Source organism: Apilactobacillus sp. EABW-1NA (assembly GCF_030398685.1).
In the GTDB taxonomy this organism is placed as follows: domain Bacteria; phylum Bacillota; class Bacilli; order Lactobacillales; family Lactobacillaceae; genus Apilactobacillus; species Apilactobacillus waqarii.
This window is the reverse complement of the sequence record NZ_JAPDKO010000009.1, coordinates 1-57,671: the sequence shown is the minus strand read 5'-3', so window position 1 is coordinate 57,671 and position 57,671 is coordinate 1. Positions and strand designations below refer to the sequence as shown.

57 protein-coding genes and 1 pseudogene (1 of these 58 running past the window's edge) are annotated in these 57,671 nt (G+C 36.7%); 48 read left to right on the top strand and 10 right to left on the bottom strand.

The features are described 5' to 3' along the window. Window positions 1–527 carry the 5' end (the start) of a DUF3290 family protein gene (locus OEZ61_RS03910; protein WP_080695526.1) on the bottom strand. The gene continues 781 nt to the left of window position 1, outside the view, so the window shows 527 of its 1,308 coding nt (coding positions 1–527); the start codon lies at window positions 525–527; its stop codon lies off the left edge, out of view. 202 nt (window positions 528–729) lie between these two features. On the opposite strand from OEZ61_RS03910, the gene OEZ61_RS08160 reads away from it, so the two are divergent. The 8 genes from OEZ61_RS08160 to OEZ61_RS03870 all read left to right on the top strand — a co-directional run bounded on the left by OEZ61_RS08160 (window position 730) and on the right by OEZ61_RS03870 (window position 7,991). Beyond that, on the top strand, window positions 730–1,392 hold the full coding sequence (locus tag OEZ61_RS08160; protein ID WP_354669365.1) for an NlpC/P60 family protein: 663 nt from the start codon (window positions 730–732) through the stop codon (window positions 1,390–1,392). 100 nt (window positions 1,393–1,492) lie between these two features. Beyond that, a complete protein-coding gene (locus OEZ61_RS03900) occupies window positions 1,493–1,981 on the top strand; it encodes an MGMT family protein (protein WP_290046981.1) in 489 nt (162 codons plus the stop codon). A gap of 22 nt (window positions 1,982–2,003) precedes the next feature. Next, on the top strand, window positions 2,004–2,471 hold the full coding sequence (locus OEZ61_RS03895) for a PH domain-containing protein (protein ID WP_290046980.1): 468 nt from the start codon (window positions 2,004–2,006) through the stop codon (window positions 2,469–2,471). Then, a complete protein-coding gene (locus OEZ61_RS03890) occupies window positions 2,461–3,924 on the top strand; it encodes a PH domain-containing protein (RefSeq protein WP_290046979.1) in 1,464 nt (487 codons plus the stop codon). The genes OEZ61_RS03895 and OEZ61_RS03890 overlap by 11 nt, the downstream gene beginning before the upstream one ends. A gap of 102 nt (window positions 3,925–4,026) precedes the next feature. Beyond that, window positions 4,027–4,371, top strand: a complete 345-nt coding sequence (locus tag OEZ61_RS03885; protein WP_034532401.1) for an iron-sulfur cluster biosynthesis family protein — start codon at window positions 4,027–4,029, stop codon at window positions 4,369–4,371. Between the two features lie 156 nt (window positions 4,372–4,527). Further along, a complete protein-coding gene (locus tag OEZ61_RS03880; RefSeq protein WP_263500223.1) occupies window positions 4,528–5,181 on the top strand; it encodes an SDR family oxidoreductase in 654 nt (217 codons plus the stop codon). 132 nt (window positions 5,182–5,313) lie between these two features. Next, window positions 5,314–6,936: an ATP-binding cassette domain-containing protein gene (locus OEZ61_RS03875; RefSeq protein ID WP_034532404.1), complete on the top strand. Its 1,623-nt coding sequence runs from the start codon at window positions 5,314–5,316 to the stop codon at window positions 6,934–6,936. A 173-nt stretch (window positions 6,937–7,109) separates the two neighbouring features. Continuing rightward, a complete protein-coding gene (locus tag OEZ61_RS03870; RefSeq protein WP_034532407.1) occupies window positions 7,110–7,991 on the top strand; it encodes a C39 family peptidase in 882 nt (293 codons plus the stop codon). Between the two features lie 37 nt (window positions 7,992–8,028). Here the strand turns inward: OEZ61_RS03870 and OEZ61_RS03865 are convergent, their stop codons facing one another. The 4 genes from OEZ61_RS03865 to OEZ61_RS03850 form a co-directional block, all read right to left on the bottom strand. After that, entirely contained in the window at window positions 8,029–9,834 is a 1,806-nt protein-coding gene (locus tag OEZ61_RS03865; protein WP_290046978.1) for a M3 family oligoendopeptidase, read from the bottom strand. Between the two features lie 87 nt (window positions 9,835–9,921). Beyond that, window positions 9,922–11,133, bottom strand: a complete 1,212-nt coding sequence (locus tag OEZ61_RS03860; protein ID WP_263527480.1) for a DUF2075 domain-containing protein — start codon at window positions 11,131–11,133, stop codon at window positions 9,922–9,924. Between the two features lie 14 nt (window positions 11,134–11,147). Further along, a complete protein-coding gene (locus OEZ61_RS03855; protein WP_290046977.1) occupies window positions 11,148–11,945 on the bottom strand; it encodes a methylenetetrahydrofolate reductase in 798 nt (265 codons plus the stop codon). Between the two features lie 91 nt (window positions 11,946–12,036). Next, the gene (locus tag OEZ61_RS03850) at window positions 12,037–13,770 is read right to left on the bottom strand and encodes a phospho-sugar mutase (RefSeq protein WP_290046976.1); all 1,734 of its coding nucleotides are present in this window, start codon (window positions 13,768–13,770) and stop codon (window positions 12,037–12,039) included. Window positions 13,771–13,931: 161 nt separating this feature from the next. Between OEZ61_RS03850 and OEZ61_RS03845 the strand changes: the two genes are divergently transcribed. The 24 genes from OEZ61_RS03845 to OEZ61_RS03730 all read left to right on the top strand — a co-directional run bounded on the left by OEZ61_RS03845 (window position 13,932) and on the right by OEZ61_RS03730 (window position 38,358). After that, window positions 13,932–14,588, top strand: a complete 657-nt coding sequence (locus tag OEZ61_RS03845) for an NAD(P)H-dependent oxidoreductase (RefSeq protein ID WP_140967664.1) — start codon at window positions 13,932–13,934, stop codon at window positions 14,586–14,588. Window positions 14,589–14,860: 272 nt separating this feature from the next. Next, complete coding sequence (locus tag OEZ61_RS03840; protein WP_034532414.1) at window positions 14,861–15,835, top strand: beta-ketoacyl-ACP synthase III; 975 nt, start codon at window positions 14,861–14,863, stop codon at window positions 15,833–15,835. A 38-nt stretch (window positions 15,836–15,873) separates the two neighbouring features. Continuing rightward, entirely contained in the window at window positions 15,874–16,116 is a 243-nt protein-coding gene (locus OEZ61_RS03835) for an acyl carrier protein (RefSeq protein WP_053795816.1), read from the top strand. Window positions 16,117–16,149: 33 nt separating this feature from the next. After that, window positions 16,150–17,049 carry an ACP S-malonyltransferase gene (gene fabD / locus OEZ61_RS03830; protein ID WP_034534262.1) on the top strand — a complete coding sequence of 300 codons (900 nt, stop codon included), beginning with the start codon at window positions 16,150–16,152 and terminating at the stop codon, window positions 17,047–17,049. A 2-nt stretch (window positions 17,050–17,051) separates the two neighbouring features. Next, window positions 17,052–17,792 carry an SDR family oxidoreductase gene (locus OEZ61_RS03825; protein WP_263506538.1) on the top strand — a complete coding sequence of 247 codons (741 nt, stop codon included), beginning with the start codon at window positions 17,052–17,054 and terminating at the stop codon, window positions 17,790–17,792. A 46-nt stretch (window positions 17,793–17,838) separates the two neighbouring features. Further along, on the top strand, window positions 17,839–18,276 hold the full coding sequence (locus OEZ61_RS03820) for a biotin/lipoyl-containing protein (RefSeq protein WP_263506537.1): 438 nt from the start codon (window positions 17,839–17,841) through the stop codon (window positions 18,274–18,276). Between the two features lie 2 nt (window positions 18,277–18,278). Next, on the top strand, window positions 18,279–18,692 hold the full coding sequence (locus OEZ61_RS03815; RefSeq protein WP_034534258.1) for a 3-hydroxyacyl-ACP dehydratase FabZ family protein: 414 nt from the start codon (window positions 18,279–18,281) through the stop codon (window positions 18,690–18,692). A gap of 20 nt (window positions 18,693–18,712) precedes the next feature. Then, window positions 18,713–20,086, top strand: coding sequence for an acetyl-CoA carboxylase biotin carboxylase subunit (locus OEZ61_RS03810; RefSeq protein WP_140999866.1), 1,374 nt, complete (start codon window positions 18,713–18,715; stop codon window positions 20,084–20,086). Continuing rightward, entirely contained in the window at window positions 20,076–20,894 is an 819-nt protein-coding gene (locus OEZ61_RS03805; RefSeq protein ID WP_041153067.1) for an acetyl-CoA carboxylase carboxyltransferase subunit beta, read from the top strand. Before OEZ61_RS03810 ends, OEZ61_RS03805 begins: the two co-directional genes overlap by 11 nt. A gap of 15 nt (window positions 20,895–20,909) precedes the next feature. Further along, complete coding sequence (gene accA / locus OEZ61_RS03800; RefSeq protein WP_034532422.1) at window positions 20,910–21,677, top strand: carboxyltransferase subunit alpha; 768 nt, start codon at window positions 20,910–20,912, stop codon at window positions 21,675–21,677. Between the two features lie 42 nt (window positions 21,678–21,719). Next, window positions 21,720–22,481, top strand: coding sequence for an enoyl-ACP reductase FabI (fabI, locus tag OEZ61_RS03795; RefSeq protein ID WP_053792966.1), 762 nt, complete (start codon window positions 21,720–21,722; stop codon window positions 22,479–22,481). After that, window positions 22,474–23,064 carry a 4'-phosphopantetheinyl transferase superfamily protein gene (locus OEZ61_RS03790; protein WP_290046975.1) on the top strand — a complete coding sequence of 197 codons (591 nt, stop codon included), beginning with the start codon at window positions 22,474–22,476 and terminating at the stop codon, window positions 23,062–23,064. The genes fabI and OEZ61_RS03790 overlap by 8 nt, the downstream gene beginning before the upstream one ends. A 366-nt stretch (window positions 23,065–23,430) precedes the next feature. After that, a complete protein-coding gene (gene fabZ / locus OEZ61_RS03785) occupies window positions 23,431–23,874 on the top strand; it encodes a 3-hydroxyacyl-ACP dehydratase FabZ (RefSeq protein WP_034532426.1) in 444 nt (147 codons plus the stop codon). A 13-nt stretch (window positions 23,875–23,887) separates the two neighbouring features. Further along, on the top strand, window positions 23,888–25,126 hold the full coding sequence (gene fabF, locus OEZ61_RS03780) for a beta-ketoacyl-ACP synthase II (protein ID WP_034532428.1): 1,239 nt from the start codon (window positions 23,888–23,890) through the stop codon (window positions 25,124–25,126). A 115-nt stretch (window positions 25,127–25,241) separates the two neighbouring features. Beyond that, window positions 25,242–26,231: a UDP-glucose 4-epimerase GalE gene (gene galE, locus OEZ61_RS03775; RefSeq protein ID WP_140999864.1), complete on the top strand. Its 990-nt coding sequence runs from the start codon at window positions 25,242–25,244 to the stop codon at window positions 26,229–26,231. A gap of 101 nt (window positions 26,232–26,332) precedes the next feature. After that, window positions 26,333–27,241 carry an aldo/keto reductase gene (locus tag OEZ61_RS03770; protein WP_290046974.1) on the top strand — a complete coding sequence of 303 codons (909 nt, stop codon included), beginning with the start codon at window positions 26,333–26,335 and terminating at the stop codon, window positions 27,239–27,241. A 100-nt stretch (window positions 27,242–27,341) separates the two neighbouring features. Beyond that, window positions 27,342–28,253: a DMT family transporter gene (locus OEZ61_RS03765; protein WP_225349266.1), complete on the top strand. Its 912-nt coding sequence runs from the start codon at window positions 27,342–27,344 to the stop codon at window positions 28,251–28,253. Between the two features lie 103 nt (window positions 28,254–28,356). After that, entirely contained in the window at window positions 28,357–28,968 is a 612-nt protein-coding gene (locus OEZ61_RS03760) for a TetR/AcrR family transcriptional regulator (protein WP_034532431.1), read from the top strand. 14 nt (window positions 28,969–28,982) lie between these two features. Further along, entirely contained in the window at window positions 28,983–31,673 is a 2,691-nt protein-coding gene (locus OEZ61_RS03755; protein WP_198177978.1) for an MMPL family transporter, read from the top strand. Window positions 31,674–31,811: 138 nt separating this feature from the next. After that, the gene (locus OEZ61_RS03750) at window positions 31,812–32,735 is read left to right on the top strand and encodes a YitT family protein (RefSeq protein ID WP_198177979.1); all 924 of its coding nucleotides are present in this window, start codon (window positions 31,812–31,814) and stop codon (window positions 32,733–32,735) included. 304 nt (window positions 32,736–33,039) lie between these two features. Beyond that, window positions 33,040–34,431, top strand: a complete 1,392-nt coding sequence (locus OEZ61_RS03745; RefSeq protein ID WP_054483809.1) for an amino acid permease — start codon at window positions 33,040–33,042, stop codon at window positions 34,429–34,431. Between the two features lie 40 nt (window positions 34,432–34,471). Then, window positions 34,472–35,410 (top strand): DMT family transporter, encoded by a 939-nt coding sequence (locus OEZ61_RS03740; RefSeq protein ID WP_198177981.1) that lies wholly within the window; start codon window positions 34,472–34,474, stop codon window positions 35,408–35,410. A 164-nt stretch (window positions 35,411–35,574) separates the two neighbouring features. Then, window positions 35,575–36,516 (top strand): DMT family transporter, encoded by a 942-nt coding sequence (locus OEZ61_RS03735; protein ID WP_034532436.1) that lies wholly within the window; start codon window positions 35,575–35,577, stop codon window positions 36,514–36,516. 102 nt (window positions 36,517–36,618) lie between these two features. Next, window positions 36,619–38,358 (top strand): hypothetical protein, encoded by a 1,740-nt coding sequence (locus OEZ61_RS03730; RefSeq protein WP_198177982.1) that lies wholly within the window; start codon window positions 36,619–36,621, stop codon window positions 38,356–38,358. A 15-nt stretch (window positions 38,359–38,373) separates the two neighbouring features. On the opposite strand, the gene OEZ61_RS03725 is transcribed toward OEZ61_RS03730, so the two are convergent. Continuing rightward, on the bottom strand, window positions 38,374–39,069 hold the full coding sequence (locus OEZ61_RS03725; RefSeq protein ID WP_225349265.1) for a hypothetical protein: 696 nt from the start codon (window positions 39,067–39,069) through the stop codon (window positions 38,374–38,376). Window positions 39,070–39,148: 79 nt separating this feature from the next. Between OEZ61_RS03725 and OEZ61_RS03720 the strand changes: the two genes are divergently transcribed. Beyond that, window positions 39,149–39,460: a hypothetical protein gene (locus tag OEZ61_RS03720; RefSeq protein ID WP_198177983.1), complete on the top strand. Its 312-nt coding sequence runs from the start codon at window positions 39,149–39,151 to the stop codon at window positions 39,458–39,460. A 92-nt stretch (window positions 39,461–39,552) separates the two neighbouring features. Here OEZ61_RS03720 and OEZ61_RS03715 read toward each other — a convergent pair whose 3' ends face one another. Then, complete coding sequence (locus OEZ61_RS03715) at window positions 39,553–39,780, bottom strand: hypothetical protein (protein ID WP_041153228.1); 228 nt, start codon at window positions 39,778–39,780, stop codon at window positions 39,553–39,555. Between the two features lie 176 nt (window positions 39,781–39,956). Between OEZ61_RS03715 and OEZ61_RS03710 the strand changes: the two genes are divergently transcribed. Next, a complete protein-coding gene (locus tag OEZ61_RS03710) occupies window positions 39,957–40,481 on the top strand; it encodes a TetR/AcrR family transcriptional regulator (protein ID WP_034530570.1) in 525 nt (174 codons plus the stop codon). 116 nt (window positions 40,482–40,597) lie between these two features. Here OEZ61_RS03710 and OEZ61_RS03705 read toward each other — a convergent pair whose 3' ends face one another. After that, window positions 40,598–40,795 carry a cold-shock protein gene (locus OEZ61_RS03705; RefSeq protein WP_034530568.1) on the bottom strand — a complete coding sequence of 66 codons (198 nt, stop codon included), beginning with the start codon at window positions 40,793–40,795 and terminating at the stop codon, window positions 40,598–40,600. A 565-nt stretch (window positions 40,796–41,360) separates the two neighbouring features. Here OEZ61_RS03705 and OEZ61_RS03700 point away from each other — a divergent pair. The 7 genes from OEZ61_RS03700 (at window position 41,361) to OEZ61_RS03670 (ending at window position 48,137) form a co-directional block, all read left to right on the top strand. Continuing rightward, a complete protein-coding gene (locus tag OEZ61_RS03700; RefSeq protein WP_198177984.1) occupies window positions 41,361–42,362 on the top strand; it encodes an ABC transporter ATP-binding protein in 1,002 nt (333 codons plus the stop codon). 2 nt (window positions 42,363–42,364) lie between these two features. After that, the gene (locus OEZ61_RS03695; protein ID WP_263506529.1) at window positions 42,365–43,330 is read left to right on the top strand and encodes an ATP-binding cassette domain-containing protein; all 966 of its coding nucleotides are present in this window, start codon (window positions 42,365–42,367) and stop codon (window positions 43,328–43,330) included. Between the two features lies 1 nt (window position 43,331). Continuing rightward, the gene (locus tag OEZ61_RS03690) at window positions 43,332–44,291 is read left to right on the top strand and encodes an ABC transporter permease (RefSeq protein ID WP_034530562.1); all 960 of its coding nucleotides are present in this window, start codon (window positions 43,332–43,334) and stop codon (window positions 44,289–44,291) included. A gap of 12 nt (window positions 44,292–44,303) precedes the next feature. Continuing rightward, window positions 44,304–45,221, top strand: coding sequence for an ABC transporter permease (locus tag OEZ61_RS03685; protein WP_140999856.1), 918 nt, complete (start codon window positions 44,304–44,306; stop codon window positions 45,219–45,221). Window positions 45,222–45,289: 68 nt separating this feature from the next. Continuing rightward, on the top strand, window positions 45,290–47,080 hold the full coding sequence (locus tag OEZ61_RS03680; RefSeq protein ID WP_160184819.1) for an ABC transporter substrate-binding protein: 1,791 nt from the start codon (window positions 45,290–45,292) through the stop codon (window positions 47,078–47,080). Between the two features lie 173 nt (window positions 47,081–47,253). Beyond that, window positions 47,254–47,958 carry an NAD(P)H-dependent oxidoreductase gene (locus tag OEZ61_RS03675; protein WP_290046970.1) on the top strand — a complete coding sequence of 235 codons (705 nt, stop codon included), beginning with the start codon at window positions 47,254–47,256 and terminating at the stop codon, window positions 47,956–47,958. Further along, window positions 47,958–48,137: a hypothetical protein gene (locus OEZ61_RS03670; protein WP_034530555.1), complete on the top strand. Its 180-nt coding sequence runs from the start codon at window positions 47,958–47,960 to the stop codon at window positions 48,135–48,137. Before OEZ61_RS03675 ends, OEZ61_RS03670 begins: the two co-directional genes overlap by 1 nt. Before the next feature lie 33 nt (window positions 48,138–48,170). Here the strand turns inward: OEZ61_RS03670 and thiD are convergent, their stop codons facing one another. After that, complete coding sequence (thiD, locus tag OEZ61_RS03665; protein WP_041153051.1) at window positions 48,171–48,971, bottom strand: bifunctional hydroxymethylpyrimidine kinase/phosphomethylpyrimidine kinase; 801 nt, start codon at window positions 48,969–48,971, stop codon at window positions 48,171–48,173. A gap of 167 nt (window positions 48,972–49,138) precedes the next feature. On the opposite strand from thiD, the gene OEZ61_RS03660 reads away from it, so the two are divergent. The 5 genes and pseudogenes from OEZ61_RS03660 to OEZ61_RS03640 all read left to right on the top strand — a co-directional run bounded on the left by OEZ61_RS03660 (window position 49,139) and on the right by OEZ61_RS03640 (window position 54,145). Beyond that, the gene (locus OEZ61_RS03660) at window positions 49,139–49,261 is read left to right on the top strand and encodes a hypothetical protein (protein WP_257719910.1); all 123 of its coding nucleotides are present in this window, start codon (window positions 49,139–49,141) and stop codon (window positions 49,259–49,261) included. Between the two features lie 53 nt (window positions 49,262–49,314). After that, window positions 49,315–49,980: pseudogene (locus tag OEZ61_RS03655) on the top strand (ribonuclease H family protein); the annotation flags it as partial. 754 nt (window positions 49,981–50,734) lie between these two features. Beyond that, complete coding sequence (locus OEZ61_RS03650; RefSeq protein WP_053792034.1) at window positions 50,735–51,286, top strand: sugar O-acetyltransferase; 552 nt, start codon at window positions 50,735–50,737, stop codon at window positions 51,284–51,286. A gap of 233 nt (window positions 51,287–51,519) precedes the next feature. Then, window positions 51,520–53,109, top strand: coding sequence for a BCCT family transporter (locus tag OEZ61_RS03645; protein ID WP_290046982.1), 1,590 nt, complete (start codon window positions 51,520–51,522; stop codon window positions 53,107–53,109). 97 nt (window positions 53,110–53,206) lie between these two features. Continuing rightward, on the top strand, window positions 53,207–54,145 hold the full coding sequence (locus OEZ61_RS03640; RefSeq protein ID WP_041153048.1) for a phosphoglycerate dehydrogenase: 939 nt from the start codon (window positions 53,207–53,209) through the stop codon (window positions 54,143–54,145). Between the two features lie 54 nt (window positions 54,146–54,199). Here OEZ61_RS03640 and map read toward each other — a convergent pair whose 3' ends face one another. After that, complete coding sequence (gene map / locus OEZ61_RS03635) at window positions 54,200–54,994, bottom strand: type I methionyl aminopeptidase (protein WP_054608424.1); 795 nt, start codon at window positions 54,992–54,994, stop codon at window positions 54,200–54,202. 151 nt (window positions 54,995–55,145) lie between these two features. Between map and OEZ61_RS03630 the strand changes: the two genes are divergently transcribed. Further along, the gene (locus OEZ61_RS03630) at window positions 55,146–56,021 is read left to right on the top strand and encodes an alpha/beta hydrolase (RefSeq protein WP_290046964.1); all 876 of its coding nucleotides are present in this window, start codon (window positions 55,146–55,148) and stop codon (window positions 56,019–56,021) included. An 81-nt stretch (window positions 56,022–56,102) separates the two neighbouring features. Next, window positions 56,103–57,512, top strand: a complete 1,410-nt coding sequence (locus OEZ61_RS03625; protein ID WP_248601097.1) for an MFS transporter — start codon at window positions 56,103–56,105, stop codon at window positions 57,510–57,512. The last annotated feature ends 159 nt before the right edge of the window (window positions 57,513–57,671 follow it).

Genomic DNA, 57,671 nt, shown 5'->3' with positions numbered 1-57,671 from the left:
ATTACTAATACGACGAATCCAATTAAGAATTTAAACAATATTTCTAAGTATTCCTTGTTTAAGTCACCGATTTGGAATGATGGTTTGTCATGATAAGTAATATTGGTAGGAATTAATTGAATTGGTTGAAGCTGATAGCTGTTAAAGCTAGAGTTAAAAGTCGCTTGATAGAACTTATCGCCAACTTTTACAGTCATACCATTAGTCAATTGTGGGGAGCTAACATAAATCTTTGATGTAGAAATATGTTTGCTTCGACTAATGGCTTTTACCATTTCAGTAGTTTGAGAGTTTTGCGACGAAGAGTTGCGTTGTTGCAAAATATTGCTGAAGCCAATACTGATTGATAGTATGGCAACAACAATCATGGTAATAAATAAATCACGATATTTTAGGTTTGTCCTGTCGCGCATATATTTAAAACCATTAAAAATAATCATTAATCCAACAATTACCGCTAATGCTAATAATAGATATGTAACGATAGTATTTGGATGGATTAAGTAGTCATATGAATATAAATCCATGAAATCACCTTATTCTTAAAAGTTATTAAGTATAGTCCTAATTATAGAACGATTTATATTATAAAACCATTGGATGTAACACTTAGGTAACATTTTTTCATGTTTTTGAAATAGTTTTGTTCCTGTTATGTAGCATTTTGTAGCTATAATTTAGTCATAAGTTAAGAAATTATAAAATTTTAAAAGCGGGGAATAAAGTGCTATGAACAAAACAAAAACGAAAAAGACAATCATGTTAATAATGTTGACTGTTTTGGCGATGGCTACATTATTTGCAACTGATGTTACCAACGCAAGCGCTAATAAGGTTAATCATAAAAAGACTCATAAGGTTATAAAAAAGAAAAAAGCGAAGAAGCATCTTACAGTAAAAAAACACAAGAAGAAAGCTAAAAAGTCTTCTTACAAGAAACCAGCTGCTAAAAAGAAAGCACATAAAACTGTAAAGAAGGTTACGCGAAAGAAAGCACGTAAAGCTGCACCTAAAAAAACTTCACACAAGAGATCACGTTTTTCAAGCATATATAAAACGGCTTCAAGCAAGTTAGGTCACCCATATGTATACGGAGCAGTGGGACCATATAGCTTTGATTGTTCTGGTTTTACACAATATGCTTATCGTCATGGTGCACACAAAAATTTAGCAAGAACTGCTCAAATGCAATACAACACTAATAAGCATGTAAGTAGAAATCATGTTAAAAAGGGTGACTTAGTATTCTTTGGTACTAGCCGCAGTAACATTTACCACGTAGGTATCTACATTGGTCATGACAGAATGATTGATGCACAAAACCGTGGAGTTGTAACAGAAAAGATTCATGTTCCTTGGTGGCATGAAGTTGGCTACGCTCGAGTAGCTTAATACTTTAAAAGACACGACATTGCGTCGTGTCTTTTTTTGTCTAAAACCCAAACTAAGTTATGGTAAGATAATAATAATACTAGAAATAGGAAGGATACCAATGGAAAAACTATACTGGGATCAAGTCGAATACCAAAAGCAAAAAATCTATTTTACCTGTACCAGAAATGGGATTAACTTCATTAATAACCCCAATACAGGAATTTCCAATATTTATAACTTTTATCCTAAATTAGATGCGGAATTCGTATTTAATCGTAAGGAAACAGAAGAATACAAAATTCAACTTCGCGAATACATTGATGGCACCCGCAAATACTTTGAGGTACCAGTCGATTTATCAAATTGCGAATTAAATGAACAAATCTATCAAAAAATTAATGATATCAATTATGGCGACGCCATGGATATCAAAGAGTTCTGTGATACATATGACTTTAAGGAGGTCGACGTAAGGAATGCAGTGATTGCTAATCCGTTAATTTTGATTATTCCAACTCACCGCATTTTAAATGTCGACTATTCAGAAGGCTACCGTAAGTTAGCCGACTTCAACAACTTGTTACTAGATTTAGAGAGAATAAAATAGCAACATCGAGGAGAGAATATAAATGAAGAAATTACCTGAGAGTGTCAAAACAGTATGGCTATATTCAGCAATTATTACCATTATTGTCGAAATCATCATCTTTACCGTCTCCACAATTGGTGTGAAGTATCTGGACTGGAAGTATGTTGAATACATCCTACCGGTCTTAGGAACCATTTTGGTGGTGTGGGCAATAGTGGATATGATTTCAATCCCGTACCGTTTTGCTTTTCATCAATATGCTATCCATGAAGATCGTGTTGAAATTAAAAATGGCTTTATCTCTAGAGAACAAGTCACCGTTCCGATTGCCCGTGTGCAAAACGTTGATATCGAACAAGGTCCAATTCTAAGACATAAGAATCTATATAAGATTAGTATTTATACTTCCGCTGACAGTCATGAAATTGCTGCCGTAACCAAGGAAGAATCAGAAAACATTAAGACCCAAGTAATGAGATTAGCGATGGAGGCCAGAAATGCAAGATAAACATCTGAGTCCATTAAACTTAGTGAATCGTCTTAAAGACATCTTGATAGCGATTTTTTTAGCTTCCTTTATCGGTGATCCATTACACATTGATAGCTTTAAATTAGGGATTATATTCGTAATTATTACGATAGTATGGGATATACTTTCATATCTTTGCTTTACCTATTCGATTGAAGATAGTCAAATTGTGATTAAAAAAGGTGTCATCTTCAAAAAGGTCATCCACGTTCCATTCGCTAGAATTCAATCGATTGAACATAGTCAGTACTTTTTATTTAGACCATTTGACGTTGAAAAACTACAAATTAACAACGCTAGCAAAGGCAGTTCCAAAGATAAAATCCAATTGGATGCGGTGAAGACATACGTTGGTAAGGTTTTAGAAGAAAAGCACAAACAATACCAAAACCAAGATGTTAATGATGAAGTAGAACAATCAGACATTGCAAAGATTGAGGATAGCAACCAAGAGGAAGCAAACACTCAAGATAATGGATATGCTCAATACAAGATTTCGACTAAGGACATTGCGTTATATACCTTTACTAGTTTTAGGGTCTTCATTACGATGTTCTTGATTGTCCACATCACGCATGGTGAAGTTTTAGACTTCGCTATTAGCATCTACCAAAAGGGATTTGGCTCCAACATGATTAGTTTGATTGCCTTTACAATCATGGCGATTATAATTGCTTTATTACTATCGTTTATCTACACGATGTTTCAATTCTATGATTTTACCCTGGTAAAAGAGGGCAAGTATCTTGAATACGAAAAGGGACTATTTACCAGAAACAAGGTGCGACTATCCACTGATAGAATTCAAAGTGTTTTGATAGAACAAAATGTGATGGGGAAACTGCTAAAGATTATGACCGTCAAGATTATCATGGCTTCAGATGGTAGTGACGAAGAATCATCACAAGCGGTGGTCTTGCCAATTCTAAACTCAAATAAGTACGCTGAGATGATGAATGATTTCTTTGAGTGGATACCGTTAAAAACAGTCGAAAAATTCAATTCCCGTAAACGATCAATTTGGTTATTCTTCAGGAATTTTGACTGGGTATTGTTCATCATACCAATTGTGATTTACTTTGTTGGGTGGACAACATTAACATATTCGTTAGTCGTTATCGGTGTTTTTACTTTCTTTTACACTCTTGGTAATGCATACTTTAAGTACAGGGTTAGTTCAATTGGATTAACAGGAAATACTAAGGATGATTACCTAATCGTATCCAATGGATTTTTATTCAAGCAAAGAACCTACTATGTTGGATGGCATGAAATTCAAAGCATGCATTTTGAATCTAGCGTATTCATGAAGAGAAATAATCTAGCTCACATCGTTATCCGCATTAGAAAAGGCGATTCTGCACAAATTGCCGCTGTTCATTATATTGATTATGACGGTGCTAAAAAGATATATGATTGGTATCGCCAATAAAAAATAGCGTAAAATTTAATTAAATCGTGTACAAACTATTGACACAAGATTTTATTCGAGTATTATAGATACTTGTAATATAAATGAAGGGGGTTCATTTTTATGAAACTAACTATTACAGATGCAGCAAAAGAAAAGATTCAAAACAAAGTTCAAGGCGACGCAAAGTTCTTCTTGAGCTTAGATGATGGTGTTGGAAACTACTCTGACGCAGGTTCATGTGCGATTGATACATCTTTTGACTTGATTGCAGTTGACCCTGATTTAGAAGACAAAGATTTTAACGCAAGTATGGATTCAGATTTAGGACCTATCTACTACAAAGACTACAGTGGATCATTCCTAGAACAAAACTTGAAATTCGACGTTATGTACAATGCATTAATCCTATCTGGTGACTCAGGTATGATTGATGGTAACGTTCCTGTTATTGACAAGAGAAAATAAAGACAATTAATTAAAGACAAAACGCTTAATAAAAGACAATTATGGTAAAAGACGACTATCTTACATGGTCGTCTTTTTTTGAGCGAATCGTTTTATGAACATGGCCATTCTTGATAGAATTACTATTAATAAGTAAGTAAAGAAAGGATGAATATAATGAGTAACGTTTTAGTAATCGGGGCCCATGGACACGTAGGTATTCATATGGTAGAAAAGATAGGTAAAACAGGAGATAACGTTTTTGCCGGAGTCAGAAGTGACAAGCAATTCGCCGAATACAAGGATATGGAAAACGTTTCACCGGTTATCTTTGATTTGAACGGCACAATTGAAGACATGGCCAAGGTTTACACTGATAACGCCATTGATAAGATTGTCTTCTCAGCTGGTTCAGGTGGTGCTACCGGAGATGATCAAACATTGATTATCGATTTAGACGGTGCCGTAAAGTCAATGCTAGCCGCTAAGCAAGCTGGCATTACTCGCTACGTCATGGTCAGTGCTATGGGTGCTGACGACAGAAGCTTCTGGGCAGATTCTGGTTTGCATGGTTACTACATCGCAAAGCACTATGCAGACGTTGAACTAAGAAATAGTGGCCTAGAATATACCATTGTTAGACCGTCAGCTTTAACTAACGATGAAGAAACAGGTAAGGTCGATGTAATCGAAAAACGAGTAGCTGGAATGAACATTCCTAGAAGAGATGTTGCTAACTTCGTCGTGGCTGTATTGCACGATGACAAGACCATTAACCACATTTATGAAATCACAAGCGGAAGTAGCGACATTAACGCTGTTCTACAATAATTAACTTGTCTAAGTAGTTTTCATATGATATGGTTATCTGAGTTATTAATAGAATCAATAAATAAAAACGCCCTTGATTCAATTGAGAAACAAGGGCCCTTTTTATCTTAATTGATTGGATGGAGGTATGAAATGATAACTGTAACTAATATGGGATTACATTTTTCTGGTAAAAAACTATATGAAGATGTAAACCTAAAATTCACACCTGGTAACTGTTATGGGGTTATCGGGGCCAATGGTGCTGGTAAATCAACTTTTCTAAAAATGCTAGAAGGAAAGATTGAACCCACTAGTGGTAGTATCTCAATCGGTAAGAATGAACGAATTTCTAGTTTAAACCAAGATCACTATGGCTTTGAAGATTGCGAAGTTCTAGATACTGTAATTCAAGGACACGAAAAGCTATACAAAATCATGAAGGAAAAAGATGCCTTATACGCTAAGGAAGACTTTTCTGATGAAGATGGTGTTAAGGCTGCTGAATTAGAAGGTGAATTCGCCGAAATGGACGGATGGAACGCCGAAGCCGATGCATCACAATTGCTACAAAGCGTGGGAATTGATGAATCACTACACTATGAAAAGATGAGTGAACTTTCTGAAGGACAAAAGGTGAAGGTCTTATTAGCTCAAGCTTTATTCGGTAACCCAGATATCCTACTTCTTGATGAACCTACCAATGGTTTGGATAACCATACCATTGAATGGCTACAAGACTTCTTGGCTGATTACGAAAACATTGCCATTGTTGTATCCCATGATAGATACTTCTTAAACCAAGTATGTACCATGATGTGTGACGTTGACTTCAAGAAGATTTCACTATACGTTGGTAACTACGACTTCTGGTTGAAATCAAGTCAACTAGCAGCTAAGATGCGCCAAGACGCCAATGCTAAGAAGGAAGACCAAATCAAAGAATTGAAAGAATTTATCGCTCGATTCTCTGCTAATGCTTCTAAGTCAAAACAAGCAACTTCTAGAAAGAAACAATTAGACAAGATTACTTTAGATGATATCCAACCATCATCACGTAAATACCCATTCATCAAGTTCGAAAAAGAACGTGATTTAGGAAACGACTTAGTTTCTGTAAAAGGTGTTTCAAAGACAATTGATGGTAAAAAGATCTTAGACAACATCACATTTACTTTACGTCCTGGTGAAAAGACTGCCATCATTAGTAGAAGCGACGTTGCTACTACTGTATTAATGCAAATCTTAGCCGGTAAGATGGAACCAGATGAAGGTGAAGTAGTATGGGGTCAAACTACTCGTACTAGTTACATGCCAAAGAACATTAACTCTGATTTCGAAGACGATTCATTAACTATCATTGATTGGTTAAGACAATTCGCTTCTAAAGAAGAAAGTGATGATCCATTCCTACGTAGTTTCCTAGGTAGAATGTTATTCTCTGGTGATAATATTCAAAAACAAATCAAGGTATTATCAGGGGGAGAAAAGGTTCGTTGTATGTTATCCAAGATGATGCTACAAAAGGGTAACGTATTGATGCTAGATGATCCTACTAACCACTTAGACATGGAATCAATTACTGCACTAAATGATGCTTTAATTCCATTCGATGGATCTTTAATCTTTACTTCTCACGATAGAGAGTTTGTTCAAACTATCGCTGATCACATTATTGAAGTGTCTGATAAAGGGATGGTTCAAAGAGCTGACACCCACTATGATGATTTCGTAAATCATCCAGATGTTCAAAAACAAGTCGAAGAATTATACTAATATAGTAAAAAAGACGTGATTATTTTAATAATCACGTCTTTTTTTAATAAAATATCAAAAATGTTACCAAAATGTTAAAACTTATTTACAGAATAGTTTATTCTAAGCATTTGAAATTAGTTTGTATTATATTATTAATATAAATAATAATTTATGGATGGAGTGGAGACATAATGAAGAAAATATTATCTGCACTTGGTGTGGTAATGTTTTTAGGTGTAGTTATCGTCGCATTGGGCGTAGCTCATTCTGATACATCAAACGCAGAAAGTCAGAACTATACCATTAGTTCAGCGCGAAACTATAATGCAAGAATCGTTAATAAAAATAACGTAGATACTTACGTTTCTCCTTACAAAGAAGGAGTTAAGGTGATGAAGAAAATCAATCTTCAAAACCAACTTGTTCAACTAACTCAAGTAGCTAAATTAAAGAAAGCTGTTTACTACAAGATTAGTTACCAAGGAATCAACCAAGGATGGATTAGCTCAAGAGACTTGAGCAAGACTAGTGTCTACGAAATTCCCTTCGTATATACAAGTCAACACTTCCCATTTGATGCACCAAACGGTTGTGAGGGTACTGCCTTAAAGATGGCTCTTTCAACTAAAAGCATTGGTTTAAACAAGGGGATTAAGTACTTCTTAGATAGAATGCCAAGATCTACCAATCAAAACTACGGTTTCGTAGGAAACCCATTCGCTAAGAATAACACCAGCCAAAACTGGACAATCTTCCCAAGAGCTTTAGCTAAGTATGGTCGTACTTACAGAAAGACTGTTTACAATTTCAGTGGTTCATCAAAGAACCAAATCATCAATGAAATTAAACATGGTAACCCAGTGATTGCATACACTGGATACCGTATGAGAAAACCCACAGGACACACTCTAGTGGTTGTTGGATACAAGAACGGATTCTTCAAGATGGCAGATCCATCATCATGGAGATACCAATTCAAGACCGGTAAGAGTAATCCAGTATTCTGGGTTTCAACTTCTCAATTCATGAGTTTATACAACTACGAAGGTAAGATGGCCGTTGTAGTTCGTTAATCAAAAAAATAAGCACTCGATGTGAGTGCTTATTTTTTTATACATATTTTTCTGTTAGTTTGATGAATTCATCAACATCTTTTTTGATTAGTTTAACTCCGGCTTCCCAGAAGTCTGGTTTGGTCAAATGAACACCTAGGTGTTTGCTTGCTAACTCTTCGGTAGTCATGTTAGCAGTATCTCTGAGTAATGAGATATATTGATCTTCGAAGTCATCGGTAGTTTGCGCCTTGGCGTAAATTCCTAGACTGAATAGGTAACCGAATGTGTATGGGAAGTTGTAGAAAGGAATGTCGTCAATGTAGAAATGCATCTTACTTGCCCAGAAGTGAGGTGAGTAGGTAGATAGTGATTCACCGTAGGCATCCTTTTGTGCTTGGATCATTAAGTCGTTAATTTCATTAGAGGTTAGAACACCGTCTTGTCTTCTTTCGTAGAAACGAGTTTCAAATAGGAAACGAGCACGAATGTTTAAAAACATTGCGACAGGATTATCCATCTTAGCGTTTAGTAGGCTAATTCTTTCTTCATCGGTCTTTGCTTCCTTGACGTTAGCGTCTGAAACGATTAGTTCACCGAATGTTGATGCGGTTTCAGCAACGTTCATTGCGTAGTCTTGGCGGAAGTAAGGTAGATCGTTCATCACGCTACTGTGGAAGGCATGACCTAGTTCGTGGGCGATGGTTGATGCATCGTTTGGTGAACCAGTGAAGGTTAGAAAAATTCTAGCTTCACCAGTTTCTGGTAGGTCTTGCATGTATCCACCGGGTTCCTTACCTGGACGGTTTTCTGCTTCAATCCATCTATTTTCAAACGCCTTTTGGGCTAGCTTAGCCATCTTAGGTGAGAAACTGTTGAATTGTTTAATAATGAATTCTGCAGCTTCATCGTAGGTAAATGTTTTTGATTTTTCGTCACCGATGTTGATTGGGGCGGCGACATCTTCCCAACCAATCTTGTCCTTGCCGATTAATTGGGCCTTGCGGTTTAAGAACTTAATCAAGACGTCCTTGTTGTCGTCAACGACTTTCCACATGGTATCAAGGGTTTCCTTTGACATGCGGTTAAGTTCTAATGGGTACTTCAAGAAGTCGTCAGTACCATGGAATTTGTAGTCTAGCAGGCGACTACCTGATAGGTGATTTAAGGTGTCAGCAAATAGGTTTTGCTTGTCTTCAAAGGCAGCTTCCCATTTTGGCATCAAGTCTTGACGGTACTTGGCATCGGCATTACCTAAGATTTCGTTATCGGCTTGACCAGCTGATAGTGTCTTAGGATTACCATCTTCGTCTCTAAAGTCAACGTTAACACCGGCAATTAGTGTGCTGTAATGGTTGGACCATGAGCTTAGACCTTCTAGGTTCATTTCTGAAATGATGGTTTCTTGGGTGTCATCCAACAGTTCTTTTCCGAAGTGTCTGTTTTCCTTCAAAGAAAAGGCAATGGTGTCTAGACCAGGTTGTTTGATTAGTTCGTTGAAACGGTCATCTGATAAATCGGCTAGCTTCTTTTGAAGTAGTTGAGCGATTTGGGCCGCTTTAACGTCTAGTGATTGAACCTTATCAATCATTGGTGGAACTTCTTCATTGTTTACATCATCGGAATGCTTACCGTTTATGTACATTGAAGCTTGAATAATTCCGGCCTGAATTTTTTGTAAGAAGTCGGTTAGTTCTGAAAATCTAGAGAATTGCGCGTCATCGTCATCGAAATCGTAGTCATTGATGGCTTGGCGAAATGTTTCAATTGATTCGCCGATGACAGCTAATTTATCGGTTAATTCTTTACCATGTAACCCCCCGGCAAAGATTGAATCTAAATCCCAGTTAAGCGAGTATTTCATATTTTCCCCTCCAAAAAACTTAATTGAAACAATTATATCAGTTTATGCAAAAAAGCCACCCAGAAATGATTATCTGAGTGGCTTTTTTTATAACTTTTTGTAGTCGTCTAAGAGACGTTTGCGTAGTTCTTGGTTATGAACGAAGATGTATAAACCTTTCACACCACGTTTTAATAAGACGTTGGCTGAGTTTAATACCAATTGTGCCTTAATCTTTTCAAACTCGACAGGATCATCCATGTCCTTGCGTTTCTTGAGAGATTCCACATCGGTGAACTTACTCATTTCCACGTGGACGTTATTACCATCCAAGTAGATTGGTGGCCCTAGGATGACTCCAACATAGTTCAAGTCAAAGCCTTGGCATGTGAACATGGAACCGACCTCGTTAACGGTTTCTGAAATTTCTGCCCATGGAGTTTGCGTGTAATTGTATTGATCCCACGGCATCTTGAAGTCTGGCTCGGTTACGTAATGTTTACCACCATCTAGTGTTGATGGATATCCAGAAGTTGAAACAATTCGAGAAAGGCCAACTTCTTGGTTTCTAGCAAAGATAGCCTTTCGCATTTCCTCAGCATTATCAAAGATACGAAAATCGTAATCTTTTTTTGCGTCAGCGGGAAGCGGGGTTAGCTTACCATCAGTAAAGGTGTTAATCCACTTAACTAGTGAATCACTGGCGGTCATTCTGAATTGATGAGTAAGATGATATTCACCGTTGGTATATTGGTCTATGATGTGGTGTAATCTTTCCAAGTTCCAAAACGATTTGGTTCTAAGGACTTGGCGATGGTCAAATACCAAAATGGTGATTTGAGAACGTTTGATGATTTCAGATAGTTGGTTGTCGTAATAGAAATTATTGTAGTGATCACCACGTGATAATAATAGGTGGGCTTCATCAATAATTGTGATATCCACATCTTGATGGGTCTTATCGTTTTGGTTAATAAAGGAAGTGGGGCGATTAAAGTTCTTCTTTAAGACATTGTCCTGACTTCCAGCCATCTTCTTGTAAACCTTTAAGATTTCGGGATGGTTAACCAAGAAATAGTTATTAGTTTGATATAACGGACTGCTTTTTTCATGCGCCATTTGTTGAATGTCGTAGAATAACTTACTTAAAATAACGGACTTACCAGTTCCAGCATCACCGTAAATGGTGAAGACAGCATGGGTGTCGTCATTTAAGTGGTCGATGGCAAATTGTTTGATTTGTTCGACTAGGCGAGATTGTTCGTCAGTAAGTTGCTTGGTTGGTGCAAGCTTATTGTCAGCAGCATTACTGTTGTCCATTGGATGATGCTCCTTCATAGGTTTTGCTTAATGTTTTCAAATATTCGATCAGATAACATCCAATCATTGTGAGTATATAGATGAATCCCGTTAACGTCATGTTGATATAAATCGTTGATTTGGTTAACAGCATAGTCGATACCATTTTCAAGCAGATTGTCCTCTTCTTCAGATAACTCGGGCATCTTGACATCGTTGTGCGCAAGATAATGTTTCTTAAACTGATCGGTGATGGGCATGATTCCAATGCGAATTGGGATGTTGATGCCGTATTCTCGGGACTTATCTAGAAACTTATAAATGCGTTTATTATCAAAACACATTAATGATATTAGGCTATCGACTCCGGAATTAACCTTTTGTTTTAAATACTCGATGTCTTCTGTAAGTGAGTCAGCAAGTACGTGAATGTCTGGATAACAACCAGCGAAAACATTAATTTTTGAATCAGTGTCTAGTTGATTCACATATTTGATCAAATCACTAGCGTAATTGAAATCATCTTCGATATGCATGTTATGATGGATGTTTCCACGAACTAATAAGAAGTTACGGATGTTTAAGCCCATTAACTCATTAAAAGCTTTTTTGATTTGTTCTTTTGTATGCGTTAATCCAGTTAGGTGGATTACAACGGGGATGTGTAAATCCGTTTGAATGTATCTGGCACATTGGACCATTTCTTCGTATGAATATCGACTAAGATTGCTAATTGAAACAAAATCAGGTTGCCATTTATGCAAATAATGTTTCATTTGTCGCAAATCGCCTGGATTGGCCTCAATTTCAACAGAGAATGTTTGCTTTCTCATGGAAATTTCCTTTCAACTTGAATTTATATTAACATTCTATCACGAAACATAAAAAAAGCGTTATTAACATTATGTTAATAACGCTTTTTGTTTATACGAGTTGTTCAATTAATTGATCAACGGCATTTTCATATGTCTTTAGTTTGTTGTTAACAGCATCAGCAGAATCATCGACAGTTCCTAAGTAGAACTTAATCTTTGGTTCTGTTCCTGAAGGACGGATGGCAAACCATGTACCATCATCAAGCCAATATTTTAATACGTTAGCTTCTGGTAGTTCAATTGTTTCAGTAGAACCATCAGCGTTAGTCTTGGTAGAAGTTTGGAAGTCTTCTAGTGATTCGACTTTTTGATTGTTGAATTTGTTTAATGGGTTTGAACGCAGTTCGTTCATGATGTTTGCCATCTTTTCTTTTCCTTCAATACCACTAAAGGTCTTTGAGATAGTCTTTTCTTCATGATAACCGTATTTCTTGTAAATTAATTGAAGACCATCATATAATGTTTGGCCTTTTTGCTTGTAGTAAGCAGCAACTTCTGCAAGTAATACAGTCGATTGGATAGCATCCTTATCACGAACGAAAGGCTTGATTAGGTAACCAAAGCTTTCTTCGAAACCAAATAGGAAAGTGTGATCTTTGTTTTCTTCGAAGTCCTTAATCTTTTCAGCGATGTACTTGAATCCAGTAAGAACGTTTTGCATTTCAACACCGTAGTTGTTAGCAATCTTAGTTGCTAGTTCGGTAGATACGATTGATTTAACGACGGTTCCATCAGCTGGTAGGTCGTTGGCGTTCTTCTTGGCAGTTAGGATGTAATCCAATAGCACTGAGGCGATTTGGTTACCGGTCATTAGTTCGTATGAACCATCTGGTTGTCTTACGGCAGCACCTAAACGGTCAGCATCAGGGTCGGTGGCAATTAAAACATCGGCGTTTTCTTCGTTACCTAACTTGATAGCGTAGTTAAATGCTTCTGGGAATTCTGGATTAGGGAAGTCCACAGTTGGAAATTCTGGATCAGCAATTGCTTGTTCCTTAACTAATGAATAGTTCTTAAAACCAACATTATCTAAAGCACGACGACAGATGATTTTACCTGTGCCGTGAAGAGGTGTGTAAACGAATTTTAATTCCTTACCAACTTCTCTAATTAGGTTGTGGTTCACGTTAACTGTCTTTACGTTAGCTAGGTAGGCATCGTCAACGTCTTCACCAACAACTGATAGAAGTTGTTTATCTCTTAAGTCTTTTACGTCAGCAACATCGATTGCAAATACATCATCGGCTTTTCTGACGTAGTCGGTAATCATGTCAGAAGCCTTTGGTGGCATTTGACCACCATCTTGGCCGTAGATTTTGTATCCATTGTATTGCATTGGATTATGACTGGCAGTAATCATAACACCGGCAAAAGTATTTAGGTGTCTAATTGCAAATGATAATTCAGGAGTAGGTCGAATATCATCAAACACGTAAGATTTGATGTTGTGTTGTCCTAATACTCGAGCAGCTTCATATGCGAATTCTTTTGAGTGATATCTTGAATCAAAACTAATGGCAACACCACGTTTTTTTGATTCTTCATCTAATGTATCCATGTAAGATGCTAGACCTTCGGTAGCTTGTCTAACGGTGTAGATATTCATTCTGTTGATACCAGCACCAATTAATCCACGCATACCGGCAGTACCAAATGACATGTTAGTACCAAAAGCATCGTTAATTTCTTCATTATTATTAGCGATTTTTGCTAGGTCATGTTTTACGGATTCGTTTAGAGTAGGTTGATTAACCCATTTTTGATATAAGTCTTGTGCGTTCATAATAAAGTCTCCAATAAACTTATTTAAATTACATTTTAAGTATAGTTAAATCAGCATAGCGCGTCAATTTTATTACGCTTATGTTAAGTGTATATTGTTGAACTTAAATAATTCTTTATGTTAAGTTACACCTACTATATACGTAAAAGAGGTAGACAATAATGGATAAAAACGAAGAAATTATTAAAACTGCTCACCGTCGTTATGCTACAAAGAAGTTCGACGCTGACAAGAAAATTTCTGACAAGGATTGGGACACAATTATGGAAGTCGGCAGACTTTCACCTAGTGCCTTTGGTTTTTCACCATGGCAATTTCTTTTAATTGAAAGTGAAGAAGTTAAAAAAGATATCTATGAAGATGCATGGGGTGCTCAAAACAGTCTAAACGGTGCCAGTCACTTCTTAATTATTTTGGCTAAGAAGGGAATCACTGCTACTAGTAAGTATGTGCAACACATCACTGAAGATGTTAGTGGGCACCATTTTGCACCTGACTCACCATTCTCAAAGAAGTTCGATGATTTCCAAAAAACACAATTTGATTTAACTGATGACAGAAAGCAATTTGATTGGGCATGCAAACAAACTTACATTGCATTAGCTAACATGATGACTGCTGCAGCGGAATTAGATATCGATAGTTGTGCAATTGAAGGATTCGACCGTTCAAAAATTGAAGATATCTTAACTCAAAAAGGTATTTTAGATCCTAAAGAATGGGGTGTTTCAGTAATGGCTGGTTTCGGATACCGTGACCAAGACATCACTCCAAAGAAACGCCAACCAATGGATGAAGTATACCGAGTAATCAAATAATAAATAACAAAAAACCACCTATTATAGGTGGTTTTTTTACTTTATAAGAGACATCAATATTTAATGAGTTACATAATATATAATGCGTAACTTTGAAAAATATGGATAAAAAGTATAGCTAAACCATTGATATATCAGAGTTTAGTGATTAACAAGACGTCGATATGAGTTATTATCAGTTGAAAAAAAGGGGAATTTAATTAAAAATAAATGAGTGGTATTTTATAGATACTATCGAGAAAGTAAACTAAATTCAGTTTAGAGGAGATATCATGAGCAGTTTTTCAATTTTAGCTACTGCTAAAGCTGTTCCTGAAAAGATTGTTACCAATGACGATTTAGCTAAAATCATGGATACTTCTGATGAATGGATCAGTAAAAGAACCGGGATTAAGCAACGCCGAATCGCCACTAAGGAAACTAACACTTCTTTAAGTGCTGAGGTTGCTTCGCAATTACTTAAGAACGGAAACGTTGATGCGAATGATATTGATTTTATCATTGTAGCTACGATGTCTGGAGACTACCATATGCCATCAACTGCTTCTGCAGTTCAAGGTATTGTTGGTGCTAAGAATGCTGTTGCATTTGATATCAGTGCTGCGTGCTCTGGATTTGTTTTCGCTACTCATATTATGCACTCGTTATTTGAACTAAAGCCTAACGCTTTAGGGATGGTAATTGGTTCAGAAAAAATGAGTAACTTGATTAACTGGGAAGACAGAACCACCGCCGTATTATTCGGGGATGGTGCTGGTGGAATGCTAGTTTCGAACCAAGGTGATGGAGAAGTATTATCCAGTAACTTGAAGAATTATGGAGATAGAAGAGAAGCTCTTCTTGCTGGTCATATATTGGGAAATGAAACATTTGGACCACGTGATGATGACGACACAGATCGTTATTTGCATATGGATGGTAGAGAAGTATTTAACTTCGCAACCAAGAATGTTCCATTATCAATTAAAGAAGCAGCAGAAAAAGCTGGGATTGAGTTAAGTGACATAAATCACTTTGTGTTACATCAAGCTAACGCTCGAATTATTAAATCAGTAGCCCGTAAATTAGGCGTTAGTAAGGACAAATTCCCTATCAATATTAATCTTTATGGGAACACCTCTGCAGCTAGTGAACCTATTTTGTTGTCAGAAATGATGGAAAATGGTTTAATAGCTAAGGGAGATATTATCGCCCTTTCTGGTTTCGGTGGTGGCCTAACCACAGGAACTATTATTTTAAGGTATTAATTTATTATTTTAATTTTATATATGGAGTGAATTATATTATGGCAGACAAGAACGCAATTTTTGACAAGGTAAAAGAAATCGTTGTAGATCAATCAGACGTTAAGGCTGAAGACATCAAGATGGAAACTAACTTCAAAGAAGAACTAGACCTAGACAGTTTAGACTTATTTGAAATCATCGATGCTCTAGAAGACGAATACGACATCGAAATTGACAGTGACAACGACATCGCAACTGTACAACAATTAGTTGACTACGTTGCTGGTAAAGTTGAAGAATAATAATTAGTTTTAATTAACTAGGAGTGTTTAAGTTTGAATATTTGTTATCTATTTAGTGGCCAAGGTAGTCAATTTAAGGAAATGGGACAGGATTTGTATAAGTCAAACCCTGTGTACAAACGTACAATTGACGAGGCCTCAGAAACATTGAATTTAAACTTAGCTGATCCGGAAATTTTTGATAATCCTAATAATACTCAAATCGCTATTTTGACGATGAGTGTAGCTATTCATCGTATTTTAGAAGACAAAATAGAGAAACCTGTTGCAATGATGGGATTGAGTTTAGGCGAGTATAGTGCTTTAGTTGCTGCTAAAGCACTATCTTTTAAATCAGGGCTAAAGCTAGTACACGATCGCTCACATTACATGGATGAAGCAGGTAAGCAAAATCCAGGTTCTATGGCTGCTGTATTGGGTCTTAGCCCTGATTTTGTGAAGAGCGTTTGTGATGAAATTGATGACGTATACCCAGCTAACTACAATAACAAGTCACAAGTTGTTATTGGTGGTACTAAAGAAGGGGTTCAAAACGCCATGGAAGTATTGAAGGAAAAGGGCGCAAAACGTGTAGTTCCACTACAAGTTGCCGTAGCTTCACATACTCCATTGATGCAACCTGCATCAGATCAATTAGCTAAACGTCTTGAAAGTGTTGAATTTGATGAACCTCAAGTAGATGTAATTAGTAATACTACTGTAAAACCATTTGCTAAGGACACCATCAAGGAAACATTAGTTAACCAACTAATCAATCCAACACACTTCATGCAAGATGTTGCTTCACTAGAAGACAAAAACATTGACGCTTTTATCGAAATCGGTCCAGGAAATACGCTAAGTAAGCTTGCTAAAAAGACATTAAAGGCTGATACATACAATGTAGAAAGTGTTGAAACTCTAGATGCCTTATTAGATAAGTTAGGAGAATAATTATGGAAAATAACGAAAAACAAGTAATTCTAATCACTGGTGCAACTAAGGGATTAGGTTTAGCTGACGCAGTTCGTCTAGCTAAGGATGAAAACAATATCGTAATCGCTAACTCACACCGTCAATTGAATGAAGAAGAATTGAAAGCTTTCCAAGATAACTTCGATTCAGAAATTGATGTATTGGTTGGAGACGTTGCTTCAGAAGATGACGCTAAAGCAATGATTGACAGTGTTATTGAAAAATACGGCAAACTAGACGTATTGGTTAACAATGCCGGTATCACCCAAGACACTCTATTAACTAGAATGAAGGGTGATTCATTCAAACAAGTATTAGACACTAACTTGTTTGGTGTATTTAACATGACTAAGTTTGCTATGAAGAAGATGCAAAGAGCTCGTAAGGGTTGCATTATCAACCTTTCAAGTATTGCAGGTCTACACGGTAACTTAGGTCAAGCTAACTATTCATCTACTAAGGCCGGTATCGTAGGTTTAACTAAGACTACAGCCCAAGAAGGTGCTCTACGTGGAATCCGTTGTAATGCGGTTGCTCCAGGTATGATTAAGACTGCTATGACAGCTAAACTAGGCGACAGTTACATCGCTGATTGGGAAGAAAAAATCCCAGCAAAACGTTTTGGTACTCCAGACGAAGTTGCTCAAGTTGTTGAATTCTTAATCAAGAACGAATACATGAATGGACAAGTAATCACCGTTGACGGTGGATTAACTATGTAATCAAAGTTAAGTAAGAACATTCTTAATTAACAGGAGATATAAAAACATGGAACAAAAAGACATTGAAAAGTTAATGGACAAGTTCGACAAGTCCAGCATGAAAGAATTTAAGATTACTGCCGATGATGGTACTGACTTATACTTCAGTAAGTTAGAACACGCTGCAGTACAAAACGTTGCTCAACCAGCTCAAGCTGCTGGCGCAACTGCAAGTGAACAACCAGCTGCTAAACCAGCAGCTTCAGGTGCAAAGATTAAGGCTCCACTTGTTGGAATCGTATACTTTGCCCCAAGTCCTGAAAAACCAGTCTACAAAAAAGTGGGCGATCACGTTAAGAAGGGCGACACTGTTTGTGTAATCGAAGCCATGAAGGTTATCAACGAAGTTAAGAGTCCCGTTTCTGGAACTATTACTAAGAAGGTTGCTGAAAATGGTGACATGGTTGAATACGATCAACCAATTTTTGAAATTGAGGAGGACTAATTTTGGACTATAACGTACAAGATTTCATTCCTCAAAGATTCCCATTCCAAATGTTAGACAAGATTATTGAAGTAAGACCTGGTGAAGGTGCAAAGGCTGAAAAGCTTTTAACTGTTAACGAATGGTTCTTCTCAAAACAACATCTTGAATTTGGAATGCCAAGACCCATCGCGATGGAAATGCTAGCTCAAACTGGAGTTTGCGCATTACTATCAATGCCTGAATACAAAGGACATAATGTTTTCTTTGGTGGTATCAAAGAAGCTACTTACAAAGACAGCTTTAGACCAGGAGACAAGTTGGAACTAGCTGTTGAAATGACAAAGCTAAAGAGAAACATTGGTGAAGGTCATGGAACAGTTACTAGAGATGGCGAAGTTATTTGTGAAGGTACTTTAATCTTTGCAATTGAATAAGTTCATAAAGGATGAGTGAAATGTTTAAAAAGGTATTAATTGCTAACCGTGGTGAAATCGCGGTGCAAATCATAAGAGCACTTCATGAGATGGACATTAAAGCTGTTGCCGTTTATTCAACTGCCGACAAGGATAGCATGTTCGTTAAATTAGCCGACGAATCAGTATGTATTGGTGGTCCACAACCAAACGAATCATACTTGAACATGGCTGCAGTGATTGACGCTGCAATTTTAACTGGATCAGAAGCTATTCACCCCGGTTACGGATTTTTATCTGAAAACGCTGAATTTGCTGAACTTTGCGAAAAATGTTCAATTAAGTTCATTGGACCAAGTTCAAAAGTAATTGATTTAATGGGAAATAAATCTCATGCCAAGGCAGCGATGAAGAACAGTGGAGTACCAACCATTCCTGGTTCAGATGGCTCCATTGACACTCTAGAAGATGCTTTAAAACTAGCGGATGAAATTGGTTATCCGGTTATGCTTAAAGCTGCTGCTGGTGGTGGTGGTAAAGGTATTCGTGAATGTGACGATGAAGAAGCATTAAAGGAAATCTTTAACACTACTAAGCGTGAAGCAAGAATTTCATACAATGACGATTCATTGTACATGGAAAAAGATTTAAGTGATGCTAAGCATATTGAAATGCAAGTTATCGCTGATCAAAAGGGAAATGTTGTTTACTTCCCTGAACGTGACTGTTCTCTACAAAGAGGTCATCAAAAGATTATTGAAGAAACCCCATGTATGGAAGTTTCTCAATCGCAACGTGATTATCTAGGTAAGCTAGTTGCCAAAGCAACTAAGGAAATTGGTTACGAAAACACTGGTACTTTCGAATTCCTATTGGACGAAAAGACCAACAATTTCTACTTCATGGAAATGAACACTAGATTACAAGTTGAACATACAGTTTCTGAAGAAGTTGCTGGAGTTCAATTAATCAAAGCTCAAATCCAAGTTGCCGCAGGTGAAGCATTACCATTCACACAAGATGACATCAAGGTAGATAGTTACGCAATCGAATGCCGTATTAACGCCGAAGACCCTGCACATGGTTTCTTACCAGCACCAGGTACTCTTCATAAGGTTAACTTCCCATTTGGAACTAAGGGTGTTCGTATTGACTCAGGTGTTGAACAAGGTGACACCATTTCTCCTTTCTATGATTCAATGATTGCCAAAATCATTGTACATATGCCTGACAAGCCTCAGGCTGTCGTAAAAATGAGAAGAGTAATTAATGAATTTAAGGTTGATGGAGTAAAGACTAACCGTCAATTCCTAAACGATTTGTTACAAGACAAACATTTCAATGATTCAGATTTCAATAATCTATACATTGAAAAATCATTCTTGAAAGAGTGGTTGAAAAACGTTGAAGAATAATAAATCAGAAGAAACCAAAGATTTACAAACTCTAATGGACAAAGTTCCAGATCATTTGTTTATCAAATGTCCAGTTTGTGAAGAAAACTTTTACAACAAGAAGTTAGGGGAATACAAACTATGTCCTAACTGTGGTTATGGTTTTAGACTGGGTGCACAAGAAAGAATCAACATGACTGTGGATGAATTCACACCAATCGATTCTGAAATTAGTGCACCAAAGCGTTTCTTAGGCGACGAAAAGTACGCTGGAAAGCTTGAAAAGTCAAAGAAGGCCACTGACCTAAACGAAAGTGTTCAAACCGGTTTTGCCAAGATTGGTGATACTGAATTTGCCCTAGGTGTAATGGATTCTCGTTTCATCATGGGTAGTTTAGGTACTGCCACTGGTGAAAAGCTTGCTAGATTATTCGAACAAGCAACCGAAAAGAACTTACCAGTAGTTGTCTTCTCATGTTCTGGTGGTGCCAGAATGCAAGAAGGAATCCACTCATTAATGCAAATGGCCAAGGTATCACAAGCGGTATCTGATCACGCCGAAAAAGGATTGCTATACATTTCTGTATTAACTGATCCTACTACCGGTGGTGTAACTGCTAGTTATGCCATGGAAGGAGATATCAACATCTCTGAACCACACACATTAATCGGTTTTGCTGGTCGTCGAGTTATCGAAAAGACAATTCAACAACGTCCACCAAAGGATTTCCAACGTGCAGAAACTCTACTTAAGAATGGTTTCTTAGATGCCATTGTTAAAAGAGATGAAATGAAATCAGTATTAGCCAAGTTATTGGCTTGGAATTAGGGGGATATTAGTATTATGGGAAAAGCATACGATCGTGTTTTAGCGGCTAGAAGTGCTGATAAGATTAGTATCCAAGACCTAGTTGCTGGAATTACTGATGACTTTATGGAACTACACGGTGACCGTGCTTACAGCGATGATCCTGCAGTATATGCTGGTATCGGAACTATTGCTGGTCAACCAGTTACCATTACAAGTATCCAAAAGGGTAACGACACTGACGAAAATATCGAAAGACATTTCGGTTCAGCTGAACCTTCTGGATACAGAAAAGCTTTACGTTTGATGAAACAAGCGGAAAAGTTTAACCGTCCAATCATTAACTTGATTAATACACCTGGTGCATATCCTGGTATGGACGCTGAATACAAGGGTCAAGGTTACATGATTGCTCAATCAATCATGCAAGGCCTTAAGTTAAAAGTGCCATACATCAGTGTTATCGTAGGTGAAGGGGGAAGCGGTGGAGCCTTAGCTCTAGCTGTCGGTGACACCGTTTGGGCCTTAGAAGATAGTATCTACTCAGTGCTATCACCTGAAGGCTACGCCACAATCTTGTGGAAAGATTCAAGTAAGGCAGCAGAAGCTGCTGAACAAATGCAACTTACACCAAAGGAACTATTAGACAATGAAATCATTGATAAGATTATTCCCGAAGTCAAAGATGCAAAATCAATGCAAAACTTCAAAGAAGCTTTAATTGAAAAAATTAATGAACTTAACAAATTACCTAAAGAAGAATTATTGGCCCAACGTCACGAACGTTACCGTAAATTCAACTAATGTAATTTAATTGATTTGTATATTTTAGGAGGCCAAATCATAATGTCAAACTTATTAGATGGAAAAACAATTGTTGTTATGGGTGTTGCTAACAAACGTAGTATTGCCTGGGGTTGTGCTAAGTCACTAATGGATAACGGTGCTCAAGTTATCATTACTTACCAAAATGAAAGATTAAAACGTCAATTAGACAAGCTTGTTCCTGAAGGAACTGAAATGATTGAATGTGACGTTGCTGAAGATGCAAACGTTGAAAAGACTTTCCAAGACATTCAAGCTAAATTTGGTAACATCGATGGTGTTATTCATGCCATTGCTTACGCTGATAAGGAAACTCTTGAAGGTGGCGTTATTGACGTTAAGAAAGATGGTTACAACTTAGCTCAAGACGTTTCAGCTTACTCACTAATCTCAGTATCACGTTACGCAAGTCGTGTTATGAACCCACAAGGTAGTATTGCTACTCTAACTTACATGGGTTCAACTCGTGCTATCCCTTCATACAACATGATGGGTGTTGCTAAGGCTGCTCTAGAAGCTAACGTTAGATACCTAGCTTCAGACTTAGGTCCTAAGAAGATCCGTGTTAACGCTATCTCAGCTGGTGCCATCAAGACTCTAGCTGTTACTGGTATCAAGAACCACGGTGACCTATTGAAGGAATCAGAAGCAAGAACTGTTGACGGTGAAGCTGTTGACATCCACCAAGTTGGTGACGTTGCTACATTCCTAATGAGTAACCTATCATCAGGTGTTACTGGTGACTTGATTTACGCTGATAAGGGTGTTCATTTACTTGCTTAATAATACAGAAATTTTTATCGATTCTATTCAAAATCCAAAGTACCAAGAAATCTTCAAGAAGGCTGATGTTGATTTTACTAAGTATAATAAACGTCAAGCAATTGTAGGTAACTTGATGCTGGCAGATTACATGGGAATTAGTATTGATGAATTATTGCATGGGGACCTTTTCTACTACGGTGATCATGGCAAACCATTTCTAAAATCAAAGCAATTTCAATATAATATTTCAAACTCATATGATTTAGTAATCTTAGCGGTTTCTGATCAAGAGGTTGGAGTAGACATTGAGAAGTTGCGTCCATTTACTTACAAACGAATTACTCGTGCGTTTACTGATAACGAACTAAATTACTTAAGTAATCTAAACGAATCAGTAGAAGGGGATGAAACCCTTAAGTTATGGACAATCAAGGAAGCAGCATTAAAATTAGTCGGTACTGGTTTATCTGGTAAGGTTAAGAGTGTCGACATTGATGTTGATACCAAGAAATCTGCTAAACGATTAGATCGTAAAATTAAATTAACCGATATTGAGGTAGCTGATGGTTACGTTGGAACCCTTGCTACATATGACGATTAATATCTGCCGTTAAATGATTTTCCGGGGTAATGGGATGTTCAAACATTAAACGAATCAAATCATGATAATTAGATGATTTCTAATGAAAAAACGGCAAAATAGATATACATTCAACCATGTGTCACATAAGGAAATATACGTAAAACACCGCTATGACAACGTTTTATTTGTTTTAATTAATAAAAAGAGTCTTGTACGTTGTAACTTAGTATGGTAATTGTTAAACTTATTTATGTTGATTAGTTCATCTAGATATCAAAACTAGATGAAGAGGTAATCAATAATCCTATTGGATTAGGATCATAAATTAGATTAATAAAAGACGTTTAATTGTTAAAATTTTGAATTATAAGAGGAGTGCTTATTGTGAGTGTTTTAAATACAACAGAAATTATGGATTTAATTCCAAACAGATACCCAATTCTATACATCGATAAGGTTGATGAATTAATCCCTGGTGAAAAGGTAGTTGCTACCAAGAACGTTACTATCAACGAAAACTATTTCCAAGGTCACTTCCCTGGAAACCCAGTTATGCCTGGTGTTTTAATCATCGAAACTATGGCTCAAACTGCTTCAATTCTTATTTTGAAGAGTGAACAATACAAGGATAAGACTGCTTACCTTGGTGAAATTAAGGGTGCTAAGTTCAGAAAGATGGTTAAACCTGGTGACGTTGTACGTTTCGAAGTTACTATGGGTAAACAAAAGAAGAACATGGGACAAGTTGACTGTACTGCTTACGTTGGCGACAAGAAGGCTTGTTCAGCTCAACTAACCTTTATCGTTCCAGACGTAAAACGTAAATAAGGAGGATAACTCTATGGAAAAGCGTGTTGTAATTACAGGTATTGGTGCCGTTAGTCCTTTGGGTAACGACGCTAACACATTTTTAGACAATATTTTTGCTTCAAAGACAGGTATTGCTCCAATTTCAAAGTTTGATGCTTCAGAAACTGGTGTTACTCTAGCTGCCGAAGTTAAAGATTTTGATCCACTAGAACGTATCGACAAGAAGATCTCAAAACGTATGGATGACTTCTCACGTTACGCTCTATACTCAGCATACGAAGCTATGGAACAAGCTGGCCTAAAAGAAGGCGAATTTGATCCAGATGAATTAGGTGTTATCTATGGTTCAGGTATTGGTGGTTTAACAACTATCCAAGAACAAGCTATTAAGATGTCAAAGAAGGGTCCAGGTCGTGTATCTCCATTCTTCGTTCCTAACTCAATCATTAACATGGCTGCTGGTAACATTTCAATTAACTTAAATGCTAGAAACACTTCTCAAGCTATCGTTACTGCTTGTTCATCAGGTACTAACGCAATTGGTGATGCATTTGACTACATTCGTTTTGGTAAAGCCAAGATGATGATTACTGGTGGTTCAGAAGCATCAGTTAACGAATTAGGTATTGCTGGTTTCGCAGCTTTATCAGCTCTTTCAACTTCAGAAAAAGTAGAAGATGGCTCAATTCCATTCGATAAAGACAGAAATGGATTCGTTATGGGTGAAGGTGCCGGTACTTTAGTTCTTGAAGAACTAGAACATGCCAAAGCTCGTGGTGCTAATATCTTAGCCGAAGTTGTTGGTTACGGTACTAACTCAGATGCATACCACTTAACTGCTCCAAGACCTGACGGTTCAGGTGCTGTTGATGCTATGAAGTTAGCTCTTAAGGATGCTAACGTTGATCCTAAGGACGTTGACTACGTTAACGCTCACGGAACAAGTACTCATGCTAACGATTCAGCTGAATCACAAGCTATCAAGAAAGTATTTGCTGACAACGACCACATCAAGGTAAGTAGTACAAAGGGTATGACTGGTCATGCTCTAGGTGCTGCTGGTTCATTAGAAGCCGTTATTATGGTTGGTGCATTACAACGTCAACAAATGCCAGTTAACTACGGTGTTAAGAACATCGATCCAGAAGTTGAAGTAGAACTAGTAAACGAAGACAACAAGAAGTCACCAGTTAACTACGAAATTTCAAACTCGTTTGGTTTTGGTGGTCACAACGCAGTTCTTGTATTCAAGAAGTACGAAAACGACTAATAAAACAACTAAAAGACGCGGTATAATACCGCGTCTTTTTTTCTGGAATTTATTGAATTTTTAAGGTTTCTGATTGATAATGAAGATATAAGCAATTTAAAAGGAGTATTCTTATATGGCAATTTTAGTACCAGGTGGAGCCGGCTACATCGGTTCTCACACCGTAGATCGTTTAATTGAAAAAGGCTATGATGTTGTCGTTGCAGATAACTTAGCAACTGGACACTTAGCTAGTGTCAACAAAAACGCAAAGTTCTACGAAGGAGACATCAGAAATGCTGACTTCCTAGACAAAATCTTTGATAACGAAAAGATTGATGGAATTATCCACTTTGCTGCTAATTCTATCGTTCCAGAATCAATGGAAAAACCATTGAAGTACTTTGATAACAACACTGGTGGAATGATTACTCTACTAGAAGCAATGCAAAGACACAACGTTAACAACATTATCTTCTCTTCTACCGCCGCTACTTACGGAGAACCTGAAAGCATTCCAGTTAAGGAAACTGACTCTCAAGTCCCTACCAATCCTTATGGTGAAAGTAAGTTAATGATGGAAAAGATGATGAAGTGGGCTGACGTTGCCTATGGCATCAAGTACACCGCATTACGTTACTTTAATGTTGGTGGAGCTAAGATGGACGGATCAATTGGTGAAGACCACGGTCCAGAAACTCACTTAATTCCAATCATCCTACAAGTTGCTCAAGGAACTCGTGATAAGCTACAAATCTTTGGTACTGACTATCCAACCAAAGATGGTACTAACGTCCGTGACTACGTCCACGTTGTCGATTTAGCAGATGCTCATATTCTAGCCCTAGACAGATTGATGAAGGGTGGAGAATCAGAAGCATTTAACCTAGGTTCATCAACTGGTTTCTCAAACAGAGAAATGCTAGAAACCGCTCGTAAGGTGACAGGCAAGGAAATTCCTGCCGAAGATGCACCAAGAAGAGCTGGTGACCCAAGTACACTAGTTGCTGACTCAACTAAGGCCCGTGAAGTACTAGGTTGGAAGCCTCAACATGACAATGTTGAAGATATTATCGCTAGTGCATGGACTTGGACTCAAAAGCACCCACACGGTTACGAAGATTAATATTTAATTATATTTGATTATAATCACATCTTTTTCTTGAAAATAAATCATATGAGTTTTACCATGAGATTGAACTTAAGAAATAGGAGGCTGAATTTTCTATGAACAGATTAGAAGGACTTGAAGAAACAACCACTCTAAACAATGGCGTTGAAATGCCACGTCTTGGATTAGGTGTTTGGAAGACAGATAATACAAGTGCTAAAGAATCAGTTAAAGAATCAATCATCAAGGGTTACCATTTAATTGATACTGCAAAGCAATATGGTAACGAAACTGGTGTTGGTGAAGGAATTAAAGAAGGTTTGGCTGCAACCGGACAAAACCGTAAAGATTTATTTATCACAACTAAGTTATTCAACGGTGATCAAGGTTATGAAAGTACAATCAATGTCTTAAATGGTACACTAAAACGTCTAGACTTAACTTACATTGACCTATACTTAATGCACTGGCCAGTTGATGGCAAGTACATTGATACTTGGAAGGCAATGGAAGAACTTTACCGCCAAGGTAAGATTAGAGCTATCGGTATTTCAAACTTCGATAACGAAAGATTACAAAACCTATTAGACCACAGTGATATCGTTCCTGCCGTTAACCAAATGGAATTCAATCCAGTTAACCAAGAAAAGGATATCCTAGAATTCAATAATCATGCTGGTATTCAACTAGAAGCATGGTCACCACTTGGTGGTGGGGAAGCCTTATCTAACGAAGACATCAAGAAGATTGCTGACAAGTACAACAAGTCAGTTGCTCAAGTAATTCTTCGTTGGGACTGGCAAAAAGGTGTAGTAACTATTCCTAAGTCATCACATGAAGAAAGAATTATTCAAAACTCAGATATCTTTGACTTCAAGTTATCAGAAGATGACATGAAGACTATTGAAGGTATCGACAAGCAAAAGCGTAGTTTATGGTACCCAGACTTTGAATGGCACACTACCGGTCAAATGACAGATACTGTTGATAAGTGGGATGATTCTCCTGCTAACTACAAAGACTAGTTAGATATTAACTATTTAGAAAAAAGCGTTGTCTTTAATGACAACGCTTTTTCTTTTGTCCTATAATAGTATTAAACAACAAGAGAAATGGAGAATTGGATTGGAAAATAAGACACAAGCGCAAAAGAGATTAATCGGTGGAATTCTAGCCGTGACTGGGGCAATTCTTTGGGGGATTCAAGGTCCAGTATCACAATTTTTATTCCAAGATAATAACCTATCACCAGAATGGTTAATGGGAATTAAGATGGGGATTTCAGGGATTGTGATTCTACTATTTACTAACTTCGTTAAAAAAGAACCAGTAATGGATCTTTGGAAACAGCCAAAGAATCTGGGTGTGTTTGCTGCCTATGCCGTATTTGGTTTAGCTGCTGTGCAATATTTGTACCTAGTGACAGTTAACTTAAGTAACGCCGGAACGGCGACAGTTCTACAAAGTTTGGGAACGGTATTGATTGTTATCTTTACCGCCATTTTTTACCATCAATTGCCAAATAAGTACGAAGCATTCGCCGTATTAGTTGCCTTAATCGGAACATGGTTATTGGTAACAAAGGGACACTTGACTCAATTAGCCATCTCAACACCTGCATTAACTGCGGGACTACTATTAGCCTTGGCAGGGGCCATTCAAACCATGCTACCGGTAAACCTATTGAAACGTTTTTCAACATTAGTCGTAGTCGGGTGGGCAATGCTAGTCGGTGGAATCATCTTTACCATCGTTCATCCTTTCTGGGTGGACGTTCCTAAGTTAACCTTAGGAACCGTATTAGGTGTCGGTTTTATTGTATTCTTTGGAACAATGATGTCATTTATTTGTTTCATCAATAGTTTGAAATTCATTTCACCTACGGTTGCAGGGATGTTAGATACGTTTGAACCACTATCAGCTACCATCGGGGCCGTCATTTTCCTTAATACATCATTTAATGGTGCAGAAGTTATTGGTGGAATTTTGGTGTTAAGCACGGTATTTATCCTGGCTTTAGGAAATAAAAACGAATAAAAATAAAAAAGATAATGAACAACGTGTTGACTTTCTCAGCACGTTGTTTTTATAATGTAATTGAATTATTAGATAAAGTGATTTTTTGAGGGGAGACGTAGGTATGGTTAAACAAGATCGTAGAACAATCCAAACCAAGTCCCAAATTACTGAAGCCTTAATTGAATTGATTCATACTAAGGGTTTCAATAATTTAAATGTTACTGACTTAACCAGAACAGCCGGAATTGGTCGTGGTACGTTTTACATTCATTATTTAGATAAGTTTGATTTATTGTCAAAGACAGAAACACGTTTATTAGGTGAAATTCAGGATATTTTAAATGCTATTGTTCCAGAAGAATTAAAGGCGTTTTCTGAAAATAGTGAAAATACTCCATCTGAATTAGTAATTAAGACACTTGATTACTTTTACCAAAATTCTAAATTATTGTCTGCATTGCTATGCCCAGACGGTGATCCATATTTAATCGGCAAGATTAAGAAGATGTTTAAAGAAGTGATTGTTGAATCATTTCATGCTGCACCTTCTGAAATCGAATTCCACCCAGGAATTCCCAAAGATTATGTGATGGAAATCATTTTGGATAGGTTGATGAGTATTGTTGTTTATTGGATGAGCAAAGAACATCCAGAGTCTCCTAGTGAAATCGCTGAAATCATTAAAACGACGCAAAGAACAGCGCCTCAAGATTTAATTAATATCAAAAAATAAGGGGGAGAATTCAAATGCCAAAGTTTATTAAGAAGTATACTGGTAGCTTGATTGCATGGCTGGTTGTAGTAATCCTAAGTGTAGTCTTCTTACCAAACATGTCTAACTTAGTAGCACAAAAGGGCCAAACTAAGATTCCAGCTACTTCACAAAGCCAAGTCGCTGAAACCATTCAAAAGCATTGGGGTCATGGTATCAGTAATACCATGGATACAGTTGTTGTTTTCAACAACGGTAATAGTAAAATCACTTCAAGTGACCAAAAGGAAATCGATGCTACAATTCAAAAATTAAAGGACAACAAGTCCGAATACGGTATCAAGGGTGTAACTGCACCATTTGATAACGACGCCACTAAGAAGCAATTAATTTCAAAGGATAAAACCACTGAAATTGTGCAATTAAACGTAACTAAGAAGCGTTCAATCCAAAGTGTTAACAACCAACTTAAGGATGCTGTTAAGACCTCTGGAATTAAGACTTACGTTACAGGTGGGGATATCCTAAACGATGACTTTAGAGTTTCTACACAAGAAGGAATTCAAAAGACTGAAGTTATCGCCGCTGTATTTATCTTAATCGTATTGATTATTGTATTTAGATCACCAATCGTGCCATTGGTATCACTATTGACTGTGGGTGTCTCATTCATCGTTTCATTGAGCATCGTGATGAACCTTGTTCAATACTTCGGTTTCCCACTTTCAAACTTCACTCGTGTATTCATGGTAGTAGTACTATTCGGTATCGGTACTGACTACAACATCTTGTTATACAACCAATTTAAGGAAGAATTGAGTAGGGGTAAGGATCAAATCCAAGCAACTATCGACGCAAGAAAAGTTGCCGGAAAGACCATCCTATACTCAGGTACATCAGTATTGATTGGTTTTGCAACATTAGCACTAGCTAAGTTCTCAATTTATCAATCAGCCGTTGGTGTGGCTGTCGGTGTGGCCGTATTATTACTTGTATTGGTAACATTGAACCCATTCTTCATGTCAGTTCTAGGTAAGAACATCTTCTGGCCATCAAAGAACTTCGAGGGTGAAGGTGAAAACAAGCTATGGAGCTTCTTATCAAACAAGTCAACCAAGTGGGCAATTCCTGCTATCGTCTTGGTACTAGTTGTAACTGTTCCATTCATGGCTGCGTACAAGAACAACCTAAACTACGACAATAGTGTTGAACTACAAAACAACGTTCCCGCTAAACAAGGACTATTGACTGTTCAAAAGCACTTCTCAAAGGGGACTGCTGAACCTTCAACTATCTACATTAAGTCCGACCACAAGCTAAATAACGAAAAAGACTTGAATGAAATTGATCGACTAACCAAACAATTGGGTAAACAATCAGGCGTAAAGACAGTGGCATCAGTCACTCAACCAAGTGGTATGCCAATTAACCAACTTTACGTAAATGACCAACTAGAAACATTAAATTCCAAGATGAAGACAGCTAAGAAGGGTATTAGTACCATCAAACAAGGTACTAAGAACTCATCATTCAACGCTACTCCATTGGAAGACATCGGTTCTTCAGCCATGACAATTGGCCAATACCTAAAGAATATTCAAGCAATGAGTAGTCAAACTGGTAGTACCAATGGTCAAGCTGTATTGACTCAATTACAACAAAAGATGGCTTCAGTGGGTCAACCATTAAGCCAAGCACAACTACAAATTGTAGGTGCATTGTTACAACAAAGCGCAACTAAGCAACAAACACTAATGAGTGGTTTACAATCACAATTACAAGGCATTGCTTCAAATACCCAAGGTATCGGTGACAATGCCAAGGCATTAGCCGCTCAATTGAAAGAAACCCAAGCTAAGCTAAAGAAGGCTGGCGTTGGTTTAGATAAAATCGAAAAGGGAATGGGTAGTGCTAATTCTTACCTAAGTTCTCTATCAAACTCACAAGCTTCTGATTCATTCAACATTCCAGAAAGCGTCCTAAAGAGTGACACATTCAAGCGTTCAGTTAACACTTATCTATCAGCAGATAAGAAGACCGCTAAGATCACTGTTGTTCTAGACAAGGACCCTAACTCTGAAAGTGCAATGAACCAAGTTGATAACCTACAAACTAAGGTATACAACAATATCTCAGGTACCTCATTAGATCACAGTGTGGTTGCAATTGGTGGTCAAACCGCAACTACTTCTGATACTCACCACATCGCAAGTTCTGACTTCTTGAGAACTGCAGTTATCATGGTTATCGGAATTATGATTGCATTAATGGTTATTACCAGATCAATTCTTCAACCATTCTACATCTTAGGTACTCTAATCATTGCTTACATTTCATCACTAAGCATCACTAAGCTAATTAGTTCTGCTGTATTAGGTGAAAAGTTCCTAACTTGGAACACACCATTCTTCACTTTCGTAATGCTAATCGCATTAGGTGTTGATTACAGTATCTTCTTGATGATGAAATACCGTGAATTCGGTAGCGTTGACGCTACACCTGAAAGACAAATTCAACATGCCTGTGCCGTTATCGGTACGGTAGTTATCTCAGCAGCTATCATTTTAGGTGGTACTTTTGCGGCTCTAATGCCATCAGGAGTATTAACTCTAATTCAAGTTGCTATTGGGGTAATTGTTGGATTAATCATCCTAGTATTTATCATTCCAATGCTAATTTCAGCATTAATTAAATTGACTTATGGCCAATCTAACGATAAAGAATAGATGAAGATAATACGAATGAGAGACGATGGATTTACCATCGTCTTTTTTAGTATAAATTATTTCATTTAGAAAGATAAAAGAGTTATAATGTAAGCGCAATCATAATTGAAATAATAAACATTAAGAAGGTATAAAATTATGGAAAATATTTCATACGATAACTCAAAAAACGTTATTAATAAGCCGCTAGATTTCTTTTTACGTGCGATTATGTCATTAATAGGGGTTACCTTAATTGCTTTAGGTGCTGCCTTTATGCGCTCAGGACATGTCGGAATTGACCCATTCACAGCAATGAATGCAGGGATGGCTACCAAGTTAGGAACTTCATTGGGTTCATTTCAACTATTCGCTAACTTAGTATTATTCATTATCGTTTTAATTTTCGATCGTAAACAAATTGGGCTAGGAACCATCTTTAACATGGTCCTAGTGGGATATGAAATTGAATACTTCAGTACTTTTTACTCAATGATTTTCCCAGGAAAGATTAGTATTCCAATGATGATTTTCGATGCGCTTGTCGGTATTTTAGTGTTTACATTAGGTACTTCTATCTACATGGCTACCAAACTAGGGGTATCACCTTATGATGCATTAGCACCAATTATTTCAGAAAAGACCCACATCGAATACAGAAAGGTTAGAAGTGCTCAAGACATTATCTTCATGATTGTTGCCATTCTAGTATCCGGACCATTTGGAATTATGACCATCTTTACTGCATTCTTTGCTGGTTCATTGATTAGTTTCTGGAACAACACCGTTAGTCGTGAACTAATGACTCACATTGATCACTTCAGTCAAAGACCAAGTCTACACGATGCAGCCGGCGGACTAGTTAGTATAGGGAAACGTGGTTACGATATCGTAAGCAGCGCCTATAAAGATACCTACATTATGCAAAAGCAAATGTCTGGCTACACTAACACCGAGATTGAAGAATTGATTAAGAAAACTAACGATAATATGAGAAAAAATCAACAAGTCCAATTGATTCTTAATAAGCGTTTGGAATCATTAAACGCTGAATTAAAGGAAAGAAAAGATAAAGACAAATAAAAAAACTTGCATTCTCCATATATTTTCGGTAAGATTATTACAAATAAATGAACGAATAAAAATTGGAGGTTCAATCATGGCTGCTTGTTGTATTCTGACAATAAAACAAGATAATAATAATTTCTTCTTTAATCTGAACTAGTCGTTTAGTATAGTACGTAGAAGAGATTATTTCGCTATGAAAACTTCGGAAGCACTAGAAAAATGGCTGGTAAGCAGTTATTCTTTCTAGTGCTTTTTTTACCGCACTAGTTAGGAGAACTAGTGCGGTTTTTATTTATTCATGTAAAAAAGGGGGATTTTTATGAATATTCTGTCTAAGGTGAATCGTAAGACATCATTGGCTAAGTTCATCGATAGGGATCAAAATTTACAAAGAACTATCGGCACTAAAGATTTAATCATGATGGGAATCGGTGCGGTTATTGGTGCAGGGATTTTCGTAATACCAGGAACGGTTGCAGCTACAACTGCTGGACCAGGAATCATTCTCTCATTCATAATTGCGACAGTCGTATGTTCACTTTGTGCAATGTGTTATGCTGAATTTTCATCAGCATTACCGGTTGCAGGGAGTGCATACACATTCGGTAATGTTATCTTCGGAGAAATTACTGGATGGATTATCGGATGGGGATTAATTCTGGAATACATGCTTTCAGTAGCAACTGTTGCATCAAGTTGGTCAGCTTACTTACAATCATTACTGGCTAATTTCGGAATCCACATGCCAAAGGCCTTATCAGCTAACTATGATCCGAATCACGGCACATATGTTAACCTGATTGCGATTCTAGTAGTGTTATTGATTTCATGGATTTTAACTAGGGGTGTTAAATCATCCACACGTTTAAACGACATAATGGTTTTAGTAAAAATTGCGATCATTATTGTCTTTGTAGTTGCCGGGGCATTCTTTGTTAAGCCTACTAACTGGAACCCATTTATGCCATTCGGTGTTAGTGGGGTCTTCACAGGGGCTTCATTAGTATTCTTTGCTTACCTAGGTTTTGATGTTATTGCTGCCTCTGCAGGTGAAGTAAAGAACCCTAAAAAAACGATGCCTATCGGAATTATTGGGACATTAATTATTTGTACAATCTTGTACATACTAGTTTCAATTGTTCTTACAGGAATTGTACCTTATACAAAATTAAACGTTTCAGATCCAGTAACATTTGCACTACAAATGATTCACTTGGACAAACTAGGAATTTTAATTTCATTGGGTGCGCTAGCAGGTATGTTTACAATGATGGTAAACATGGTATTTAGTAGTTCACGTCTAATATACTCCATCGGTCGTGATGGACTTTTACCTAAAAACTTGAGTAAAATAGACACTAAGAAGAACGTTCCAATTCACAGTGTTATCTTTGTAACAATTGTGATCGCCCTAATGGGTGGGATTTTCTCACTAGATAAGCTAGCGAGCTTAGTTAATATTGGGACATTGATTGCCTTTACATTCATGTCAATTGGGATTTTATTCCTAAGAAGACGTAAAGACATTAAAAATGATGGATTCAAGGTTCCATTATATCCAGTCTTACCAATCGTATCTGCGATAGCTTGTGTATACCTATTAACACAACTACCACTTGATACATGGATCCTAGCGATCATCTGGTTTGCTGGAGGATTATGTATTTATTTTGGTTATGGAATTAAACATAGCCGTTCAAACAAATCATAATGACAATTTTGCCATTATGAATAAACGGGGAGTTTTATAAATGGAAAAACAACATACAACGACTGAAAACGTCATGAAAGGTATTTTCTGGTCTGCGATGGCTTCAACCCTATGGGGTTTCTCAGGAGTCATCATGCAATTCGTTGCTCAAAACGAAGCAGTTCCTACTCAATGGTTCATTTCAGTTCGTACATTATTTGCAGGTATTTTATTGTTAGCAATTGGTTCAATTCACGTTGGTAAACATGTTTTTGATGTTTGGAAGTCAAAAGAATCAATCATTAGATTATTTATCTACGCAATTTTTGGTTTAGCAGTTAACATGTCAACTTTCTACGTAAGTATTCAAGAAGGTAACGCTGCTACTGCCACAATCCTACAATACTTAGCACCAATCTTTATTGTTCTATATGGTTTAGTATTCATGAAGAAAAAGCCTCTAAAGGCTGATGTTATTTCATTCTTACTAGCTTTAGTAGGGGTGTTCTTGATTATCACTAACGGTCACATTGGTGAACTATCTGTTCCATTTACTGCCGTTATCTTTGGTTTACTATCAGCTGTTTCAGCTGCCGTATACTACTCAGTTCCAAAGCCACTATCAAAGGAAAACTCACCATTCGTTGTTCTAGGTTGGGGTACTTTGATTGCTGGTATCGGTTTTAACGCATACCACCCATTCTGGACTGATGCTCCTAAGATCACACCAGGTATCGTTTTAGGTATCGGTGGAGTTATCTTAGTTGGTACTATCTTCGCATTCTCAGCTGTTCTATACAGTTTGAAGTTTGCCCCATCAGAAGTTTCAAGTATCGTTGATGCCGTAGAACCAGTGGTTACTATCATCTTAAGTATGATTGTATTCCACTTGATTCCAACACCAATCGAAGCACTTGGTGCAATCATCATTATCGTATCTATCTACTTCCTACAAAGATCTCACCAAAAGAGAGATAAGGACGACCCAGATATTAGATAGTTTGTATAAAAAAAGTTATCGAAAAGACCGTTTTTACGTATTATTTCGTGGAAATGGTCTTTTTCTATTTTCAAGCTTTCTTACTTGTGATATCTTTTTAATATAGGTTTCAAGTAAGAAAACTTTACATCTACTGGAATTATAGCTTTATATGGGGTGAAAATATGGAAAACGAAACAGGCCTTTTAGAGACTAATGTCATGAAAGGTATCTTCTGGGCTTTCTTAGCTTCAGCACTTTGGGGTGTTTCAGGTACAATTCTTCAATTCGTATCTCAAACAGAACATTTGGAAGCTAACTGGTTCTTATCAACTAGAACCATGATCTCTGGAATTGTGTTATTAATTATTTCTGCAATTGTTTATAGAGGACACATTTTCAATGTTTTTAAGTCATGGAAATCATTCATTTGTATCGTGGCTTATGGGGTGTTTGGTCTAGGTGCCAATCTATACACTTTCTACATGAGTGTACAAACTGGTAATGCCAATGCATCAACTATTTTGCAATACTTAGCACCATTATTTATTCTGTTGGGATCAATCATCTTCCAACACAGAAAACCATTACCAATTGACATCATGGTTTTCGTAATTGCTTTGGCAGGGGTTGTATTATCTCTAACTAAGGGTGATTTCTCATCACTTTCAATTACTCCTGCATCATTAATCTGGGGAATTTTATCTGGTGTAACTGCAGCGCTATACGTTGTGCTTCCACGTCCAATCGTTGGACAAAGTTCACCAATGGTAATTCTAGGTTGGGGTACTCTAATCGCCGGAATTATCTTTAACTTAAAACAACCAATCTGGGTGCACATGCCACATCTAACTACTGGTATCGTATTCGGAGTTGGTGGAATTATTCTATTCGGAACAATTCTTCCATTCATGCTATTGCTACATGCTTTGAATTTTGCACCATCAGAAGTTGTTAGTCTAGTTGACGCAACACAACCTGTGGTTACTTTTATTTTAAGTATTATCTTCTTCCAAATTTCAATTAGCTTTATTGAAATTGTCGGTGCGGTTCTAGTTATTTTAGCAATATTCATTTTACAAAAGTCACATCGTAAATTAACGATTGATAAACATAGCGAAGCTTAAAAAATATTGATATTACACTAAGAAGCGGCCTAATTTTAAGGTTCGCTTCTTTTTTATGTGTTAATATTGAACTTGTAAATTATATTTTAAGGAAGAATATCGATGAAAAAAGCGATTAAATTTTGGCCATACATGACAATCTTCTTGGTTGCAGTGTTAATAATGTTGCCACAAATCGTGACCGGATCATATATTTTAGGGGTCGACTCTATTTTCCATATGAATCGATTCTACGATGCGGCGATGCAACTAAAAACTGGCCATTTAAGTTACTTTATATCCATTTATGGATACCAACAGTCAGGAAGAATTATTAACGCTTTATATGGGCCATTAGCGGCTTATTTTAATGGTTTAATTCTCCTGATTGCCGGCAATTGGGTAAGATATCAGATTGTCGCTTCATTGTTAACGTTATGCGTTAGTGGAATGACAATGTATAGCCTAGCAATGAGAACTCACATTAAGAAAATATATGCACTCTTTGTCGGAATTGCTTACATGTCATCTTATTTGATCATGGGATGGGTTGTAGGGATGCAATTCACAGGATGGGGTGCTGCCTTATTACCTTGGTTACTAGCTGCTGGTTTTGACATGGTTGATTACAAATCAATCAACATATTAAAACTAGCGATTCCGATGTCGATTCTGTTGCAGACTCATATGCTGAGCAGCTTGACTGGTGCATTGGCACTGGTTCCAATGTTTACCTATGGTGTAATTCATAGTGGTGAAAAACTAAAAATGTGGCGTAACGCCATCTTGTCAGTTTTACTAACATTGTGTTTGACAGCAAACGTTTGGTACGGAATGATGCAAATTTCATTCACCAACCACGCGTTAGGGGTGGCCCCACAACTTGATATGTATGAAGACTCGGTTGCTTTGTTTGGTAAGAACGTCTTCGTATTACCACCAATTTATTCAATTGGCTTTATCATTGTGGCGATTTACTTTGCGATTAACTTTAAAAAGATTAGCTCATCTAGAAAGATTATCTTTATTACTGGATTATTCTTCATGTGGATTTCCTCTGTGTTATTCCCATGGGGACCACTAGACAAGAAGTTTCCAAGTATTTCATACCTAATTCAAATGCCACGTCGTTTTGTCGTAATTCCATTCATCTTGCTATTAATCTGTGCAGGAATCATGATTAACGACACTTCAAAGAAAGAATGGATTAACTCATTTAAGAACTACGCGTTGTTGATTTTAACCTTCTTCATTATCTACGATGCGGGTGGACCAGTGAGAAAGGGTGTGCACTACTTCTTCTCACCTAAGGTAGTTCAAAACGATTACAACCTTCATTACCAAACGACCGACACTAATGACATCAGAGATAGTTTGTCATCTAAAGACACTGGTGCCGTTCTTAAGATGTTAACGAAGGCAACGCCGGATTACTTGCCGGTGCAATACAAAATGACCGCCTATAACTACTTTGATTATCATCCATATGGTAATTATGGTGATCAAATCATCAATTATAAGGGTGAGGTCGAAAAGACAATTAAACGAAATGGGCACTTATTGTTAACATGGGATAATGACTCAGACGACAACAAGTCGATGCAGTTACCAATCTTTAAGTATGACGACACTAAGCTGATTTTAAACGGTAAGCACATTAGCAATGTTAAGCAAACCCAAATCGGTAGTGTGATTGTTAATTCAAAGCCTGGCCATAACAAACTCGAAATTTACTATCACGCAACACCAATCCTACTAGCTTTACTATGGGTTACTGTATTTAGTTGGATGGGATTGATTGCGGGAATTGTGATTTATCTAATTCTAAGATGGAAAAAACATATAAAAAGAAGCGCTTCGTAATGAAACGCTTCTTTTTTATTTTTCGAAATGTTTTTGAATTTGGGTATTAATGTTTTCGTTATGCTTTAGAGATGGGAAAACATACTTATCAGCGGTTTGAATCAAGACGCCGTTAAATGCGATTGAGAACAAAGTCCCGATGCTTACAGAGTAAATACGGTGTAAGAAAATCGCACAGATTAAAATGATTGTGATAGGTGGTGCGAAGTCCAATAGTTGTGACTTGATGGCACTACCGTTTAGGTAATCGAAACGAAGAATATTGGTGGTATCATCGTTTGGATGCATGAAAATGTTGGCACGTTGGTATAGTGAGATGGCTGTGCAGAAGCAACAAACCCCAATCAATGCCATTGGCACTCTGATGTATAGTGATAGGTGATTCCAACCTAATGATTCAAAGTAGTTGGTAAAGATTTGAATGAATGAGCTGAAGAAGATAATGAAGATGACTTCTTCAACAAAACGTAAGACATCAATGTGTTTAATCAAGATTTGATTGGTCAAAGCATTGATGATTCCAAATGTAAAAATCATAATTCCAACGTCGACACCGAACAATTGATGAATGTTTACACATGCGGCGGTCCAGATACCGGAACCACAGCCGGATACAATTGTAAGAGCGTTTCCGAAGGCGTTTAATAATAGCCCAAAGATTAATGCTATAATTCTTGTTTTTAATGTATTAACAGATCGAATAACGATCATCTCCTAAAGTGAATTAAGTAACTTAATGATATCACATATAGCAGTGTAATTATGGTAAAGTATAAGAAAGGTGATTGATATGAAGGGTAAATATGAAGTAAATCGATATATTGGTGTTGTGGTTGATGAAGACCAATCAGGCCAATATATAATTAAGAAGGACGACAAGGGTGAATTTAAACTTCACGATTGGCGAACCGGGAAGCATACCAAGGGTAAATTCAAGGGCATCGGTCAATTGTTCCTAACTGAAAACAACATGTTAGTGGCAGTTGTCGACTATGAACCTGTGAAGTTCAAGGATCGTCATGAATTTACACCATTGCAAAGATTTACCAGTGAAGTCCTAAGCGATGAACAATTAAATGAAGCTAAAAAAAGACTTGATTAGTATCAAGTCTTTTTTGTGGCGTTGTTATAACCAGTTGAGCTTATTAATAAGTAAGTTGAGCTTTGTTAAGCGTCGAAATTAATAGCAAATGCTTACTTCTTTAGAAGTTTTTCAGCGTTTGCTGCTACTTCATCATTAGACATGTCTAGGTAAGGGTGCATCTTAGCTTCAGTGGCCATGGTGTCCTTGCCATCTTCTTCCATGTAGTGATTCCATAAAGCATCACGAACAGGTGTAGTATCTTCTGACCAATCGAATTCCTTGTTCATTGGTGTGTCCAATACTCTTTCTCTATCGTTTACTTTTTGTTCAGCAGTCATTGCCATAATAAATTTCCTCCTTATTTTTAAAGCTCAACTACATTATAATTCTTATATTTTTATTTGTTAAAAATTATGCTTTGGTAATTTATCAAAAGTAAAGAAGGGCGACTTAACTTGCATTTAAACCCGATTTCGTATATATTCATAAATATACTGAAGTGAGGCAAAAGTTTATGAGAGATAAATTTGCAACAAAGAATAAAATTGTTAATGGAATGTTCGAACTACTTAAGACCACGCCATTTGATGAAATTAATGTGAAAGATATCTGTGCACAAGCTGATGTTTCACGAATGACGTATTATCGAAATTTTCATAATAAAAAAGATATTATTATTTATAGATTTGATAGCTCATTTACTACGTTCATCCAACGTCTAGCATCAAGTCAGTCACATAATCTAACTGATATCGCAACCATCTTCTTCGAACTTGTCAAAGAGGATCAAGACATGATGGAAATGATTATGAAGAATGATTTATCAATGATCTTATTAGAACGACTAAAATACTATATTTCCGACTTGATTGATGAAAATGTTTTGGAAACCAGGGAAGAATCTTCCAAGATGTTAGTTTCATTAATTGCAGGAGGATTAACTGAAATCATTATTACTTGGACTGAGGATGGAATGAAGGAACCAATCCAATCATTGGTAATCTTCGTCTCTAAGTACATGCATTTCAAGATTAACTAACTTCCTATCATAAGTGATAGGGAGTTTTTTATTTTTCAAACAATAAAAAAACACCCGAGAAAATCTCGGGTGTTTTTGATCTCTTTTTAAACTAAAAGTTAACTAAGAGGTTATCCTTATGCAGGAGTAACGTTAGCAGCTTGTGGTCCACGGTCGCCGTCTTCAACGTCCAATGTAACCTTTTCGCCTTCTTCTAGAGTCTTGAAACCTTCTTTGTTGATAGCTGAGAAGTGAACGAATACGTCACCGTCTTCAGTAGTGATAAAACCGTAACCTTTATCAGCGTTGAACCATTTAACAGTACCTTGTTTCATAATATGAAACCTCCTTGCACATATCGTGCGTTTTAAAATTCTTAATGTATCAAAAGCCTGAATCAAGGGGTCATTTCATAAAACTATAAAACAAGTAACCTTAACAATCGAAACTATGTAACACATTGGTAATAATATACCCGAAATATGGGGGGATGTCAACTAATATCAGAATAATAATTTTATTTATTTTTAATAATAGATATCGTGTATAAACTGTTGATATAAAGGCATTTTTGAGCATTAACATATCTTCAATTCTTAAAAAATGACAAAAAAATTTTAAAAAAATAATTTTAAAATATACGAACAATTATAATTTTTTAATGACTAATGTGCGCATTTGATCATTAAAACATCTAAAATACTTTCATTTGATCTTTTATCATCATAATCTAATTTAATACTAATATTAAAAAATGTAATACATCTTGATATATGCTGTTTTAACAGTGGTTTTATAAGGTTGAAACAATATAAACATAAAAAATGTTATAAATGCCCTTGATAAATATTATAAAATGATTAGAATGTTTAACAACATAGAAATTGGGGTGTTGCAGTTATGAATGATGAAACATTATTATCGATTCGCGATTTGAATACTAGTTTTAAGATAAACAATAAGTATTATCCTGCAATTAAGGATATAAATTTAGATGTTTGTAGAGACGAGACATTAGCTATTGTTGGAGAATCTGGTTGTGGAAAGTCTACACTTGCTCAAACAGTCATGGGATTATTAAATCAGGATGATTCAAAGTCGTCAGGAAAAGCTGATTTTCTTGGAACTAATCTAATTGGATTAAGTGAATCAAAGATTAATGAAATTAGAGGAGTGAAAATCGGAATGATTTTCCAAGACCCTCTATCAGCCTTAGATCCACTTAAAAGAATTGGAGATCAAGTTGTAGAAACCCTTATTTACCACACCAATGATAATGCTGAAAAAAGAACTAAAAGAGCAATATATTTATTACATAAAGTTGGAATTCAAAATCCAGAAAGGATTATTCATGAATTTCCACATCAACTATCTGGTGGAATGAGACAGAGAGTGGTGATTGCTATGGCTATTGCTTGCGAACCAGATTTAATCATTGCTGATGAGCCCACCACGGCTCTTGATGTGACAATTCAAGCTCAAATATTAGATTTACTTAAAGATATTCAAAAGGAAAATCATTGTGGAATTATCATAATTACTCACGATTTAGGTGTAGTAGCTGAAATTGCTGATAGCGTTGCTGTTATGTATGCTGGACAGATAGTCGAATTAGGAACAGCTATCCAGGTATTTAATAAACCGACTCACCCATATACCAGATCGTTATTTAGAGCTATCCCTCAAGATGATTCTGATTCAGATGAATTATATGTTATTCAAGGAAGTGTACCTTCGTTAGTGAAGATGCCAACTCATGGTGATTTATTTGCTCCAAGAATTCCTTGGGTTAAAGCAGAAAATCATGAAGATAATCCAAAAATGCATAATCTAGGTGGTGGACATTTTGTTCGTTGTACATGCTATAAGCATTTTAAATTTCCTGATGGGTGGGGTGAATGATTATGGAAAAACAAAAACCAACTATATTAGAGGTTAAAAATTTAAAGGTTCATTTTCCTATAAGAGGTGGATTCTTTAATAGAATCATAGATAACGTTAAAGCTGTTGATGGTGTTTCGTTACAAATTCAACGAGGTGATACATACGGATTAATCGGAGAATCTGGTTCAGGTAAATCAACAACCGGTAAAGTGATGGTAGGTTTACAAGAAGCCACCTCTGGACATTTGTATTACCAATATACAGACGTTACTAAACGTAAAGATAGAAAAAAGATTAACTATAATCGAGAAATTCAGATGATTTTTCAAGATCCTGAATTGAGTTTAAATCCTGAAAAGAGAATATACGATATTATTGCTGAGCCGCTTAAGAACTTTGAACACCTAAGCAAAAAGGATGAAAAATTAAAGGTTATCAAACTTTTAAACATTGTTGGTCTTGGCACTGAAGCAATGTATAAATATCCACATCAATTTTCTGGTGGACAACGTCAAAGAATTGGTGTTGCAAGGGCGGTAGCTACAAATCCTAAGTTGATTATTGCTGATGAACCTGTATCAGCTCTTGATTTATCAGTTCAAGCTCAAGTGTTGAATTTTATGAAGAAAATTCAAAAGGAATTTAATATTTCATATTTGTTTATTTCTCATGACTTAGGGGTTGTACGTCATATGTGCAACAAGATTGCAATTATGAATCGTGGACAAATCGTAGAAGTTGGTACGAGGGATGATATTTATAATCACCCATACCACATTTACACAAAACGATTACTTGCTTCTATTCCCAAGGCAGATGTTAATAATCGTGAGAAGAACCGCAAACATAGATTAGAAGTTGAAAAATATTATCACGAAAAACAAAAAGAATTTTATGATGAAAACGGAAAGCCACTTCCTTTGATTAAAATTTCTGACACTCATTTTGCTGCTGTGCCTGAAAAAATAGCAATGGGGGAACAATAATATGTGGAAGACAATTTTACGAAGAATTTTAATAATGATTCCAGAGTTAATTATTTTGAGTGTGATTGTTTTTATTATCTCAAAACAATTACCGGGGGATCCTTTTACTGGATCGATTAGCCCTAAGACTTCACCCGAACAATTACATCACTTGATGAAATTAAATGGATTATACGACCCGTGGTATCAACAATATTGGAATTGGGTTGTTCATCTATTCCATGGTGATTTAGGTACTAGTTATGAATACCAAGAACCGGTAAGTGCATTGATTGCATCTAGAGCGGTTAACACATTCTGGCTTGCGCTTCTAACTATGATAATGACATACGCAATCGGGTTACCACTTGGTTTATATGCTGGACGTCATGAAGGTAAGCTACAAGATACTTTGGTAAGAATCTACTCATACATGACAATGTCAGTACCATTTTTTGTTGTATTGGTATTAGGATGTTGGATTTTTGGCTATGGCTTAAATATCTTCCCAACTACCGGATCAGTATCACCAACGGCTAATGGATTCTTCCCGGTACTATTTTCTAGACTTTATCACATGATTTTGCCTGCTACATTAGGTGCTTTATTTGCTACTTCCGGAATAACTCAATACCTGCGTTCGGGCGTGATAGATGCTAAGAATTCTAATTATGTCAAAACGGCCAAGGCCAAGGGAGTTTCAACGAAAAATATCTACAAACATCATATTTTACGTAATGCCTTACTTCCTATTGCTGCATTTGCAGGGTATTCAATTACGGGATTATTGGGCGGATCATTGTTCACTGAACAAATCTTCTCTTACCCAGGAATGGGATTGCTATTTTTAAATGCAGTTAACTTTAGAGATTACACAGTTATGACAGCTTTAGTCTTACTTTATGGCTTCTTAAGCTTACTAGGTACATTGTTGTCTGATATAGCTCTTAGCGTAATTGATCCAAGAATTCGTGTTAAATAGGAGGTGTGCATAATGAATGAAGTAAATTTAGAAGAATTAGAAAAACAGGCCAAAGAAAATTCTGCAACATCATCCTTAAGACTTATGATTAACGAATTTAAGGCTGATAAAATTGCTTTAATTTCGTTAATACTTGTTGTTGGATTTATTTTATTTACCGTAGTGGGTAGCTTCTTTATTAATCAAAATAATTTGATGGCTACAAATATCATGGGATATTTTGCAAAGCCATTCACTCCGGGATATTTGCTTGGAGGAGATGCTGGAGGTCGTTCAATTGCGGGCCAACTTATTATTGGATCTCGTAATTCGATATTAATTGCGATTGGATTAACAATAATCTCTTCATCTTTTGGGGTTTGTTACGGATTGATTTCAGGATATTTTGGTGGAATCACAGATTTGAGTATGCAAAGGGTATATGATTTTATGATGATTATTCCTGCTTTTATGATAATTATTGAAATTGTTAATATTATTCCTTCATACAATGCGATTACGTTAACATTAATTCTGTCTCTATTTTATTGGATGGGAACATCGAGATTAATTAGGGCACAAACTCTATCTGAAGTTAATAAAGATTACGTATTAGCATCCAAAGCCTCTGGAACATCGACTTTAAAGATTATTTTTAGAGAAATCATGCCTAATTTATCGTCTTTAATAGTTGTCGATACTACATTATCTTTCGCTGAAAACATTGGTGTAGAAACAGGATTATCATATTTAGGTTTTGGTTTGCCGAATGGAACTCCATCCTTAGGAACACTTATTGCTAATGCAAACGATGCGGATAATATTACTGTTTACTGGTGGACATGGCTATTTGCCACAATTGAAGTTGTTATTTTATGTTTAGCCATTAGTTACATTGGTGCTGCACTTAGAAGATCTACTAATTCAACACAGCGCCGAAGTGATAAATAATTAAATTTAGATAATAAAGGAGGTGAGTTGTTTAGTAGTATTTTAATTAAATTTTTGGAGGTTTTTTTATGAAAGTGTATAAAAAAATGGTTGTAGCAGGATTGACAATGTTTTCTGCTATTGCCTTAGCAGCATGTTCAAATGATAATTCAGATGTTAAGTCTGGTTTTAAACCATCCGTTAAGATGGCTGATTCCTATAACAATACAAGTAAGAGTTCTTCTACATACAATAACGGAACCCTAAAAGTTGCAGAATATAATTCAGCACCATTTGCGGGAATTACTTCTGAAACGTTGCAAAATAATGCTGAAGATGGTGATGTGTATTCTCCGGGAATGGTGAAATTATTTAATGTTGATAACAACAACAAGATTATTGATGGAGGATTAGCCAATCTAAAACTTGATAAAAAATCGATGACAGCAACAATTACAATTAATTCAAAAGCCAAGTGGTCGAATGGATCAAAGGTGATTGCTCGTGATGTTGAATATCCTTATGAAATTATCGGCGCTCCAGATAGCCCTTCTCAACAATACACTGAAGATATGAATGCTATTAAAGGTATGGCTGAATACCATGCAGGAAAAGCAAAGACAATTTCTGGAATTACCATGCCAAAAGGTGAAAAAGGAAATGTAGTTGTTATCCACTACAGCAAGTTTGCTCCATCACTACAATATATTGGTAATAGCTACATGTGGTCGTCAATTGAACCATATGAACATATTAAGAACGTGCCAATCAGTAAGCTAGCTTCTTCATCTGAAGTTAGAAAAAATCCAATTTTTGCTGGACCATATAAACTTTCCAAGCAAGTTACAGGTGAATCAACCTCATGGGTTCCAAACAAATATTACTACGGAAAGAAAGCTCAAATTAAACACATTACCATCCAAGTGGTTAATCCAAGCAACTTCACGAGTTCATTGAAAGCAAAACAATATGATTTTGCTCAGAGTGGAGGAGTAAATACACAATATCCACAAGTAAAACAACTAAAAGATTACAAAGAAGTTGGAACAATGGGTACAAGTTATGATCTATTAGGATTTAATGTTGGCCACTTTGATTCGAAGAAACAAGAAAATGTCATGGATAGTAATATGAAGATGGGTAATGTCAAATTAAGACAAGCTATGATGTATGCATTAGATATTGGCGCTCTAAGAAAGAAATTTGATAATGGGCTATCTTGGCTACCAAATTCAGTTATTTCACCATATTACAAGAAATACTACAACTCTAAGACTCCTCGTTATACTTTGAATATTAGTAAGGCAAATAAACTATTGGATGAAGCTGGATACAAGAAGAAGGGTAAATGGAGAGTTCAACCAAATGGCAAACCTCTTGTAATTAACTTTGGTGCCCAAACAGGTACCTCAGCTTCTGAAGCACAATCCAGTTACTATCTACAACAATGGCATAAGATTGGTTTGAATGTTCAATATGCGAGTGGTAGACCAATGGAAATGAACAAGTTGTACTCAATTCTTTTGAAGCCAAAACAAGATCAAGTAGATGTTTTTGAAGCTGGATTCTCAACTGGCTCTGAACCTACTCAAACTTCTTTCTATGGAGCAAGTGCAGGTTTTAATATCGGTCACTTTGCCACTGCAAAGAACACTGAATTGCTAAATAACATGAACAATTCAAAGTCATGGAATGATGAATACAGACAAAAGCAGTTCAAAGAATGGCAAACGTATCTACAAGAACAAGCTGTTTATGTTCCTGTATCAATGTCATTATCTTGGACACCTGTTAACACTCGTGTTAAAGGATATAGTGCAAGAAATGATGACAATGAATTTTGGAGTAACCTTCAATTAACATCTTCAAATCCAGAATAATCATTATTTGTTTTTTAAGCATGAGATAAATTAACCTTGTAATCGGGTCCCCCAATACCTAGGTTACAAGGAGATTTATCCTCGCAAAAACACCATTATGTGTAATTCATAATGGTGTTTTTTTATTTATAAATCATTTAAAATAGTGTTATTAAAGAAACGAGGGAACGAATATGAAAACTTTGGTGTTAGTATCACATCCTGAATATGATAATTCAATGACCGAAGCATTCTTAAAACAATGTCAGTCTGATATTGAAAATGTGGATTGGGTCGTTTTAGATAATATCCAAACAGAATTTACTTTCGATAAAGAACAAGAACAACAAAGATTAACACAATATGATCGTATTTTATTTCAATTCCCAATGTATTGGTATAGTGCACCAGCATTGATGAAGAAGTATGAAGACGATGTCTTTACCAAGAACTTCATCGCCTATGAACAAGAAGGGAAATTGAAGGGCAAAGAAATTGGTATCATCACGACATTGGGTGATCCAATCAAGGACTACCAGGTTGGTGGTAGGGAAGGTTTTAGTATCTCTGAATTGTTGAAACCATACCAAGCAATTGCGCAACGTGGCCAAATGAAATTCTTGAAGCCGTTTGTCATTTCACAGTTTGCCTACATGACCGATGCTCAAAAACAAAAACTCTTAATTGATTACCGTAGTTATTTAACCAGTGATAACTTCGACAGCTTTACCAGTTTACAAAAATGGTACATCGACCAACTAACCGATTTAAAGGAATCCTTAGACGAGAACAAGCAAGCTAGAATGGATATCCTAATCGATTATCTTCAATCTAATTACGATCAATTGGACGAATTAAAATGGGAAATTGATTTAATCAAGAAGGAGGATGATGAATAATGGCTAGTCAAAACGAATGGTTGGACCAACAAATCGAAGAACTAAAAAAAGATGAAACTAGTTTTAAATTATTATCCTTCCTAGATGGGATTAAAGATATTAATAAGGAACAACAAAAAAGACTCCAACAAGCCCAAGATGAATTGGACGGTAGAATGTGGAGTCCTGATAAATGGTAATAAAAAAGACCCGCTTATGCGAGTCTTCTTTTTTTATTGTGCCCAGTGATTAATTGGACCAAATTTGTGAGCAACTGAAATTTCGTTCTTAATTGCCTTGTCGACATAGTCGTCAGCAATTCTGATAGCGTCGGCGATGGAAGTACCTTTAGCAATTTCAGATGTGATGGCTGCTGATAGAGAATCACCAGTACCGTTCTTATGTTCTGTATGGTAGTAAGGTCCTTCAATCCAGAAGTCTTCTCCGGATTCTAGTAGGACGTAATCTTTAACGACGTCTGTTTCACCAGCGACGTGTTTACCTTTAATAATAACGTTTTTAGCGCCTAAATCGCGAAGCTTTTTGGCGGCAACCTTGGTGTCTTCGTCTGAGTTAATTTCCATGTCAGCTAACTTTTGTGCTTCATAGAAATTAGGGGTCAAGACTGTGGCTAAAGGAATTAATTCTTCCTTCAAAGTGTCGTAAGCGGCTTGTTCAAGTAACATAGCACCATGCTTAGTCATGATTACAGGATCTACAACTAATGGACCAAAATCGTATTTCTTGTAGTTTTCAACTACAGTACGAATAAGTTCAGCATCGGCTAACATTCCTGTTTTTGATGCTAAAATCTTAAAGTCATCAGCTAAGTCTTTGAATTCTTGGTTGATGAATGAAACTGGCATAGAGACACTGTCATGAATACCAAATGAGTTACCTGCAACACACGCTGTAATTACGGAAGCACCGTAAGTATGATGCATAAAGAAAGTATGTAAATCGGCTTGCATTCCTGCACTTCCATCACTGTCTGAACCTGCAATGGTTAAAACTTGGGGAAAATCATTTGTCATAAAATTGCCACCTCTTATTATTAAATTGAAGTTATTTTAACACAAACTTGTAAATTGTAAACAATATCGATATAATAATGAGTGAATAATTCTAATTTGCGTTAGGTACCGTCTTTATATTATAATGGTACTAATTAATTTATGGTTAACAGGAAGGGGTGTCTCTAGTGAGAATTTGTCATCCAAATGGTGTTCAAGGACGTCGTCCAATCAACAACAACAAGCGTAACAAGAAACAAAAAGAAGTTGCTGACTTACAAAAATTCTTGAAGTCAAAGCCTGCTAAATAATCTTTTGGACTCAGATTTTCTGGGTCTTTTTTTGTACATAAAAGGAGAAAAAGATGGCTAGTAAATTTTATGCAGTAAGAAAAGGAAAAAAGCCCGGTATCTATAGCACTTGGGACGAATGTAAAAACCAAGTCAACGGTTTTCCCGGCGCCGAATATAAGAGCTTTAAGACTCAATCAGAAGCTAAGGCCTACATGGGGTTAAGTCAACCTGCCAAGAAGGCTGCACCTAAGATGGCCAAGAGTGGATCAATCACACTATACAGTGACGGTGGTTCTAGAAACCACGGAAACAAGCTCGGCCAACACGTTAAGGATGACGACAAGGCCGCCTGGGCGTATTTAATTTTGCGCAATGGTAAGAAATATTATGCCTCTGATGGTGAATTCGGTGCTACAAACAATAAAATGGAAGTCTTAGGGCTAGTTAACGCCTTACAGTACATCATAGACCAAGGATGGCAAAACGAGTCTATTGACGCTATATTGGACTCCAAGTACGTCTTAGATTCAATCACTAAGGGATGGCTAAACTCATGGCGTCGACGTGGCTGGAAAAAAAGTGATGGAACAGTCATCAAAAATAAGAATGAATTTATGCAACTATCCGCACTACTAGGCCAATTTAAGCACTTAAACTTTAAATGGACTAAGGGTCATGCAGATAACTCTGGAAATAATTTTGTTGATAAACTTTTGAACGAAAAAATGGATGATATGAAATTAAATCAACCGAACAAGACAATCGTTCACTCGACATTTGAACAACCAAAACCAGCAGAAAAAAGTGTCGAAGAAGTCGTTAAACTATATGCACACGGTAAGCATATTAACGCTTCTGGTTTAAACCAATACGTTGCCGCAAATGGTCCATCTGTTTGGGCCTATTGCATCGACTTTGATGGTGAACTAACATCCAATAGTGGTGGAATGCAGGGTATTAATAATTCCAAGATGCAATTGGTATCAGTTATCAATGGTTTGAAGAAGTTAGTTGAACTGAATCTAAACTCAAAACAAGTTGAGGTGATCACACCTTCCTTGTACATTTCACAAACTATCAACGATGGAAAGCTTGCGTACGCCAAAGCACATGATTGGCAAAGTTTTAACGGTGAGGTCATCACCAATGTCGATGAAATCAAACAATTGGCCGCTATTTTAGATGAATTTAAAACCATCAAATTTGTGAATGCTAGTTTTGATAATGGTGACAATGCAATCACTACAGTTCAACAGTTGTTAGACAATGAAGTTCGAGAGATTGCTCCTGATTTAGCCGAAAAACTGGCAACAAAGCAAAAGGTGGAAGAATCAAAGCCTAATCCAAAACAACTCGAAAAGGCCAAGGAATACATCGATAAGGATAAATCCGTATCGGACATCGAGAAGAGCCTTCGCGATTTAGGCTTTTTTGATAAATAATTTCATATGATACAATAATAATTGAATAAGTTATGAAAGCTGGCAAAATATGAAAACAGAACGTGAAAAAATGACGGCAGGAGAACCTTATCAACAATACGACGAAGAGTTACAACAAAGACGTAGTGTTGTTAGAAAAGAGTTAAGCGCCATTAATTCACTATCAGATAATAAAGAACAAAACCAACGACTAGCCAAGTTACTTGGCGACAGTGGTAAGAATCTATGGATTGAAACCGGCGTTGAATTTGATTATGGATACAATATCCATGTCGGAGACGACTTTTATGCCAACTACCACTTAACATTGTTGGACACATGCCCAATCACAATTGGAGATCATTGTTACTTCGGTCCAGACGTTGGATTGTACACACCGGTACATCCATTGGATCCGGACCAAAGAAAGGCCGATGTTGAAATGGGAAAACCAATTACCATCGGTGATAATTGCTGGCTAGGAGGACATGTGACTGTATTGCCCGGTGTTACATTGGGTGAAAATGTTGTCGTAGGTGCTGGATCAGTTGTCACCAAATCATTTGGGGACAATGTGGTCATTGTTGGTAATCCAGCTCGTGTTATTAAAACGGTCAAATAGGAATTAAAATATGCTTTTCAAACGCCCGTGCGGCCACATTTTACATAAATTGTTATTTGTGTATAATATAATTGAAATGCAAAAATAATTCGAATTTAATTTGTATAACCTTAGAAAAGCTGTGCAGATGGTCATTCGTTATATACGAATCACTTATTTGTGCAGCTTTTTGTGTTTAATCTCAGAGGAGGATTATTATTTTTAAAAGTAAAAATATCGACAAGCTCGTCTTTATTCCTACTGTCGTATTATTTTTAGGGGTTTCAGTATTTTTGATAATTGGTGGTTCTTCACTACAAGGACTCCTTAACAACGTATTGAACTGGGTAACCAGCAATATGGGTTGGGGATACATGTGGATTTACATCATCAATTTCTTGTTTTTTGTATATTTGATGTTATCAAAGTATGGCAATATTCGTTTGGGTGAACCAACGGATAAGCCGGTGTACAAGAACTTCCAATGGGGTTCAATGGTCTTTGCGACCGCCATCGATGCCAGTATTTTAATGCTTAGCATGGTGGACCCATTGAGATACGTTCAACATCCAGAAGGATCTGTTAAACCATATTCAGTGACTGCTTACAATTTAGCTCACATGTATGGTCAATATGATTGGGGTCCAATGGCTTGGTTGATGTTTGCGGCACCCACGATTGCTATTGGTTATATGATGTATAACAAGAAACGCAAAATTCAATCTCTAAGTGATGCGATTACCATCTTAGATGGTGAAAAACTTTGGCAAAGCATTGCCAGAAAAATCGTCAACCTACTAGTAGTATTTGGAATCATGGGAGGGGTAGGAGCCTCCGTAGGTTTGGAAATCCCAATCATTTCCAAAGTTCTAAGTTCTTTAACCGGAATTCCTGACAATCTAAATATGAAGCTAGGATTATTCTTGGTATTATTTATTATCTTTGCACTAACTGTCTTTAAGGGACTAAATGGTGGAATTGATAAGTTAAGTAATGCCCACATCTGGACCGCTATTATTTTCCTAGCAATTGTCTTGCTAGTTGGTCCAACCGTATACATTCTAAATTCAGAAACAAACAGTGTCGGATTATTGATTCAAAAATTCATTCCAATGAGTATGAATACCGTGCCAAACGGTCGTCCTGGTATTGCCCAACAAGAAACCATTTTCTATTGGGGTTGGTGGTTATCATACATGCCATTTATGGGACTATTCATTGCTAAGATTTCCAAGGGACGCACAATCAGACAGATCGTCATGGGGATGCTTACCTATGGTGCTTTGGGATGCATGAGTTTTTATGCCGTCTTTGGTGGTTACTCACTATGGCTACAAAAGACCGGAACATTGAATTTAACTCATATCTTAAATACGCAAGGCCAAGCCGCTGTGATTTCAGCTGTTCTTGGAACCTTACCTATGAAGTATGTCATGTTTGCATTTTACTTTATTTCCTGTTTTATCTTCTTGTCAACCACGATTTCATCGTCAGCATTCGTGCTTTCTTCATTTACCAGTTTGCCACTTGGTCCTGGTAAAGAACCTAGTCGTGTTAACAGAATGACCTGGGTAGTTGTATTTATCCTATTCTCATTCAGTTTAGTTGTCGTTGGGGGATTTGAGACAGTTCAAACGTTCTGTACCTTAGCCGGGTTCCCGTTGATGTTCGTCTGCATCTTGATCATTATGTCAGTCTTTAAGATGATTAAAAATGATCCTACCGTAATTAGAAATCCCAGATGGACACCACGTCGTGGGAAGAAACCAGTTACTGTTGAACGAAAGAGTGCCATTAAGGGTAAACTAATCCTATGGCCAAAAAACACAATTAATAGACATTAAAGTCGCTAAAAGCCACTAATGGATATAAAAAATCCATGTAGTGGCTTTTTTTGTGATAATATTTATATGTTATAAAAAATGAGGAGTTGAAGAGAAAATGGCTAAAAAAGTAATTATTCCTAAAGAATTTGCTCATTATTTAGGCGAACCACTTAGGGATTATGGCTTTGAAGTAGTGGAATTAGAAGATCAATACGCAGACTCTCTACTTCAACACAAAGATGCTGATGGAATGGTGCTTAATGCGACTCCATTAAGCAATGACACTATCGACCAAATGCCTAACCTAAAGGTTATCGCACGTTTTGGTGTGGGATACGATAATGTCGATTTAAACCACTGTAAGGAACGTGGAATTTACGTTACCAACACACCTGGTGGAAATGAAGTGGCGGTTGCTGAATGTGCCGTTACCGATATTTTAATTTTATCTAAGAATCTATACACAGTTTCTCAAAAAATGCATGAAGGTGATGACTCATACGCATTCCATCACCCATCACACGATATTAAGGGTAAGACAATTGGGATTGTTGGTTATGGAAACATTGGTCAACAAGCTGCCAAGATGCTTTCAGGTTTCGGAGTTAAGACATTAATCTGGAACAGAAGCCCTAAAACTTCTGAATACGGTGAATTTGTTGAATGGGATGAACTATTCAAACGTTCTGATTTCGTTTCACTACATCTACCAGCAGTGAAGGGAACTATCGGTTCTGTTAACAAAGACACATTCAAGATGATGAAAAAATCAGCATTTATCGTTAACTTTGCCAGAGGTGCAGTGATTAACGAACAAGACATGATCGAAGCCTTAAAGTCCGGTGAAATCGCCGGAGCAGGTCTAGATGTGTTCGAGAAAGAACCACTTCCAATGGACAGTGAACTAAGAAAACTACCAAACGTCTTCATGACTCCACATAACTCAGGATTCTCAGTGGAATCATTTACTAAGATTTCTAACATGGCAAGTAGTGAAGTAAACCACGTGCTAAAGGGTGAAAAGCCTGAATACTGCGTTAACGGTTTGAACTAATTCAACCAAAATAAAAACCCCGTAAGAATTATCTTACGAGGTTTTTTTTATTTATTATAGTTTGTACTTTTCGTCGATGTCGTCGCCTTGAGAGGTTAGAATCTTTGGACCATCTTTGGTAATTGCAATGGTGTGTTCGTATTGAGCTGAGTTAGTACCATCTGATGATACGTAGTAAGTCCAGTCGTCTTTAGCATCGTATCTGTCAGTGATTTCCCAAGTTCCTAGGTTAACCATTGGTTCAATGGTAATGGTCATACCTTCCTTTAGACGTAGACCCTTACCAGGTTCACCATATGCAGGAACGTTTGGTTGTTCATGCATAGTAGGTTGTATTCCGTGACCGATTAGTTCACGAACGTCACCCATGTGGTTTTGATTTTCGATGAAGTCTTGGCAAGCAAAACCAATATCACCTAAACGATTACCAACAACGGCTTGGTCAATGCCGCGGTATAGAGCTTCCTTACATACATCCATTAACTTTTGGTCTTCTTCTGAAATGTTTCCCACTGCATAAGTCCAGCAAGAATCACTTTCAAAACCATCCTTGTTAACGGTCATATCAACTTTAACAATGTCACCATCTTTAAGCTTTAGGCCCTTACGTGGAATTCCGTGAGCTACTTCGTCGTTAACAGAAACACAAGTAGCAAACTTGTAGCCTTCAAAACCTTTTTCTGATGCCTTTGCACCATGTTCAGTGATGTATTTGTCAGCAAATTCTTCGATTTCCCAAGTGTCTAGACCTGGTTTGATCATGTCACGTAAGCCAAGGTGAACGCCAGCTAATACTTCACCGGATTTGGCCATCATTTCGATTTCGCGTGGTGATTTAAGTGTAATCAAAATAAATTCTCCTTTATTCGTTCATATTTAGTCTATACCTATAATCTACTACAAATTACTAGATTTGGCTAATTAATGCACATAATTATAGATGTAAATTTTGTGATTTTCTAGTATGATAGAGAGTAGAAGAAAAGAGAGGAGAATCATCTTGAGTAAAACAGCTAAGACCAATATTATTTTGATTATTGTGACATTGATTGTCGCATTTTTCGCAGTTTTCTTTGCGATTAGAAGTGACAACCTATTAATGTCTCGATCATCTAGAGGTGGTCAAAACACACCAACATTGTATGTCCACGGATTGGGTGGATCTAGAAGATCTACCAATCACTTGGCAACAATTGCATCACGTGATGGAGGTAACCGTTCATTAGTCATCCTAGTGGATAAGGACGGAAAAATTGATTACAAAGGAAAACTTCAATTAAATACCAGAAAGCCAATTATTCAAGTTATTTTCCAAAAGAAGTTCACACCAGTTGATAAACAAGTTAGCTGGTTACACGAAATTCTATTGAAACTAAGAGATCACTATGGATTTAAGTACTACAATGCTGTTGGTCACTCTACCGGGGCCGTTACTATCTTAGATACAGCTGCTAAGTACGATAAAGATGAAGACATGCCAAAGCTACAAAAGTTTGTTTCAATCGCCGGACCATATGACGGGGTCATTAAGTTAAGTAGCATGGGAACAGATAATTATGTTGATTCACAAGGTAAACCAATGATTTACTCAGAATCAAACAAGTGGTTCCCATCATATCAAACACTATTAAATGATTGTAAGAACTTCCCTAAGGATGTATCAGTACTAAACATCTACGGAAACGACAATTCAAAACAAGATTCAGACGGTGTTGTATCAGTGGCTTCAGCGAAGTCCTTGAAGTACTTGATTGGTAAACGTGCTAAGAACTACGAAGAAATCCCAGTTAATGGGGTCAATGGTCAACACAGTCGTTTGCACCACAACATCTTCGTTGATCACATTATCGCAAGATTTCTGTTCGACGAAAATTAAGCAAAGCAAAATAGTTTACTTATTTAACCTAAATCTATAAAATAGAAAAAGTATTAAATTATAATGATTCTAAATTAGGAGATGAAGGTTTTGAAGAATTACGATTTAAATGGTAAACCATACAATCGTTTTTTGTTCGTCATTGTATTACTTTTGGGTAGTTTTACAATGTCAATGAGCCAATCATCAATTTCAACCGCTTATCCTACCTTAATGAGCTCATTTGGAATTGATGCTTCGACTGTTCAATGGCTAACAACCGGATTTATGCTAATCATGTGTGTCATGATGCCGGTTAGTCCATGGTTACTTAACAATGTTAAGTTTAAGCAATTATTTTTATTGATTTTAGCAATTTTTGATATCGGAACTTTGATTGTGGTAGCAGCGCCTAACTTCCCAGTAATGATGTTAGGTCGTGCAATGGAAGCAATCGCTGTTGGTATCTTGTTCCCATCATACCAATCAGTGTTGTTATACATTACACCGGAAGAAAAAAGGGGGACTACCATGGGATTTGCTGGCCTAATCATGGGTTCAGCACTTGCTTGTGGTCCAATTCTTTCAGCAATCGTTCTCCACTTCTCAGCATGGCGTGGATTGTTCATCGTCTTTGCCGTTATCATTTCAGTTCTATTTGTAATTTCACTATTTGCAATTAAGAATGTCATGCCACAAAAGGAAAGTCACCTAGACTTCCCATCAGTTATCCTATCAGTCGGTTTGATTGGTATCCTATACGTGGTTAACATGATTGGTAAGACCAACATTGATTTGACTGCAGCCATTATCATCTTGGTTGTAAGTATCTTAATGGTAGCAATGTTTGCAATTCGTCAATTCAAGATGGATCAACCACTACTACAATTAAGAGTATTGAAGGACTTTAACTACGACCTATCAGTTGGTTTAACCGGTGCTTCATACATTGCCTTAATTGTTGTGACAATCATTTTCCCACTTTACTACCAAGACGTATTGGGAGTAAGCAAGACCGTTTCTGGTTTAGCGCTAGCTCCTGGTGCCATCGTATTGAGTTTGTTAAACCCATTGACTGGTAAGTTAGCAGATAAGATTGGTTTCAAATCAACCATGCTAACAGGGATGTTCATGATTCTAGCCGGATGGTTAGTATTGAGTATCACCGGTGCCACACTGGGTCTAGTTCCAATGATGGTAATTGCAGCAATCATTGAAGGTGGAAACGCCTTTGTGATGATGCCAGCCGTTACAATGGGTGCTAACTCATTACCAAAGGATTTAATCTCAGATGGTACAGCGGTTATTTCAACATTTAGACAAATTCTTGGATCAACCGGTGTCTTGGTTGCTACCTTGATTTTATCTAACGTGATGAACAACAACATTGCTAAGGGAATGAGCCATGCAATTGCCCAAATGGGTGGTTTCCATGTCGTCTTCATTACATTCTTTGTGATTGAACTATTCGGTTTAGCAATGGCATTAATGCTTAAGAACACTAAGAAATAAAACCTAAATAAAAAGGCCTGACGTTTGTCAGGTGAACTGAACCCCTTGAGTTGGAGAAATCTAACCTAAGGGGTTCTTTTATGTTTTCTAAAGAATTAAAATTAGCTGCCATTAAAGATTATTATAATGGTTTAGGATTTACAAAAATTATTAATAAGT

Excerpts from the sequence above, each read along its gene's own strand:
- accA (WP_034532422.1), top strand. The coding sequence starts at position 20,910 with ATGGGAAAAGCATACGATCGTGTTTTAGCGGCTAGAAGTGCTGATAAG.
- OEZ61_RS03895 (WP_290046980.1), top strand. The coding sequence starts at position 2,004 with ATGAAGAAATTACCTGAGAGTGTCAAAACAGTATGGCTATATTCAGCA.
- OEZ61_RS03870 (WP_034532407.1), top strand. The coding sequence starts at position 7,110 with ATGAAGAAAATATTATCTGCACTTGGTGTGGTAATGTTTTTAGGTGTA.
- OEZ61_RS03640 (WP_041153048.1), top strand. The coding sequence starts at position 53,207 with ATGGCTAAAAAAGTAATTATTCCTAAAGAATTTGCTCATTATTTAGGC.
- OEZ61_RS03770 (WP_290046974.1), top strand. The coding sequence starts at position 26,333 with ATGAACAGATTAGAAGGACTTGAAGAAACAACCACTCTAAACAATGGC.
- OEZ61_RS03900 (WP_290046981.1), top strand. The coding sequence starts at position 1,493 with ATGGAAAAACTATACTGGGATCAAGTCGAATACCAAAAGCAAAAAATC.
- OEZ61_RS03845 (WP_140967664.1), top strand. The coding sequence starts at position 13,932 with ATGGATAAAAACGAAGAAATTATTAAAACTGCTCACCGTCGTTATGCT.
- OEZ61_RS03880 (WP_263500223.1), top strand. The coding sequence starts at position 4,528 with ATGAGTAACGTTTTAGTAATCGGGGCCCATGGACACGTAGGTATTCAT.
- OEZ61_RS03670 (WP_034530555.1), top strand. The coding sequence starts at position 47,958 with ATGGCTAGTCAAAACGAATGGTTGGACCAACAAATCGAAGAACTAAAA.
- OEZ61_RS03840 (WP_034532414.1), top strand. The coding sequence starts at position 14,861 with ATGAGCAGTTTTTCAATTTTAGCTACTGCTAAAGCTGTTCCTGAAAAG.
- OEZ61_RS03675 (WP_290046970.1), top strand. The coding sequence starts at position 47,254 with ATGAAAACTTTGGTGTTAGTATCACATCCTGAATATGATAATTCAATG.
- OEZ61_RS03855 (WP_290046977.1), bottom strand. The coding sequence starts at position 11,945 with ATGAGAAAGCAAACATTCTCTGTTGAAATTGAGGCCAATCCAGGCGAT.
- OEZ61_RS03690 (WP_034530562.1), top strand. The coding sequence starts at position 43,332 with ATGTGGAAGACAATTTTACGAAGAATTTTAATAATGATTCCAGAGTTA.
- OEZ61_RS03715 (WP_041153228.1), bottom strand. The coding sequence starts at position 39,780 with ATGACTGCTGAACAAAAAGTAAACGATAGAGAAAGAGTATTGGACACA.
- OEZ61_RS03730 (WP_198177982.1), top strand. The coding sequence starts at position 36,619 with ATGAAAAAAGCGATTAAATTTTGGCCATACATGACAATCTTCTTGGTT.
- galE (WP_140999864.1), top strand. The coding sequence starts at position 25,242 with ATGGCAATTTTAGTACCAGGTGGAGCCGGCTACATCGGTTCTCACACC.
- OEZ61_RS03890 (WP_290046979.1), top strand. The coding sequence starts at position 2,461 with ATGCAAGATAAACATCTGAGTCCATTAAACTTAGTGAATCGTCTTAAA.
- OEZ61_RS03680 (WP_160184819.1), top strand. The coding sequence starts at position 45,290 with ATGAAAGTGTATAAAAAAATGGTTGTAGCAGGATTGACAATGTTTTCT.
- OEZ61_RS03625 (WP_248601097.1), top strand. The coding sequence starts at position 56,103 with ATGAAGGTTTTGAAGAATTACGATTTAAATGGTAAACCATACAATCGT.
- OEZ61_RS03850 (WP_290046976.1), bottom strand. The coding sequence starts at position 13,770 with ATGAACGCACAAGACTTATATCAAAAATGGGTTAATCAACCTACTCTA.
- OEZ61_RS03650 (WP_053792034.1), top strand. The coding sequence starts at position 50,735 with ATGAAAACAGAACGTGAAAAAATGACGGCAGGAGAACCTTATCAACAA.
- OEZ61_RS03745 (WP_054483809.1), top strand. The coding sequence starts at position 33,040 with ATGAATATTCTGTCTAAGGTGAATCGTAAGACATCATTGGCTAAGTTC.
- OEZ61_RS03700 (WP_198177984.1), top strand. The coding sequence starts at position 41,361 with ATGAATGATGAAACATTATTATCGATTCGCGATTTGAATACTAGTTTT.
- OEZ61_RS03755 (WP_198177978.1), top strand. The coding sequence starts at position 28,983 with ATGCCAAAGTTTATTAAGAAGTATACTGGTAGCTTGATTGCATGGCTG.
- OEZ61_RS03810 (WP_140999866.1), top strand. The coding sequence starts at position 18,713 with ATGTTTAAAAAGGTATTAATTGCTAACCGTGGTGAAATCGCGGTGCAA.
- OEZ61_RS03885 (WP_034532401.1), top strand. The coding sequence starts at position 4,027 with ATGAAACTAACTATTACAGATGCAGCAAAAGAAAAGATTCAAAACAAA.
- fabF (WP_034532428.1), top strand. The coding sequence starts at position 23,888 with ATGGAAAAGCGTGTTGTAATTACAGGTATTGGTGCCGTTAGTCCTTTG.
- OEZ61_RS03725 (WP_225349265.1), bottom strand. The coding sequence starts at position 39,069 with ATGATCGTTATTCGATCTGTTAATACATTAAAAACAAGAATTATAGCA.
- OEZ61_RS08160 (WP_354669365.1), top strand. The coding sequence starts at position 730 with ATGAACAAAACAAAAACGAAAAAGACAATCATGTTAATAATGTTGACT.
- OEZ61_RS03750 (WP_198177979.1), top strand. The coding sequence starts at position 31,812 with ATGGAAAATATTTCATACGATAACTCAAAAAACGTTATTAATAAGCCG.
- OEZ61_RS03825 (WP_263506538.1), top strand. The coding sequence starts at position 17,052 with ATGGAAAATAACGAAAAACAAGTAATTCTAATCACTGGTGCAACTAAG.
- OEZ61_RS03740 (WP_198177981.1), top strand. The coding sequence starts at position 34,472 with ATGGAAAAACAACATACAACGACTGAAAACGTCATGAAAGGTATTTTC.
- OEZ61_RS03820 (WP_263506537.1), top strand. The coding sequence starts at position 17,839 with ATGGAACAAAAAGACATTGAAAAGTTAATGGACAAGTTCGACAAGTCC.
- OEZ61_RS03860 (WP_263527480.1), bottom strand. The coding sequence starts at position 11,133 with ATGGACAACAGTAATGCTGCTGACAATAAGCTTGCACCAACCAAGCAA.
- OEZ61_RS03875 (WP_034532404.1), top strand. The coding sequence starts at position 5,314 with ATGATAACTGTAACTAATATGGGATTACATTTTTCTGGTAAAAAACTA.
- OEZ61_RS03695 (WP_263506529.1), top strand. The coding sequence starts at position 42,365 with ATGGAAAAACAAAAACCAACTATATTAGAGGTTAAAAATTTAAAGGTT.
- OEZ61_RS03760 (WP_034532431.1), top strand. The coding sequence starts at position 28,357 with ATGGTTAAACAAGATCGTAGAACAATCCAAACCAAGTCCCAAATTACT.
- OEZ61_RS03710 (WP_034530570.1), top strand. The coding sequence starts at position 39,957 with ATGAGAGATAAATTTGCAACAAAGAATAAAATTGTTAATGGAATGTTC.
- fabI (WP_053792966.1), top strand. The coding sequence starts at position 21,720 with ATGTCAAACTTATTAGATGGAAAAACAATTGTTGTTATGGGTGTTGCT.
- OEZ61_RS03865 (WP_290046978.1), bottom strand. The coding sequence starts at position 9,834 with ATGAAATACTCGCTTAACTGGGATTTAGATTCAATCTTTGCCGGGGGG.
- OEZ61_RS03835 (WP_053795816.1), top strand. The coding sequence starts at position 15,874 with ATGGCAGACAAGAACGCAATTTTTGACAAGGTAAAAGAAATCGTTGTA.
- OEZ61_RS03705 (WP_034530568.1), bottom strand. The coding sequence starts at position 40,795 with ATGAAACAAGGTACTGTTAAATGGTTCAACGCTGATAAAGGTTACGGT.
- OEZ61_RS03685 (WP_140999856.1), top strand. The coding sequence starts at position 44,304 with ATGAATGAAGTAAATTTAGAAGAATTAGAAAAACAGGCCAAAGAAAAT.
- thiD (WP_041153051.1), bottom strand. The coding sequence starts at position 48,971 with ATGACAAATGATTTTCCCCAAGTTTTAACCATTGCAGGTTCAGACAGT.
- OEZ61_RS03720 (WP_198177983.1), top strand. The coding sequence starts at position 39,149 with ATGAAGGGTAAATATGAAGTAAATCGATATATTGGTGTTGTGGTTGAT.
- OEZ61_RS03735 (WP_034532436.1), top strand. The coding sequence starts at position 35,575 with ATGGAAAACGAAACAGGCCTTTTAGAGACTAATGTCATGAAAGGTATC.